This is a genomic window from Ectobacillus antri (assembly GCF_003852715.1).
GTDB classification, from domain to species: Bacteria; Bacillota; Bacilli; order Bacillales; family Bacillaceae_G; genus Ectobacillus; species Ectobacillus antri.
This window is the reverse complement of sequence record NZ_RIAV01000023.1, coordinates 1-48,462: the sequence shown is the minus strand read 5'-3', so window position 1 is coordinate 48,462 and position 48,462 is coordinate 1. Positions and strand designations below refer to the sequence as shown.

Annotated in this window: 46 protein-coding genes, 3 pseudogenes and 1 riboswitch; of the genes and pseudogenes, 33 read left to right on the top strand and 16 right to left on the bottom strand. The window is 39.6% G+C overall.

Annotation, left to right across the window (positions count from 1 at the left end):
- Positions 1–117: 117 nt before the first annotated feature.
- Positions 118–357: pseudogene (locus EEJ45_RS15610) on the top strand (multidrug ABC transporter ATP-binding protein); the annotation flags it as partial.
- A gap of 136 nt (positions 358–493) precedes the next feature.
- The gene (gene truA / locus EEJ45_RS15605) at positions 494–1,231 is read left to right on the top strand and encodes a tRNA pseudouridine(38-40) synthase TruA (protein WP_124565731.1); all 738 of its coding nucleotides are present in this window, start codon (positions 494–496) and stop codon (positions 1,229–1,231) included.
- 38 nt (positions 1,232–1,269) lie between these two features.
- On the opposite strand, the gene EEJ45_RS15600 is transcribed toward truA, so the two are convergent.
- Both EEJ45_RS15600 and EEJ45_RS15595 read right to left on the bottom strand, forming a co-directional pair.
- Entirely contained in the window at positions 1,270–1,845 is a 576-nt protein-coding gene (locus tag EEJ45_RS15600) for a TetR/AcrR family transcriptional regulator (RefSeq protein WP_124565730.1), read from the bottom strand.
- Between the two features lie 90 nt (positions 1,846–1,935).
- Positions 1,936–3,885, bottom strand: coding sequence for an ABC transporter ATP-binding protein/permease (locus EEJ45_RS15595; RefSeq protein ID WP_124565729.1), 1,950 nt, complete (start codon positions 3,883–3,885; stop codon positions 1,936–1,938).
- 392 nt (positions 3,886–4,277) lie between these two features.
- On the opposite strand from EEJ45_RS15595, the gene EEJ45_RS15590 reads away from it, so the two are divergent.
- The 7 genes from EEJ45_RS15590 to EEJ45_RS15560 all read left to right on the top strand — a co-directional run bounded on the left by EEJ45_RS15590 (position 4,278) and on the right by EEJ45_RS15560 (position 11,961).
- Entirely contained in the window at positions 4,278–4,631 is a 354-nt protein-coding gene (locus tag EEJ45_RS15590; protein WP_124565728.1) for a Na-translocating system protein MpsC family protein, read from the top strand.
- 106 nt (positions 4,632–4,737) lie between these two features.
- On the top strand, positions 4,738–5,721 hold the full coding sequence (locus EEJ45_RS15585) for a sodium-dependent bicarbonate transport family permease (protein WP_124565736.1): 984 nt from the start codon (positions 4,738–4,740) through the stop codon (positions 5,719–5,721).
- Between the two features lie 18 nt (positions 5,722–5,739).
- The gene (locus EEJ45_RS15580) at positions 5,740–6,180 is read left to right on the top strand and encodes a carbonic anhydrase (RefSeq protein WP_124565727.1); all 441 of its coding nucleotides are present in this window, start codon (positions 5,740–5,742) and stop codon (positions 6,178–6,180) included.
- Positions 6,181–6,309: 129 nt separating this feature from the next.
- Positions 6,310–6,546: a heterocycloanthracin/sonorensin family bacteriocin gene (locus tag EEJ45_RS15575; RefSeq protein ID WP_124565726.1), complete on the top strand. Its 237-nt coding sequence runs from the start codon at positions 6,310–6,312 to the stop codon at positions 6,544–6,546.
- A 133-nt stretch (positions 6,547–6,679) separates the two neighbouring features.
- The gene (locus EEJ45_RS15570) at positions 6,680–8,509 is read left to right on the top strand and encodes a putative thiazole-containing bacteriocin maturation protein (RefSeq protein ID WP_245999969.1); all 1,830 of its coding nucleotides are present in this window, start codon (positions 6,680–6,682) and stop codon (positions 8,507–8,509) included.
- Positions 8,509–10,431: a TOMM precursor leader peptide-binding protein gene (locus tag EEJ45_RS15565; protein WP_124565724.1), complete on the top strand. Its 1,923-nt coding sequence runs from the start codon at positions 8,509–8,511 to the stop codon at positions 10,429–10,431. Before EEJ45_RS15570 ends, EEJ45_RS15565 begins: the two co-directional genes overlap by 1 nt.
- Positions 10,432–10,443: 12 nt before the next feature.
- Entirely contained in the window at positions 10,444–11,961 is a 1,518-nt protein-coding gene (locus tag EEJ45_RS15560) for a SagB/ThcOx family dehydrogenase (RefSeq protein ID WP_124565723.1), read from the top strand.
- 39 nt (positions 11,962–12,000) lie between these two features.
- On the opposite strand, the gene gntK is transcribed toward EEJ45_RS15560, so the two are convergent.
- Positions 12,001–13,527, bottom strand: a complete 1,527-nt coding sequence (gene gntK, locus EEJ45_RS15555) for a gluconokinase (protein WP_124565735.1) — start codon at positions 13,525–13,527, stop codon at positions 12,001–12,003.
- 178 nt (positions 13,528–13,705) lie between these two features.
- On the opposite strand from gntK, the gene EEJ45_RS15550 reads away from it, so the two are divergent.
- From EEJ45_RS15550 to EEJ45_RS15535, 4 genes are all read left to right on the top strand, one after another.
- The gene (locus tag EEJ45_RS15550; protein ID WP_124565722.1) at positions 13,706–14,314 is read left to right on the top strand and encodes a methyltransferase; all 609 of its coding nucleotides are present in this window, start codon (positions 13,706–13,708) and stop codon (positions 14,312–14,314) included.
- A 223-nt stretch (positions 14,315–14,537) separates the two neighbouring features.
- Positions 14,538–15,554, top strand: coding sequence for a Delta(5) desaturase DesA (gene desA, locus EEJ45_RS15545; protein ID WP_124565721.1), 1,017 nt, complete (start codon positions 14,538–14,540; stop codon positions 15,552–15,554).
- A 210-nt stretch (positions 15,555–15,764) separates the two neighbouring features.
- The gene (locus tag EEJ45_RS15540) at positions 15,765–16,895 is read left to right on the top strand and encodes a sensor histidine kinase (protein WP_124565720.1); all 1,131 of its coding nucleotides are present in this window, start codon (positions 15,765–15,767) and stop codon (positions 16,893–16,895) included.
- Positions 16,892–17,491 (top strand): response regulator transcription factor, encoded by a 600-nt coding sequence (locus EEJ45_RS15535; RefSeq protein WP_124565719.1) that lies wholly within the window; start codon positions 16,892–16,894, stop codon positions 17,489–17,491. Before EEJ45_RS15540 ends, EEJ45_RS15535 begins: the two co-directional genes overlap by 4 nt.
- Positions 17,492–18,000: 509 nt before the next feature.
- On the opposite strand, the gene EEJ45_RS15530 is transcribed toward EEJ45_RS15535, so the two are convergent.
- Positions 18,001–18,486 (bottom strand): QueT transporter family protein, encoded by a 486-nt coding sequence (locus tag EEJ45_RS15530; RefSeq protein WP_124565718.1) that lies wholly within the window; start codon positions 18,484–18,486, stop codon positions 18,001–18,003.
- Between the two features lie 6 nt (positions 18,487–18,492).
- Positions 18,493–18,537: riboswitch (PreQ1 riboswitch) on the bottom strand.
- A 172-nt stretch (positions 18,538–18,709) separates the two neighbouring features.
- On the opposite strand from EEJ45_RS15530, the gene EEJ45_RS15525 reads away from it, so the two are divergent.
- The 6 genes from EEJ45_RS15525 (at position 18,710) to EEJ45_RS18505 (ending at position 24,417) form a co-directional block, all read left to right on the top strand.
- Complete coding sequence (locus EEJ45_RS15525) at positions 18,710–19,492, top strand: Cof-type HAD-IIB family hydrolase (protein WP_124565717.1); 783 nt, start codon at positions 18,710–18,712, stop codon at positions 19,490–19,492.
- Between the two features lie 72 nt (positions 19,493–19,564).
- Positions 19,565–20,281 carry a DsbA family oxidoreductase gene (locus EEJ45_RS15520; RefSeq protein WP_124565716.1) on the top strand — a complete coding sequence of 239 codons (717 nt, stop codon included), beginning with the start codon at positions 19,565–19,567 and terminating at the stop codon, positions 20,279–20,281.
- A gap of 201 nt (positions 20,282–20,482) precedes the next feature.
- Positions 20,483–21,967, top strand: a complete 1,485-nt coding sequence (locus EEJ45_RS15515; RefSeq protein ID WP_124565715.1) for a spore germination protein — start codon at positions 20,483–20,485, stop codon at positions 21,965–21,967.
- A gap of 15 nt (positions 21,968–21,982) precedes the next feature.
- Positions 21,983–23,071: a GerAB/ArcD/ProY family transporter gene (locus tag EEJ45_RS15510; RefSeq protein ID WP_124565714.1), complete on the top strand. Its 1,089-nt coding sequence runs from the start codon at positions 21,983–21,985 to the stop codon at positions 23,069–23,071.
- Positions 23,068–24,126 (top strand): Ger(x)C family spore germination protein, encoded by a 1,059-nt coding sequence (locus EEJ45_RS15505; RefSeq protein WP_124565713.1) that lies wholly within the window; start codon positions 23,068–23,070, stop codon positions 24,124–24,126. Before EEJ45_RS15510 ends, EEJ45_RS15505 begins: the two co-directional genes overlap by 4 nt.
- Before the next feature lie 132 nt (positions 24,127–24,258).
- Entirely contained in the window at positions 24,259–24,417 is a 159-nt protein-coding gene (locus tag EEJ45_RS18505) for a hypothetical protein (RefSeq protein WP_164464309.1), read from the top strand.
- Between the two features lie 152 nt (positions 24,418–24,569).
- Here EEJ45_RS18505 and glsA read toward each other — a convergent pair whose 3' ends face one another.
- Positions 24,570–25,499, bottom strand: a complete 930-nt coding sequence (gene glsA / locus EEJ45_RS15500; RefSeq protein ID WP_124565712.1) for a glutaminase A — start codon at positions 25,497–25,499, stop codon at positions 24,570–24,572.
- A 228-nt stretch (positions 25,500–25,727) separates the two neighbouring features.
- On the opposite strand from glsA, the gene EEJ45_RS15495 reads away from it, so the two are divergent.
- On the top strand, positions 25,728–26,075 hold the full coding sequence (locus tag EEJ45_RS15495) for a DUF2642 domain-containing protein (RefSeq protein ID WP_124565711.1): 348 nt from the start codon (positions 25,728–25,730) through the stop codon (positions 26,073–26,075).
- Positions 26,076–26,718: 643 nt separating this feature from the next.
- Complete coding sequence (locus EEJ45_RS15490) at positions 26,719–27,858, top strand: diglucosyl diacylglycerol synthase (RefSeq protein ID WP_124565710.1); 1,140 nt, start codon at positions 26,719–26,721, stop codon at positions 27,856–27,858.
- A gap of 494 nt (positions 27,859–28,352) precedes the next feature.
- Here EEJ45_RS15490 and EEJ45_RS15485 read toward each other — a convergent pair whose 3' ends face one another.
- From EEJ45_RS15485 to EEJ45_RS15470, 4 genes are all read right to left on the bottom strand, one after another.
- Positions 28,353–28,475, bottom strand: coding sequence for a YfhE family protein (locus EEJ45_RS15485; RefSeq protein ID WP_124565709.1), 123 nt, complete (start codon positions 28,473–28,475; stop codon positions 28,353–28,355).
- 65 nt (positions 28,476–28,540) lie between these two features.
- Complete coding sequence (locus EEJ45_RS15480; protein ID WP_124565708.1) at positions 28,541–29,101, bottom strand: GNAT family N-acetyltransferase; 561 nt, start codon at positions 29,099–29,101, stop codon at positions 28,541–28,543.
- Between the two features lie 244 nt (positions 29,102–29,345).
- Entirely contained in the window at positions 29,346–30,470 is a 1,125-nt protein-coding gene (locus EEJ45_RS15475; protein ID WP_124565734.1) for an amidohydrolase, read from the bottom strand.
- Between the two features lie 9 nt (positions 30,471–30,479).
- The gene (locus EEJ45_RS15470) at positions 30,480–31,367 is read right to left on the bottom strand and encodes a TIGR01777 family oxidoreductase (RefSeq protein ID WP_124565707.1); all 888 of its coding nucleotides are present in this window, start codon (positions 31,365–31,367) and stop codon (positions 30,480–30,482) included.
- Positions 31,368–31,527: 160 nt separating this feature from the next.
- Between EEJ45_RS15470 and recX the strand changes: the two genes are divergently transcribed.
- Positions 31,528–32,331 carry a recombination regulator RecX gene (gene recX, locus EEJ45_RS15465; protein WP_124565706.1) on the top strand — a complete coding sequence of 268 codons (804 nt, stop codon included), beginning with the start codon at positions 31,528–31,530 and terminating at the stop codon, positions 32,329–32,331.
- A gap of 13 nt (positions 32,332–32,344) precedes the next feature.
- Positions 32,345–32,659: a YfhH family protein gene (locus tag EEJ45_RS15460; protein ID WP_124565705.1), complete on the top strand. Its 315-nt coding sequence runs from the start codon at positions 32,345–32,347 to the stop codon at positions 32,657–32,659.
- 44 nt (positions 32,660–32,703) lie between these two features.
- Here EEJ45_RS15460 and EEJ45_RS15455 read toward each other — a convergent pair whose 3' ends face one another.
- Both EEJ45_RS15455 and EEJ45_RS15450 read right to left on the bottom strand, forming a co-directional pair.
- Positions 32,704–32,856 (bottom strand): YpzG family protein, encoded by a 153-nt coding sequence (locus EEJ45_RS15455; protein WP_124565704.1) that lies wholly within the window; start codon positions 32,854–32,856, stop codon positions 32,704–32,706.
- 28 nt (positions 32,857–32,884) lie between these two features.
- A complete protein-coding gene (locus EEJ45_RS15450) occupies positions 32,885–33,043 on the bottom strand; it encodes a small, acid-soluble spore protein K (RefSeq protein WP_124565703.1) in 159 nt (52 codons plus the stop codon).
- Positions 33,044–33,161: 118 nt separating this feature from the next.
- Here EEJ45_RS15450 and EEJ45_RS15445 point away from each other — a divergent pair, with 118 nt between their 5' ends.
- The gene (locus EEJ45_RS15445) at positions 33,162–33,428 is read left to right on the top strand and encodes a YfhJ family protein (protein WP_124565702.1); all 267 of its coding nucleotides are present in this window, start codon (positions 33,162–33,164) and stop codon (positions 33,426–33,428) included.
- A 20-nt stretch (positions 33,429–33,448) separates the two neighbouring features.
- Here EEJ45_RS15445 and EEJ45_RS15440 read toward each other — a convergent pair whose 3' ends face one another.
- Positions 33,449–34,429 carry a metal-dependent hydrolase gene (locus tag EEJ45_RS15440; RefSeq protein WP_124565701.1) on the bottom strand — a complete coding sequence of 327 codons (981 nt, stop codon included), beginning with the start codon at positions 34,427–34,429 and terminating at the stop codon, positions 33,449–33,451.
- A 220-nt stretch (positions 34,430–34,649) separates the two neighbouring features.
- On the opposite strand from EEJ45_RS15440, the gene mutY reads away from it, so the two are divergent.
- Positions 34,650–35,741, top strand: a complete 1,092-nt coding sequence (gene mutY / locus EEJ45_RS15435) for an A/G-specific adenine glycosylase (RefSeq protein ID WP_124565700.1) — start codon at positions 34,650–34,652, stop codon at positions 35,739–35,741.
- A gap of 147 nt (positions 35,742–35,888) precedes the next feature.
- Here mutY and EEJ45_RS15430 read toward each other — a convergent pair whose 3' ends face one another.
- Complete coding sequence (locus tag EEJ45_RS15430; protein WP_124565699.1) at positions 35,889–36,113, bottom strand: hypothetical protein; 225 nt, start codon at positions 36,111–36,113, stop codon at positions 35,889–35,891.
- A gap of 168 nt (positions 36,114–36,281) precedes the next feature.
- Here EEJ45_RS15430 and EEJ45_RS15425 point away from each other — a divergent pair, with 168 nt between their 5' ends.
- The 4 genes from EEJ45_RS15425 to EEJ45_RS15410 all read left to right on the top strand — a co-directional run bounded on the left by EEJ45_RS15425 (position 36,282) and on the right by EEJ45_RS15410 (position 39,354).
- Complete coding sequence (locus EEJ45_RS15425) at positions 36,282–36,476, top strand: gamma-type small acid-soluble spore protein (RefSeq protein WP_245999968.1); 195 nt, start codon at positions 36,282–36,284, stop codon at positions 36,474–36,476.
- A gap of 190 nt (positions 36,477–36,666) precedes the next feature.
- Positions 36,667–36,894, top strand: coding sequence for a YgaB family protein (locus tag EEJ45_RS15420; protein ID WP_164464308.1), 228 nt, complete (start codon positions 36,667–36,669; stop codon positions 36,892–36,894).
- Positions 36,895–37,006: 112 nt separating this feature from the next.
- Complete coding sequence (ntdP, locus tag EEJ45_RS15415; RefSeq protein WP_124565697.1) at positions 37,007–37,537, top strand: nucleoside tri-diphosphate phosphatase; 531 nt, start codon at positions 37,007–37,009, stop codon at positions 37,535–37,537.
- A 71-nt stretch (positions 37,538–37,608) separates the two neighbouring features.
- On the top strand, positions 37,609–39,354 hold the full coding sequence (locus EEJ45_RS15410) for an ABC transporter ATP-binding protein (RefSeq protein ID WP_124565696.1): 1,746 nt from the start codon (positions 37,609–37,611) through the stop codon (positions 39,352–39,354).
- Between the two features lie 88 nt (positions 39,355–39,442).
- On the opposite strand, the gene EEJ45_RS15405 is transcribed toward EEJ45_RS15410, so the two are convergent.
- The 3 genes from EEJ45_RS15405 to EEJ45_RS19100 all read right to left on the bottom strand — a co-directional run bounded on the left by EEJ45_RS15405 (position 39,443) and on the right by EEJ45_RS19100 (position 46,476).
- Entirely contained in the window at positions 39,443–40,531 is a 1,089-nt protein-coding gene (locus tag EEJ45_RS15405; RefSeq protein ID WP_124565695.1) for an FUSC family protein, read from the bottom strand.
- Between the two features lie 767 nt (positions 40,532–41,298).
- Positions 41,299–45,699: a glutamate synthase-related protein gene (locus EEJ45_RS15400; RefSeq protein ID WP_124565694.1), complete on the bottom strand. Its 4,401-nt coding sequence runs from the start codon at positions 45,697–45,699 to the stop codon at positions 41,299–41,301.
- Between the two features lie 459 nt (positions 45,700–46,158).
- Positions 46,159–46,476, bottom strand: coding sequence for a transposase family protein (locus EEJ45_RS19100; protein WP_369128224.1), 318 nt, complete (start codon positions 46,474–46,476; stop codon positions 46,159–46,161).
- A gap of 338 nt (positions 46,477–46,814) precedes the next feature.
- Between EEJ45_RS19100 and EEJ45_RS15390 the strand changes: the two genes are divergently transcribed.
- The 4 genes and pseudogenes from EEJ45_RS15390 to EEJ45_RS15375 form a co-directional block, all read left to right on the top strand.
- Positions 46,815–47,171: a S8 family serine peptidase gene (locus EEJ45_RS15390; protein ID WP_124565693.1), complete on the top strand. Its 357-nt coding sequence runs from the start codon at positions 46,815–46,817 to the stop codon at positions 47,169–47,171.
- Positions 47,152–47,442, top strand: a pseudogene (locus EEJ45_RS15385) (SAR2788 family putative toxin); the annotation flags it as partial. The gene EEJ45_RS15390 and the pseudogene EEJ45_RS15385, both read left to right, overlap by 20 nt.
- Before the next feature lie 17 nt (positions 47,443–47,459).
- Entirely contained in the window at positions 47,460–47,987 is a 528-nt protein-coding gene (locus EEJ45_RS15380) for a hypothetical protein (RefSeq protein ID WP_124565692.1), read from the top strand.
- A gap of 256 nt (positions 47,988–48,243) precedes the next feature.
- A pseudogene (locus EEJ45_RS15375) lies at positions 48,244–48,462 on the top strand (IS4 family transposase); the annotation flags it as partial.

Genomic DNA, 48,462 nt, shown 5'->3' with positions numbered 1-48,462 from the left:
GCATAATCATATATAGAGCATGGAATAGGCTCGATAGCTAAGTCAATTTCGTACCGTGAGGTACGATTACCTTAGAAGCCCCCACCTCTAAGCGAAGCGTAGGTGGCGGGTAGTTCACTTCTAGATGAGGCAACCTCTGCCTTAGATACACAAACAGAAGCAATTATTCAAGAAGCCTTGAATGAGCTTGCAGAAAACCGAACAACCCTCATTATTGCACATCGCTTGGCGACTATCAAAAAAGCAGACCGCGTTCTAGTCATTACAGAAGAGGGAATTGCGGAAGATGGTACACATGCGGAGTTACTAGCTAAGAACAACGGCATCTTTGCACAGCTACATGCTCATCAGCATTAAAACAACTCGTCATTGACGAGTTGTTTTAATACGTGCCCGAAATTGGCGGGAATACGCGCAAGACGTGACAAGGATGCTGTATGCGAACATGCTATTTGTGCTAAGATGATAGATAGCTTTAGATAAGGAGAATGTTATGAACAACTATAAAATGTTAATTCAATATGACGGTAGCCGTTATAAAGGCTGGCAGCGCCTTGGTAATGGTGAAAATACCATTCAAGGAAAAATTGAACATGTATTGTCTGAAATGGTAGGAAGACCGATTGAAATTATTGGATGCAGCCGCACAGATGCCGGCGTACATGCCTTTGCCCAGATTGCTAACTTCAAACTAGAAGAGCAGCTCCCTGTAGAGGAGATACAAGCTTATTTACACAAATATTTACCAAATGATATCAGCGTAGTTCAAGTAGAAGAAACACACGAGCGCTTTCATGCTCGTTATAATGCCAAAGCTAAAACATATGTATATAAAATTTGGAACGAGCAGCATACGAATCCATTTATGCGTAAATACAGTATGCATGTAACAGAAAAGCTAGATATCGCTAAGATGAAGCAGGCCGCGCGGCACTTTGTTGGAAAGCATGATTTCACCGCTTTCTCTAACGCAAAATCTAAGAAAAAATCCATGGTCCGTGAAATCTATGCGATTGAAATTATAAAAGAAGGGAGTTTTATTTATATTCGCGTAAAGGGTGATGGCTTCTTGTATAATATGGTTCGCAAAATTGTGGCGACGTTGATTGAAGTGGGAAATGAGACAAGAAGTGAAGCTACAATTCCTGAGATGATTGCATCTAAGGACCGCAGTGTTGTAACAAGCTTGGCAGATGCGGCGGGATTGCATTTAGAGCATGTAGAATTTTAATCATAACAAAAGCCTCCCTTTACGAAGGGGGGCTTTTGTTATTTCAGTTCTTTAAAAAACATTTCAGCGAAATGCTCGACAATCTCCTCTTCCGAATAACCACGTTCTTGAAAAACTCGTATTAAAATAGGATTTAGGCACCAGGCTGTAATCAAACTTTGGGCGAACGGATCTTGCGTTGTATGTTCTGCAAATATCGGCGCGATCATAGACTGAAGCACGAGAAACGGAGGGGGAACTTGTCCAATATGCTCTGGATGCATTGATTTTAAATCCATTTGAGAGCTCATCACTTCAAACCAACCTTTATGCTTAGCGTTCATAGTGATGAGCTCTCCTATAATGAATTTTCCTTTTACATATCCTGATGCATCCGCATTTTCTTTCATGTAATCCATCACATTGCTGTGCAATTCTTCAAAGTCAGTTCGTAACATGGCGAAGCACAGCTCCGCTTTATTTGCAAATCGGCGATATAAAGTTCCTTGTCCGATCTCCAGTTCCTGTGCAATCATATGCATACTGACCGCTTCAATACCGTGCTCGGCAAATAGCCTTTTAGCAGTGTCAATAATTGCCTCTGTCATTTCTTGCTTTTTACGTTCTCTCGACACATAGATACCTCCTTACATACAGGAATGCTAGGTAGTTATACCTAGCATTCCAATTATAGCAATGATTATCTATGAAAAGCACCTGCTGTTTTATTCGTAGCGCAACGATTCCATTGGGTCCAGCTTAGCAGCTTTTGTAGCCGGAAGCATCGCTGCAAGAATGCTGATGACCACACTAATTAAAATACCGACCAGCATGTAAAATGGACTTATATGAATAAGCTTTGCGTCAAATATTTGGTGCATTACGTTGTTGCCCAGCGCACCGATACCTGCGGCGATAAGAACCCCGATGACGCCGCTTGTAAGTCCCAAAACAGTTGCTTCTGCAAAAAAGATACGTTTGATATCTTTTCGTCTTGCACCGACCGCGCGCAGGATACCGATTTCTTTTGTACGTTCAACCACGCTGATATACAATACAACGATGGTCATGATTGCGGACACTAGAAGAGAAATACCCGCCACGCTAGCTAATACATAGGTGGCAATATTTAAGTAGTTCGTAACCTGACTTAAAATATTTCCTACGCCTGTTCCTGTAAAACCTGCTTTCTCTAGGTCAGCTGTTACGGCATCTACATGCTTTTGATCTTCTACCATGATGTCAAGCTGCGTCGCCTGCAGTGTCATGCTTTTGTCGCTATACATATCTTCAAGCGTTTTATATGTCGTGTAGGCAAGGTCTTGATTCATCGCTCCTTTAATAATTCCGGAAACCTTCATTTCCTTTGACAGGATAATCGGTCGTTTTTTTTCATCCGTTGTGTTCACATAAAATTCGACCGTACTGCCGACTAGTTTGTTAGGAGAATCGGTAATCTTTTTAGCAGCCGTATCCGACAATAGAATTTCATTGTCCTTTGGTAAAGACCCGCTTGTCACATCACTTTTTACAACACTGTCGTTCATCGTTTGAAATTGAACAATGCTCACGGATGTATCTTGATAGTTGACGGAGCTCCCCATCGTTAGTGTAAATACTTTGTCTGCGCTTTTTACGTATTTTAGCTCTTTTACTTCATCAAGGTCAGAATCCGTTAAGGGAACGGTTTGTTGTGCTGGATTCGGTAATGGACTTTGTGCTTTATCGGTTCTTCCTTCAGGTGCTTTTGTCACCTGAATCAAATTGGGATTGAGATTGGCATTTATTTCTTTATTAATATAGTTAGTAACTCCACTTCCGAGACCGAGCATCAAAATGACGCTTAATATGCCAATTGCGCCACCAAATGAAACCAAGGCATTACGCTTCAGATTCAAACTTACATTTTTGGTTGCCATCTTCATGGCGGCACCAAAGCCAAGATTTTTCGGCTTAGCCATCTTTTTGGAGCGACTTCCCGTATAGAACGCCCTTAATTCTTCATCCTTCACAATTTTCCCATCATCCATCGTAATGATACGTGTTCCATAATCCGCAACCTTTTGGGAGTGCGTGACCGTAATGACAAGCTTTCCTTTTGCGGCAATCTGATCAAGCAATTGCATAATCTGTTCGCTGTTCTTTTTATCCAATGCTCCTGTAGGCTCGTCCGCTAAAATGATATCGGGATCATTAGATAAAGCCCTTGCGATTGCAACCCGTTGTTTTTGTCCCCCTGATAGTTGATTCGGCTTTTTGTTTAAATGATTGCCAAGACCCAATTCTGTTAAAATTTCAGTGGCCTTTTTGGTTCTTTCCAATTTATTCATACTCGTAAGCTGCATAGTCATTAAGACATTGTCTAACACAGATAAGTGAGAGATGAGATTGAAACTTTGGAAAATAAATCCAATTTTTAATTTACGATAAGCATCCAGTTCTTTTTCTGTCATATCACGAAGGTCTTTTCCTTCTATAGCAACACTGCCTTCAAAATCGCGATCCATACCGCCGATAATGTTCATTAGCGTAGATTTTCCGCTTCCAGATTCTCCTAAGATTGACACGAACTCTCCTTTTTCAAACGATACATTTATACCGTGCAAAACCTGTACTTTATCTTTATTACCAAGGCGGTATGATTTTGTAATATTGGAGACTTGGATATAGCTCATGACGTGTTCCTCCCTGTTTTTACGTACTTTAAAGATAGGATCCGTATCAATAGAGTACGTATATTTCTAAAAAAAACGGACAACTGTCCGTTTTCTTGATGTTAGCACTCAAATATAGTGGTGTCAATAGATTTTATATGTCCTTTACCATGTATAAATAAATGGTATTGACAAAAAAGGACGCTTTTTCATATAATAACTTCAACATCATAAGACCGAAGGATTTGGGGAAGCAATTGACAAGAAAATCTGCTTTAGCATTTTGCACTGCTTGCAGGGCAAAGTGAAAAAGCAGCTTGTTGCACAATTGAGTCCGCTGTAAATCGGTATGTTCTTTTTGGATATAGTACCAAAGAGAATATACCGATTTTTTATATATTGGAGGTGGATTTATGACTAAGGGTGAGATGGAAAATACGCTGAGTAAAGCACTCACGCAATGGGAGAAAGAATATTTGGGTCGTGGTTCGGTGTTAGTAAAAACTGATATAGTTCGTAATATGGTTGTTGTGTTGTTAAAAGGAATTTTGACGCCTGCAGAGAAAGCACTGACCGAAACACGAGAAGGAATTTTATCGGTGAAAAAAATACGCGCTGACCTCGTAGAAACGGGAGCAGAGCAGCTAAAAGAAATTGTACAAGAAATTACAGGGGTAGCAGCTACTAGTTTTTATACAGACATTAGCACGCGTACAGGAGAACGTATTATGGTTTTTATAATGGAACGTCCATTAGAACAAAAATAAACTGGTCGATGCTCAAAATGCCGCTTTGGCAAGTTGAGGATAAACCGGAAATAAACAAGCAAATTGCTTGTTTATTTCCGGTTTTTTTATTAGAAAAGGAGTGTATATTATGGAGCTTGTGCTACAAAATGTATTAACGCCTGCCGTGTTGTTTTTTATCTTAGGTATCTTCGCGGCAGTAGTAAAATCTGATTTAAAGTTTCCGCAAGGACTCAGTGAGTTTTTAAGTATATACTTGCTTGTTGCAATCGGACTGAAGGGAGGGGTTGAGCTTTCAAAGCATGCCTTATCTGAGGTATCGGGCCCAATGCTAGGTGTGTTGTGTTTAGGGACGTTAATTCCTGTTGTTGTGATGCTGATTTGCGAAAGAATAGGTCTTGATCGAAAGAATGCAGCAGCCCTTGCGGCGTGCTACGGATCTGTCAGCATCGTCACATACGGAGCCGGCGTGACATTCCTTGAACAAACAGGCACTTCTTTTGAAAGCTATATGAGCGCCATGGTTGTTTTGATGGAGAGTCCTGCTATTTTTGTGGCGCTGTATTTTTTAAAACTACGTGAGAATACAGCACCTTCTGTACAGCTCGGGATTGTTGCAAAACCAGGTGATGCTTCGCTACTTCGGGAGAGCTTGTTTGGTAAAAGTATTTTACTTTTAGTAGGAAGCCTCCTCATTGGCTGGATACTTGGCCCCAAAGCAGTACCAGTCATAAAGCCGCTATTTATTGATTTGTATGGCAGTATGTTAGTCTTATTCTTGCTGAATATGGGTGTTGTTGCCGGACAACGTTTACCGACTATATTTTCTTACGGCATAAAATTGATTGGACTTGGGATTTTGTTTCCATTAATATTCGGTACAACTGGGGTGCTTGTTGGTTATATATCTGGTTTGTCCGCAGGTGGAATGATGCTGATGGGTGTGCTGGCTGGAAGTGCTTCCTACATCGCAGCACCAGCAGCATTGCGAGCATCTGTTCCTGAGGCAAATGCTTCTATTTATCTAGGTTTGGCACTTGGCGTTACGTTTCCATTTAATCTTATATTTGGTATTCCATTATACTATCAAATTGCCTTACTACTGGCATAAAGGAAGGAGATCATCTATATGATTTTAGACCAACATACACTTGTCATTGCTGATAGGGAAGGAGAAAAATGGGTGAGAAAGGCCTCCACATCCGCCCAAATTCTTACAATATTTGACGGGTGGATTACTCATCCATTTGGATGCACGATGCGCAATGTTCTTGCGATGGTTTATGGAGAGGAAATTCAACGAATTTACGTATTGGTGCAAGAGAAAGAACCGACATCTGTATTACAACAAATGAAAGAAGCAGGTATATCAGAAGATGTGCTACGTACCGTTTCATACGTACCTCACGTAGAAGGTGATGTTGCACGTTGGTTAGACGGTCTTTCATCGACAAAGGATAACGTCAAGAAAAGTGTAGAGATCATTAACAACCATCCTTTCATGCCGAAACAAATAAGGGCAGAAGGGTGGTTCATAGATTGTAATGGTGAACTATATAAGTACAACTGAACTTGCTTGTCTTACTAAATAGCAATAGCTTCTGCTTTTTACGTTTTTAGCTTTAAATGGGCGAATGAAGCAGGCACAACGTCCCGTCTCAATTCATATTTTGTTGCAGGAGTTAACTTTACACATGATATGGAGGGGACAAAAATGAATCAATTCCAAAACGAATTGCAGTCACTACCAATTTCTGATTTTCAAGTTACACAGCCTATGATGTGGGATGCGCAGCAACAATATCATGCTGACATGCAACGCTTTGCGTGCGGTGGCTGTTTCCGTTGCGGCGGTTGTGGCGGATGCTTCCGCTGTGGTGGTTGCGGTGGCTGTGGCGGTTGTTTCCGTTGCTTCGGATGCTTCTTTATCTTCTAAAAACTATGAAAACGTCGGTGCTCCGGCGTTTTTTTTGATGTAAGAAAGGTTAGTTGTTAAAAGAACTCTTCGCATAACGGACAAAGTGACATACATAAATTGTAAAAGATGACGTATCAATCAGGAGGGCATCATGACACTACATCCTTCGATGCGATTAAAGGTGAATAGAGACACTTGCTTTCTACCGGATCCGGACGGTGGGGTATATTTTCGTAATAATGAAAGCTCGTTTCGGATGCAAGGAAACGGAATGGTACAGTGGATTGAGAAACTATTGCCTATATGGGACGGAAGCTACAGTTTAGCAGACATTACAAACGGCTTACCAGAGCCGTACCAAAACAGAGTCTATGAAATCGCAAAGGTATTGTATGAAAATGGCTATGCCCGGGATGTAAGCGGTGATCGTGAACATGCATTGTCGCCTGCGATTATGGAATTGTATGCGTCGCAGCTTGCTTTTTTAGATGAGCGCGGCGGTTCAGGGGCAGCCCGTTTTGCAGATTACCGTAATGCAAGTGTAATTGTGATAGGAGATCAAGGGTTGTCTTCACTTGTATCTTCTTTGTTAGAATCCGGCTTGCCACGATTTCACGTGTGTGCACTTACAGAATATGAAGAACGGATTCATGAACTAGCAGCTTATAGCCGAAAGCGAGATGAAGAGATTTTAGTGGAGGAAATCGCTGCACCTGAGGACGGAAATTGGCAAGCTATGTTGCAACCATTTGACTTTGTTATGTTTGTTTCTTACAACGGTGACATAGAAAAACTGCTACAACTAGAACAGATTTGCCGAGAGGAAGGCAAAGTATTTCTACCAGCCGGTTGTTTTGCAGGAATCGGGATGGCTGGTCCTATTGTTTCATCGGATGTATGCTGGGAATCAGCATGGCGCGTGATACGCGCAGAACGAGGTAAGGAGTTGTCCTCCGTAGCGGGTGCAATGCTAACAAACATACTTACATTTGAGTTACTCAAGGAAGTTACAGGTGTACGTGATGATAGTGAGAAACACCGCTTTTTTCAACTGAATTTAGAAACACTTGAAGGAGAATGGTGCTCGTTTACACCACATCCGTTAGTGGAAGGATATAAACCAAGATGGATACAGGGGCTAGAAAAGCGAGAAGAGCCCCAAATGAGTGAGTTACTTTTTTATTTTAGTAAGTTAACCTCTACAAAGTCCGGTATTTTACATGTTTGGGAAGAAGGTGACTTAAAGCAATTACCGCTGGCGAAATGTCGGGTGCAGGCGGTGCATCCACTATCTGAGGGACCAGCAAGTTTTTTAGAAGAAGTCATTTGTACAGCTCTGACACACGAAGAAGCGCGTAAGGAAGCTGGTTTGGTCGGCATAGAAATGTACGTAGCAGCTATGATAGAGCATGTTGCAAAAGCTTTACCGCAGTACCAAGAGGATTGGCCGTTCATCGCTGTGGGTGCAGGGGCAACAACAGCGGAAGGCATTTGTCGTGGTCTGCTGCATCGTTTGGAATATGAATTGGCACAACAAAATAAATCTTACGGTGTTGCTCCTATTCAAATAAATAGACTAGAAGATATAGAGTGCAAGTTTTATTTAGAGGTATTGGAGTTAAAGAGAGAACATCCTGTTATTGGTTTAGGAGAAGAAATATGGGGATTTCCAGTTGTGTGGGTAAAAACGGAGAGCGGCTGGTATCACAGTACAGGATTGGATTTTATGCTTGCACTGCGTAATGCGCTTCGTCAAGCGATTGAAGGAAGCTGTGTCAGTCAGGAACAATTTCTACTGCCTCAAGAGCCGCAAACACTCGATTTAGAAGGGTCGTCTCCTTATCCGGAATTATTACAATATGCTTTAACAACTTTACAGAGGCAAGAAAAAGAACTATCTGTATTTGAAGTTGGTATAGAAACGTTCTCGAAAGAACTAGCTGGTGTATTTGGCGTTTTGGTACGAGGGGAGGGAACGTGATGCGTTCTGTTGTTGCTATCGTAGGAGAAGGTGTGCTTGCTGATCTGGTATGTGAACGACTGCAGCACGTATGCGACATTGTTCGTCCATCTGTAAACGACCTAATACCACGGGAGATTTCGTGTGCTTTGGTACTCCAAGATGTATGGGATCCTTCGTTTCAACAGCGAGCTGCCAAAGCCCTGCAAGAAGTAGATGTACCTTGGTTAAGAGCTTTTGCTACTTTTGGCGAAGGCATTGTCGGACCATTTGTATTTCCTGATGTACCGGGCTGCTTTCAATGTGCTGATATGCGTCGTTTAATGGCGGGACGTGATCGGAAAGAAATGTGGGGGATACGAAAGAGCGAGAAGGTATACGACCCGGGAGCATCGCGGACGGCGTTACTGCAGCTTGCTCATCTTGTGGAGGAAGAAGCGCGACGTTTTTTACAGGAGCAGCCACTTCGATGTACGTCGCATATGTATGTGCTGCAACTAAAGTCGATGCAAATATCGCGTCGGTTTATCCTAGCCGATCCGCTCTGCTCATTTTGCGGGGCGCTACCTGAAGATACGGCTGAACATGCAGCTATTACGTTGCGTCCTAGCTTAAAAGTAGAGGGAAGCTATCGTTCTCGTTCTATACATGAGCTAGGACCGATGCTACTCCGAGAATACTTAGATACAAAAACAGGGCTGTTAAATGAAAAAATATATGATTTAGTACCGCCATTTGCCGATGCTAGTGTGAATTTACCACTTATTATGGGAGATGAAGGAACGGCAGGACGTACGCATTCCTATGAAAATAGCGTAGTAACGGCTATTTTAGAAGGGCTAGAGCGCTATTGTGGGCTTGCGCCGCGCGGCAAGCGTACTATGTTGCGAGACTGCTTCGAAAATATAAAAGCAGATGCTTTACATCCACTCGTGGTCGGCGTGCATGCGGAAGAAGATTATGCGAGAGCGAATTTTCCGTTTCAGCCGTTTGACCCCAGTCGGAAAATAAATTGGGTTTGGGGTTATTCTTTGTTAGAAAATCGCCCTATTTTAATTCCCGAACGCTTTGCTTATTATAGCCTCGGCTGCAATAGCGGTCATGTCTATGAAACATCGAACGGCTGTGCAATCGGCGGTAGCCTCGAGGAAGCGATTTTATACGGTATTTTTGAAGTAGTGGAACGAGACGCTTTTTTAATGACATGGTATGCAACGTTAGCATTGCCGCGCTTAGATCCGTATTCAGTAGGAGATGAAGAGCTGCATATGATGCTAGCTCGTATAAAAGCAACTGCTGGGTACGAGATATTTTTATTTGATGCGACAATGGAAAATCGCATCCCAAGTATTATGGCCATCGCCAAAAATCAAAAAGAAACTGGCCTGAACTTAATCTGCGCTGCAGGTGCCCATCTTGACCCTGTTCGTGCTGTAAAAAGTGCGCTGCATGAATTAGCAGGTATGATGCTAACACTTGATGAAAAGTTTGAGGCAGAAAAAGACACATATATGCGAATGTTGGAGGACTCTTCACTTGTGACAAGAATGGATCATCACAGTATGCTATACGGGTTGCCAGAGGCAGAGGGACGTTTGCAATTTTTATTGGAAGAAAAACGAGAAACCCGGACTTTTGCGCAAGCATTTGGGGAACAAACATATCATACAGATTTAACAGAAGATTTGCGCTGTGTTTTAGATACATTTAAGAGGCTACAGTTGGACGTGATTGTTGTCGATCAAACGGCACCTGAACTACAGCGTAACGGTCTATATTGTGTTAAAGTCATTATTCCAGGCATGTTGCCGATGACATTCGGAAACCATCTGAAACGTATAACGGGATTGGAGCGTGTGTTGCGCGTGCCAGTGCAGCTTGGCTATGTGAAAGAACCGTTAACCTTCACGCAGCTGAATCAAGATCCACACCCGTTTCCGTAAGGAGGAAGCTTGATGGATTTAGATGTATTTTTATATCAGTTGCAATTTGAGCCAGATGAAACAAGACCCCCTAACCTAGAAGTAAATTGGAAGGATGCACCCCTACCCTACAAATTGTATCGCGGCTTGCCACACATACCGCTTTGCGCCGAAGTGCCGCTTACGCTTGGTGAACAACAAAATGCTACTGTAAAAAGTATAAGTCATTTTCTATGGTATGTGTTCGGCCTTGCGCGATTTTCCCAAGTGGATGTGCAAGGAAAACCTGTGAATATGGCTCGCCGTTTTGTTCCGTCTGGAGGCGCTTTATATCCGAATGAATTATACATGTATATAAAAACAGATGATTTCTCTGCAGGCATCTATCACTATGATGTCGCACATCACAGATTGGTTTTACTGCGAGAAGGAAATTTTGATGATTATATTACAAAAGCATTGGGCGGAAGCTGTGAGGTGACTGGTTGCTTTGGCGTTGCGTTTGTGTCGACAATGTTTTGGAAAAACTTTTTTAAGTATCATAATTTTTCGTATCGTCTACAGGGCTTAGATACCGGGGTGTTGCTTGGGCATTTGCTTGAAGTAAGCAAGCAATTCGGGTTTAACGGAGCGGTACATTTTCAGTTTCTTGACAGGGCGCTGGGGCACTTGCTTACCTTATCAGAAGAGGAGGAAAGTGTATACGCAGTTGTGCCATTATCCGTTAAGCCGCTAGAACAGGCAGGAAATCGATTCAGGCAGTCGGACGCAGGGTTATGTGAAACTGTACCAAAGCTAAAGCATGAGCACTATGTCCGTTCCAAGAAGCGCATACCATATCCACAGCTGCTGGCGATGAATGAAGCGTCCATGCTTCAGGCAACCGATTCATTTTTGTGTTTGCCAGAACATAAACCTCACTTCAGACAAGGAAACATCATTCGTTTGCCGGAAGTAAAACCAATATCCTATGAATTTGCAGAAGTATGCAGAAAGCGACAGTCACCGGATGGGGATTTCAGCTTGCGCAAGGTTACATCAGAAGAGCTTGCGATCTTACTTTACGAGGCTCATCGCATGTACCTATATAAAAATGATAGTGGTATAACAAATCCGCTTGTGATTTACGGTTGTCTATATCATGTTGAAGGTATACCAAACGGCGCTTACCGCTACAACTATGAGGAGCATGCGTTAGAAGAATTGAACCCTGGTGATCATCGGTTGGCTTTGCAGTACGGTATGACAGCGGATAACGTGAACCTGTTTCAAGTACCGCTTTGTTTACATGTGGTTGGGGAACGTAAGCATTATGGAGAGCTAGGCTATAGAGGTTACCGGATGCAGCAAATGGATGCGGGGATGCTGGTGCAGCGTCTATTATTGGCTGCAACCTCGCTTGGTATGGGAGGCCATCCGTTGCTCGGCTTTGATACAAAAGTATGTGATGCGCTATATGGCTTAGACCAACATGATGAAACCTGTTTGATTCAAGTGCCAATTGGTCCATACCGCGCAAGATCTAAGCTAGAGGGCAGTGTACATGCATAGACTCGAAAAAGCAGATAGATTTCCATCTGCTTTTTGTTATTAGCCTAACATTTTGCGCTGAAACGCCGCGATCGCATTGTACTCTTCGCTCAATTTACGTGAAACACGCAAATAGATAGGAGTTAGTTCGCGATAGATTTCTACGTTTTCTTGAATCGGTTGATGCGTATGAGTAGAGCCAACCATATCAGAAACAACATGTAAGGAGTCAATTTCTTTTAGGGCATATAATCCCAAGATTGCCGCACCAAGGCAGGAGCTTTCAAAGCTTTCCGGAACAGTTACTTCTTGGTCAAAAATATCTGCCATCATTTGGCGCCAAAGCGCTGAACGAGCAAATCCCCCTGTTGCCTGAATCTTTTTCGGAATGCCAATTTGTTCTTCAAGAGCCAATAACACATTATATAAGTTAAAAATCACACCTTCCAAAACGGCGCGAATCATATGTTCTTTTTGGTGATGCAGGCTTAGGCCAAAGAAGGATCCGCGAGCGTTGGCGTTCCATAACGGGGCACGTTCTCCGGCAAGGTACGGGTGGAACAAGAGACCGTCGGCACCTGGCGCTACGCGTTCCGCAATTTTGGTAAGCACTTCGTACGGGTCGATACCAAGGCTTTTCGCTGTTTCTACTTCTGCTGAGGCAATTGTATCTCGTACCCAGCGGAAGGTCATGCCCCCATTGTTAACAGGTCCCCCTACAACCCAATGCTGTTCCGTCAATGCATAACAAAAAATACGCCCCTTTGGATCTGTCACAGGGCGATCTGTCACAGTGCGAATAGCTCCGCTTGTACCAATTGTAACGGCAACAACTCCCGGGTCAATCGCATTTACACCAAGATTGGATAAAACACCGTCATTGGCCCCAACTACAAATGGTGTGGAAGGAAGGATACCCAGCTGCTTCGCCAAATCTGGATTCAAGCCTTTGAAGTAATGAGTAGTTGGTACAATATGAGAAAGCTGCTCTCGTTTCACTCCTGCAACTGCAAGAGCTTCCTCATCCCAATCCAAGTTCTTTAAATTTAATAGTCCTGTTGCTGATGCAATGGAATAGTCGACTGCGAATTGGTTGAACAACTGATAAAATACGTATTCTTTGATAGATATGAACTTATGCGCTTTTGTAAAAATGTCAGATTGCTCTTCCTTTAACCAGCGCAATTTACAAAGCGGCGACATCGGATGAATGGGTGTACCAGTTCGCATGTAAATGTCGTGTCCATTCCACTCCTCTGTAATCTTTTCTGCCCACTTTGTACTCCTATTATCAGCCCAAGTGATGCAATTTGTTAAAGGAGTGCCATATGCATCTACTGCAATCACGCTATGCATTGCAGCGCTGAAGGATACGCAAAGCAAATCCTTTGGGGCAATGGCGCTTTTTCGAATCGTTTCTTGAATAGTTGTCAAAACTGCTTGATAAATCTCGGCAGGATTTTGCTCAGCCGTGGAAGGGGTAGGCGTAAATAAAGGATATTCTACCGTGTGATGCGCAACAACTGTACCATTTTTAGTAAACAGAACAGCCTTTGTGCTGGTTGTACCAAGGTCGACACCGAGCATGTATGTAGTCATGAAAGGTTCCTTTCTTCTATTAAAAGAATAGTATAGATGAATTCATTATGAAATATGATAGCTTCCTCTGTCCCGTATTATATTCATTTTATAAGAAAGCTTTCATGGAAGAAAGAAAAGCTATATCATAAGCATATAACCTTTTAAACGGAATAGGAGCCTTATCATGACAGAATGGTATTATGATGAACTACTAAACATCGAGACAGAAGAAATACAAGAAGGCTTCCATAAGTCCTTTCACTATCATCGCTACGAACCCACGCCTTACAGCGCTTTAGAAACGTTATTCCAATTTTATCGCTTGCAGGCAGAGGATCATGTGGTTGACTTTGGCTGTGGTAAAGGTCGATTGAATTTTTATATTAACTATTGGTTTCACGCAACTGTAACTGGCGTTGAAATGAATGAAGAGTTTTATAATGAAGCGATTGAAAATCGAGAAGGGTATTTAGAAATAAGACCTGAGCGAGAAAATCAAATTCAATTTGAGCACTGTTTGGCACAAGACTATAAGATTCAGCCAAAAGATAATCGATTTTATTTTTTTAACCCGTTCTCTATTCAAATCTTCATGAATGTAATTAATAATATTTTACGTTCTATTGAAGAACATAACAGAGAAGTGGATGTAATTTTATATTATAGCTCGGAAGATTATATGTATTTTTTAGAAAATCAAACGGCATTTGAACTTATACATGAAGTAACGCTGCCTGGAGAATACGAAAGCAATGCATTTGAGAAATTTTTAGTGTATCGACTTTCTTATTAGGATTATATGTTCAAGTTGAAAAACTAATTGTACGTAAAAAAGGGTGCAGACCATTTGGGCTGTACCCTTTTATGTGTGGTCGGCATGCTTCCATCATAATGTGGATCCTATATAGGAGTATGACATTTGTCATGGGTGTCATATGACATGTATGTCTACAAAAAAGAAAGGGTTTTCCTTATACTTTGAGGTAATAACATTCATTAATGAGGGGAAATGAAATATGACAAATAAACAAATGCATTTGCGTAAGCAAGTAGCTCCCTATGAGAAAGCGGATATGTGGCATAGTGTGAGACAGCTGTTGAATACGCTGTTGCCGTTTGTAGTATTATGGTTTTTAGCTTATAAAAGTCTAGCTGTTTCCTATGCATTAACGTTTCCTATTACAGTTTTAGCAGCAGGATTTTTGGTGCGTGTTTTCATCATTTTCCATGATTGCTGTCACTATTCCTTCTTTAAGAGTCGTCGTGCGAATAAAATTTTAGGAACGATTACAGGGGTATTAACGTTATTCCCATACAATCAATGGCAACATAGTCATTCCGTGCACCATGCAACAAGTGGTAACCTGGATAAACGTGGTGTTGGTGATATTTGGATGATGACGGTGGATGAGTATATTGCAGCTTCGTTTTGGACGCGTGTTGCATATCGTTTATACCGTAATCCGCTTGTTATGTTTGGCTTAGGGCCGACTTATATTTTCTTGATTACCAACCGCTTTAATCGAAAAGGCGCGCGTTGGAATGAGCGGCTGAACACATATATAACAAATATTTTAATTGCTGGTATCGTAGCTCTTTTATGCTGGACAATTGGCTGGCAGGCTTTTTTGCTTGTACAAGGGCCAATTTTCTTAATCTCAGGTGCGGCAGGTATCTGGTTATTCTATGTACAACATACGTTTGAAGATTCTTATTTTGAAGAAGATGAGAATTGGGAATATGTAAAGGCAGCGGTAGAAGGAAGCTCCTTCTATAAGCTACCGAAAATCTTACAATGGTTAACAGGTAATATTGGTTACCATCACGTGCATCACTTAAGTCCACGGGTGCCGAATTATAAACTTGAGGCAGCACATAATCATACAGAGCCTCTACAAAACGTACCAACAATTACATTAATGACGAGTCTACAATCTTTAAAGTTTCGTTTGTGGGATGAAAATACGAAACAGTTTATGACTTTTAAAGATATTAAAGCGATGCAGAGTTATAAACGAGCAAGTGTTAAGTAAAAATAAAAACAAAAATATTGGTTTTTAGATGGTAGAGAAGAACGGGCCATGTATAGTTGCGTTTAGGGTCTAAGAAGTACTCGTGCTGGGTAAGACCATAGATACTCAATGAGTGGTCTCCGTGACTGCTTGTCCTTGCTGTCTATATATTCCATACAGTATGTTAGAGAACGTGATACAATAGAGAAAAGAGTACAAGAGGTTACGTTCATGCTAAAAAAATATATGGCCTTTCAAAAAGGCGGGATTTCGCCCTATATATGGACGATTTTATGTATCCTGCCTTTTTATTTTATTTTTCAGCTTTCATCGGTTGTGCAAATTATCATTGGTGTTTTCATTACAATCTTATTTTTTATTTTCTATCGGATTGCCTTAGTTTCAACAGGATGGCCTGTGTATGTTTGGGCATTTATTTTAATCAGTATTTCTATTACCTCTACAAGTTTATTTAGCTACGTGTATTTTGCATTTTTTCTTGCTTATTTTATTGGTAATATTGCAGATCGCACAGCTTTCCTCATCATATATTTTGTGCATCTTATTAGTACGTCTGTGTCTATTAATTTTAGCATTGTCACACATGATGCGTTATTTTTAAAGCAGTTGCCATTTGTTGTTATTGTGTGGATTAGCGTAATCCTAATGCCTTTTAATATTCAAAGCAGAAAGGAAAAGGACGAGCTAGAGGAGCGTCTAGAAGATGCGAACAAACGTATTGCAGAGCTTGTCAAGTTAGAGGAACGACAACGTATTGCCCGTGACTTACATGATACACTCGGACAAAAGCTTTCACTGATTGGTTTGAAAAGTGATTTGGCACGTAAATTAATTGATAAAGATCCAGAACAAGCGCGTAATGAACTAAAGGATGTACAACGTACCGCTCGAACTGCTTTGAGCGAAGTGAGAAAAATGGTATCTTCAATGCGGGGAATTCGTTTTAAAGACGAAGTACAACGTATTAAGCAAGTGCTAGAAGCAGCCGAAATTCGTCTTATCTATGAAGGAACGTCTTTGAAGCAGGCTTCACTGCTAACAGAGAATATTTTAAGTATGTGTTTAAAAGAAGCTGTCACGAATATAGTTAAGCATAGTGGTGCGTCGGTTTGCTATATTACAGTGGAGCAATCTTGGAAGGAAATCACTCTAATCGTGAGGGATAACGGAACCTTCAAGTCACCGACATCGTACGGTGCACCTGGTTACGGACTTTCGGGAATGAGAGAGCGCTTGGAGTTTATCAACGGCGGTATGGAAATAGTAACTTCAGGTGGTACATCGTTAATCATTACAGTTCCAAACGATACGAAACAGGCCGAAAAGGAGAAGTTGAAATGATTTCCATTGTGATTGCAGAAGATCAGCAGATGTTATTAGGGGCATTCGGATCGCTTCTAAGTCTGGAAGATGATATGACAGTTGTTGGGAAAGCATCAAACGGTCAAGAAGCAGTTGAACTGGTACGGAAACATAGACCGGATATTTGTATTATGGATATTGAAATGCCGGGGAAAAGTGGGTTAGATGCAGCTGAGGAGTTAAAAGGATTAGGCTGCAAGGTTATTATTTTAACAACATTCGCACGCTCTGGCTATTTTCAACGAGCTGTACGGGCCGGCGTGAGCGGCTACTTGCTGAAAGATAGTCCAAGTGAAGAGTTGGCAAGCTCTATTCGAAGTGTAATGAATGGAAAGCGCGTATATGCGCCGGAATTGATGGATGATATGTACGGCGAAGAAAACCCATTAACCGACAGAGAAAAAGAAGTGCTAGAGCTAGTAGCGGATGGGAAAAATACAAAAGAAATTGCAGATCAGCTCAGTATTAAAACCGGTACAGTTCGTAATTATATCTCAGCGATTTTAGATAAGCTTGAAGTAAAAAATCGAATTGAAGCAATTACCCAATCAAAGGAAAAAGGGTGGTTTAAGTAAAAACATAAAGCGCTATTATGCGTTTTGTGTTTTTTTATTTAGGTTGTATTAAAGTCTGATGTTGCTAATTAGCACTTGTTGACTGGAGTGAAGGGATGAGACTAAGCGAGTTAACGGGAGGCCGCGCAGGCACATAGCGCTGAGGAGGTTCTCTGACTGCCTGGGAAAGCGAATCTCCGTAACGGAAATCAACAATGAAATTTGACAGGGTCTTTATTTAACATACTGCCGAAAGAATTCCCCTTCTTCAATTCTGTGAAGTGTGAGAAGTGGTGGGTAGTTCACGAATTGAAATCACCTAAAGTGCAAGCATGAAGAATGTAGAAAACATGATTGCGAAAACAATTATTGGTATGACAAAAGGGCTGAAGATGTAGAACAAAAACAACAGCTGGAATTCTTGCAAGAGCTCGGGTTCTATAAAATGCAGGGTAAACCAATTCCTCTAGCTGCCTTTGCACAATTACATGAAAATAGGTGTATATAAAAAACCTCCAGTCGGAGGTTTTTTATATACGTTCTTTAAAATTAACGCGTTTATTGAGCGCATACATAACTGGAATTCCAACCGTCATTACAATCAGTTCACCAGCAGCAGTCGTCAACCAAGTAAATAAAAATGGAAGATCCAGAGCCAAGTTGAGTTCCCAAGCAATAAGAAACATTGTAAAGGTAAACACAATTGTATTAAAAGTCATGCGTGCAAGAATGCTTTTTATATATCGAGCTGAGAAAATAGTAATGGAAAGCGCTAGGATGGATTGACCAACCCCGAATACTAAATCATATGCAACCATTGGTGAAAAGAATAAATTTGTTAAAAATACGCCAAGCACAATACCATAGAAGTATTTTGGGTTAAATACCACCAGATGGTTGAACATTTCTGAAATACGAAATTGGATGTTGGTAAAACCAAATGGCTGAATTAATGCAGAAACAGCAATATACAGTGCGGCTACAATACTATTCACAGCTAGTGTTTTGATACGCATATTAATCTCTCCTTAGTTTTTTATCGTGGGAGGGTTTCGAACCACGTTTTTTGTAATCAGAACATCATCGTATAACGGTATAGGCACAAGCGTCAACAGGAAATTCCATGTAAAGCGGCTACATTTCGTAGAAAGATTCTTTCCATTTTGATACAGTGAATGGTGTGATAAAATTATATTTGTATAAGTAAGACCCCGATGTGTAGAAGGAGGTTGTTTTCATTTGAGTTATAAAGCAGTGTTTTTGGATATTGACGGTACGATTTTGCCGCATGGAAAACAGATTGCTCGTGAAACAAAAGAGGCTATCGCAAGGCTGAAAGAGAAAGGCATGCATGTAGTAATTGCTACGGGGCGTGCGCCGTACTTTGCACAGCCTGTTATCGCAGATTTAGGAATCGATTCTATGATTTTTTTCAACGGTTCTTATGCGTTGCATGAAAAAAAGGTGATTCATGAAACACCTATTGATAAAAAGGTATTGGAAAAATTGCATACAAAAACAAAGGAACATCAACATCCCCTTACGTATCTAGCGGGTACAGAGTTTAGAGCAACTACATTAGAACATCCATATGTAATAGAAGCGTTTTCGCAAGATCCATGGAAGCCAGAGCTTGCTTCTCATACATTTTGGCAAGAACAACATATTTATCAATTATTTTTACATTGTGAAGCCGAAGAAGAACGCTTATATCAAAAGTATATTCCGGAGCTTGATTTCAGACGCTGGAGCCAATCCACGATGCGTACTTGTGATGTAAATTTGTCAACAGGCACAAAGGCAACGGGCATTGAAAAAATTTTAGAACGTATTGGAATTGCGCCTGATGAGGCGGTGGCATTTGGAGATGGTTTAAACGATATTGAGATGTTAACAATGGTTGGAATGGGGGTAGCAATGGGAAATGCAGCACCTGAAGTGCAAGCATATGCAAATATGGTCACTAAAACGGCAGAGGAACACGGCGTAAAGTACGGCTTAGAGAAATTGGGATTGCTGTAAATCGTTATAACAGACACTACAGTGTCAATGTGATACGATGGATGAACAGTAAAATACATATGGAGGGTTTCTATGAAAATTGAAATATGGTCTGACTTTATGTGTCCGTTTTGTTATATTGGCGAACATCGTTTAAAAGCGGCTTTAGAGCAGTTTCCGCATAAAAATAAAGTTGAATTCGTATATCGCAGCTTTGAACTAGATCCGAACGCAAAGCGTGATTATGATACGGATATTTATGGCTTATTAGCAGCAAAGTATGGCACGAGTGTAGCGCAAGCAAAAGCAATGAATGCGAATCTTGCAGAACAAGGAAAACAAGATGGTTTAACATTCAATTTCGATAACTTCGTGCCAACTAACTCGTTTGATGCTCATCGTCTCTCGCATTATGCAGCAACACAGGGTAAGATGGATGAATTTATGGAACGCGGGTTTTATGCAGGATTTACGGAAGGAAAGCATCTTGGCGATCATGAAACATTGCTTTCACTTGCTACTGAGGTAGGCTTGAATACAGAAGAAGCTGCCGCAGTTCTTGCTAGTGATGCTTTTACAAAGGAAGTTCGTGCAGATGAGCAGGAAGGCGCAGCACTTGGAATTACTGGTGTTCCATTCTTTGTCATTAATCGCAAATATGCAATTTCAGGAGCGCAGCCAACAGAACTATTTCTACAAACCCTACAAAAGGTATGGGATGAAGAACAACCCCTTACAATGATTAACGGAGCAGATAGTGCCGTTTGTACGGATGAGGGTTGTGAAGTACCTAAAAATAAAGAGAGTTAAAGAGAGTGTCCAAAGCTTTGGACACTCTCTTCTTTTTGGTAAATTTGTTAAAGTGTAATGTTGATAATGGGCACTTGTTATTGGAGTGGGAAACGAATCTTTGTGAAGTCAACAACAAACTATAATAGAGCCTTTACATGAAGCATAGTTTATGAAGATATTGCCCAATATAAAGAAAAACAAGTGAAGGGAGAGTGTGATATGAGACAAGAAGGCGGATTTGGGACACCAATTGAATCTATTGCTGTTTTGGTTGGAATGTTTCAAAAGTCTAAGGACTTTATTCGATTTTCCTTACCGGGCGCTCCTCAGATTACAATCTCCTTTTTTCGTACCATGATTAATGAGGAAACGTTGCATCGCGATGTGTTGCCACATATTCCTGCGCATGTTTCATCGCTTGTTGATGTACAAATTGCATTACCAATAGAAGCTATGGAGCTTACAACAAATATTGAGCAGATATCAAGCAAAGTATTGAACGGATATGCAATGATGGAAGATGGAAGTGACACTTGTCTTATTATCGCAATATGCAATAAAGAAGGCAGACAAATTGCAACGCCTGAAATTGAGTATAATGTGGTTGGTCCGCAAGAAGCTTTTGTAGAACTGATAGACATCAATTTAAATATGCTACGAAGAAGATTACCTACGCCCTACTTATGTGTTGAAGAATTAGAAATCGGTACACTTTCGCATACAAGAGTGGCAGTTGTTTTTATTGATGGAATTGCGAATGAAGATAATATTACACATGTAACAGATAAGCTGAAAAATATTGAGATTGATCATATTCAAGACAGTTCATATGTAATACGTATGATTGAAGATAATCCAAACTCACTCTTTCCCCAAGCCATCAACACAGAGCGGCCAGATCGAGTGGCAGGTGTCTTAGCAGAAGGGAAAATTGCTTTGTTTGTAAATGGTTCGCCTTTTGCAATTACACTACCGACCACAATAGTTGAATTTTTCTCAACATCCGAAGATTATAACTTACCTTGGATTATGGCTTCTACTTTTCGCCTATTGCGCTTGTTTTCTGTATTGTTTTCAATGTTGGCAACACCCTTGTATGTAGCGATACTTACTTATCATTATGAACTGATTCCAAAGGAATTGTTAAGAACATTAATTGCTTCTAGAAGTACCATTCCATTTCCACCGGTAATTGAAGCACTTTTTCTAGAAGTTGTCATTGAACTGCTTCGTGAGGCTGGTGCTCGCCTACCCTCTAAAGTTGCATTAACAGTTGGTATCGTAGGCGGTATCGTTATTGGACAAGCAGCGGTTGAAGCCAGTTTAACGAGCAACGTATTGATTATTATTGTAGCTTTATCTGCATTATCGTCTTTTACAACACCTATCTATAAAATTGGCAATACAATCCGTTTGATTCGCTTTCCGTTAATTTTATCTGCTCAGTTTTTGGGGATGTTTGGTATTGTATGTTTTAGCTTGTTTATGTTAACGCATTTGGTGCGAGCGCAATCGTTAGGAAGACCCTACTTAGCTCCTTTTTATCCGACAAGAATATCAGATTGGAAGGATAGCTTTGTTAGAATGCCTATTTCTTCCTTTTTTAATCGTCCTATTACAGCACGAGCTCGCTATAATGAACGATTTGATAAACAAGAGGTAGATAAGCATACGTCTAAGCCTAAAAACGATTTTACAGACTAGAAAGCAGGTGCTTCAATGAAGGAAATGCCTGTTCAATATCAAGTTTCCCCTTATTTGGTCTTTTTTTTGATTCACGCTATGCAGGTTGGTGTAGGGATGCTTGGATTTGAGCGAATTGTTGCTAAGTTTGTTGGCAACGATAGCTGGCTTAGTATATTGTTAGCTGGCTTGAGTGTGAATGTTATCATTTGGATAATGTATAAGCTAGTAAGCGGGGAGCAGAAGGATCTTATCGAAATTCATCGGGCGATATGGGGGAAATGGCTGGGAGGATTATTTAGCCTCTTCTTTTTAGGGTATCTATTTATATCAGGAACAGTTGTTTTACGTACTTATATTGAGGTGCTACAGGTTTGGATATTCTCTAACATTTCGACCTGGATCTTTGCTATTGTGTTATTAGCCTTGGCTTATTACATCGTTTCAGGCGGCTTTCGAGTTGTAGGGGGAATGGCCTTTTTTGGAATGGTCATTCCACTGTTTCTTGTTTTTACAGTGTTTTATCCGCTTGGGTATGCTGATTTTCACAATTTATTGCCCCTATTTAATCATTCTCCTATGGAAATCATCAAAGGCATGGAAGGGGCTTTATTCAGTATATTAGGTTTTGAAGTGTTTCTCATCTACTATCCCTTTGTGAAAGACGGGCAAAAGTCGCAAAAGTTTGCGCATGCGGGAGCATTTCTTACTACAGTAGGTTACACATATTTAATGATACTTTCGCTGGCTTTCTTTAGTAAAGATCAGCTTTCACAAAGTATATGGGCATATTTAAGTATGATTAAAATAATTGAATTTTCTTTTATAGAGCGATTTGAATATATCTTAATTTCATTATGGGCTTTTGTAATTCTGCCTAACTTCGTTGTTAACTTTTGGGCTGCAAGCCGAGGGTTAAAGGTACTGTTTAAAGCCAAACAAAAATACTTTCTTTGCATTCTTTTAATAGCTGCTTTACTGTTGGTGAATTGGATGGATGACCGGGAGAAAGTGAATATGATGAATACAATGGTTGGGAAGATAGGAGCAGCATTTATATATGGATATCTTCCATTGCTTCTTTTGCTTCAAACTATTAAACAAAAAATGAGGAAACAAGCATGAAACGTGGATTCATATGTTTACTTTGTGTCTTGTTAGTAGCATGTAGTCAAGCCAAAATTTTAGATGATTTATACCTAGTGCAGATTATGGGATTTGACTATCTTGGTAATCGTACATTAAAGGGAATGTTTGTGGTGTCCTTATATCGAAAAGAAAATCGTGTTCAAACGAAAGTGTTTTCTGCTACGGGTAAAACAGGAAAAGAAGCTAAGGAAAAAGCAGATTTAAAATCCGCTTTGCCTCTGGAAACGGGGCAGGTACGTGTTATTTTATTCAGCGAGGCGTTTGCTCGTCATGGCATTCAAGAAATTGTAAACACACTGGATCGAATTCCTAAAGTAGGAAACTTAGCTTATCCTGCTGTTACTGGTGGAGATTTACAAAAAATTTTGAGCAAAGAATATGACGAAGAAGAAGGAGTGGTTGAGGGGCTCTCTTCTTTATTTGAACAAGAGATTAAAACAGGAACAGTACCAAGATCTAACTTATACTTACTATCCAATAGCTTATATGATGATGCCAGAGATGCCTTCTTGCCGTACATCATGCAAGGTAAGGATAGTATTCGAATAGCTGGAATTGCTCTTTTTTATAAAGATCGAATGAGAGACATTTTGCCAGCTAAGAACATGTTTATATTTAAAGCTTTGATTGATGGTTTTAGCAATGGAGCATACAGTTTTCGGTTTAAAAATCAGTTTACAGTCATTGAAAACATTAATGCCAAAACAGATTATAAAGTGCAAAACAGTTCTGTGTTACATATAAACATGAAGGTTAAAGGGAAAATTCAAGAATTTACAGAAGAGAAAAATTTAGAGGTGCCAAAATTGGTTCGACAGATTGAAAAAGAAATGGAACAGTCGGCAAAGAAAGAAGTAGAACAGCTCATTCTTCGTTTTCAGGAAAAAGGCGTGGATCCTTTGGGACTAGGAAGAGTGTACCGAGCAAAAGATCGCAATTGGAATGAAAAGAAATGGCGCTCAGATTATGCAAACTTAAAAGTGAAGGTTCATGTACAGGTGAAGGTTGTACAATCAGGTGTTGTCGAATAACTTTGACAGGAAGCTGCATATTTCCGCGGAAATAAACAAAAACCTCAATATGCAACATATTCCACTAAGATTATTGCACAGTTTGTCGGTTCATACTAAGAATGCTTGATTCTTGATAAGGAGTGAGTGAAAATGGGCAGAGGTAAAGCATTTCACAGTAAGAAAAAAGGCCATGAACCACAGCCACCCAAGCATGCGCAAAACAATAAGGTAGCCGATGAGCATCACCTCGAAGATCTACCCGAATTGGTAACGCTCGAAGCGTATAAAAATAGCTTGAAAAAAGGATAAAAGGAGCTGCATACGCAGCTCCTTTTATCCCTATGGCAGCTCCAGCGACTACCGCCTCCGGTCTGAGAATCCTGTCCCATCAAAGGCAAAAAACGCCTTTTTGTGCCGGGAACCTCATCCCTATGTAGGTGAACAAGCAGCTTTCGCTTTTCTTAGAATACACTCCAGTTTTCTTGTGCTGCTAGCAATTCCAGGAGCTTTAGTCCGGCTACACTGTTTCCTTTGTCATCAAGTGCTGGTCCGTAAATGCCAATTCCTGCATGATCTTTTACGCAAGCAAGAATTCCTCCGGCTACACCACTTTTTGCAGGAATACCAACGCGAATTGCAAACTCTCCTGATGCATTATACATACCGCATGTAACCATAAATGTTTTGCAGATTTTTGCAATGTTAGGCGGCATAATTTGCTCCTTTGTGTAAGGATCAAATCCGTCCATCGAAAAAATAAGCCCAATGCGCGCTAAATCAATACAATGTACTTGAATGGCGCACTGCTTTGTATACAAATCCATCAACTCTTCCACATCACTATCAATGATGCCATTTTGTTTCATGTAGTAACACAGAGCACGATTAAGATGTGCTGTTTCTAATTCAGAGATAGCAACCTCTGTAGAATAGTGAATCGATGGATTGGCGCACATTGTACGAACAAAGCGCAGAATGCGGGCGATTTTCTCTTCATTAGACTCGCCGATAATCATACTAGTTACCGCAAGAGCACCTGCATTAATCATTGGATTTAAAGGCTTAGAGGGATTGGATGTCTCAAGTTTGATAATAGAGTTGAACGGATCACCCGTTGGCTCCATACCGACTTTGGAAAATACATAATCTTGTCCACGATCCATCAATGCAAGAGCTAATGTGATGACCTTGGAGATACTTTGCAGTGTAAAGCTTACCTCAGCATTGCCAGCGGAGATACAATGATGCTCCTTATCATAGATAGCAATCCCAATATCATTTGGATTGGCAGTTGCAAGGGCAGGTATGTATGTCGCTACCTTACCGCTACTTGTATATGCTTGTACTTGCTCTAACAGGGTAGGTAGGTTATTCATTTGTAAGTTAATCATGTGTATCACCTCAAATTTCTCATCGTATCAGATGGAGTGTATGGTCTATTTTATACGAACAGCTATATTACGTGTTCTTGCGTTTTATTATACGATAATAAATTATGCAAAGACAGATAACTATTTTTGGTAAAACGCTTTCATTCGTAAACCAAATGAAGCTTGTCTGTATACATTGTTAAAGTGGATATCAGGTTGTCCATACAACATGAGTATAGGAAGAAGGATATGTGCTTTATTCATGCATATTGGTGCAAGCTTGCAAAAGTATTTAAGCAACAATTAAAGCAATTTTTTCAAGAGGTTTTACATGGAGCGGAGATTGCTGCCTTGATTCGTAATAATACGAAAATTGTAGTAGAAGAGGTTATTGCATCAATTCTTTTTAAAAAGACGATTTGTACGGTCTTACAAGAATGTCAAGTCCCGGCATTTCAGGAAGTAGCAGAACGGTTGCTGAATCAGAAAGTAGAAATTACTACAGCAGCAGGTGTTTTAACAGGAGTAATTGTATTGGCTGCATCCGACTATTTGGAGCTTGCGGAATTCACAGGTACAACCATACTTCTTTCTTAATAACAGTATTATATCTATTCGTGAGTAATAAGAAAGTAGAGAGCATATCTTTTGCGCAAGCGCTTGGAAATGATGTAGGACGAGCTCTTGGAGCGAGAGAAGCAACTTTTATTATTTCTTGGTTGAATATTTTATTGCATACGTAAGTGCTACCCACCTTGAGGAGGATGACTTTACTAGGACTGCATACACAGAGATCTTGAGAAAAAACAAAGGTAGAGTCAAATGCAAGAAGCGTGTATACTAAATATAACGACATTTTTTGTAAATAAATGTTTAATGAAATACAAGAAAACCGAGAGGGAAACGCATTGTTATAGAAGAAGTATAATCATATGAGCCATACAGAAGGGTATTTTTCAAAATATCCATATTCAATAGAGATAGTTATACCAAAAGAGAAATAACAACGTGTTATTGCACAAGATTTCTGGGAAAAGTATAATGATAAAATATGAGGATACAGTAAAGCTTCTAATGATAAACGTATTTCTCTACAGTTATTTGATAAAATTTAACAGGGCAATGAAAGGAATTTTCAACGGTATAAATGGTAGCTCGTTCATGCGAACACAGGTATATCCACGATAGATACATAACCGCTACAGAGCGGGATAGAAGAACAAAACGGGAGTGGATTTGTTTGGGTAAAAATCTGAAAGTGTTGATTCTAACAGCACATTACGGAAATGGTCATGTGCAGGTTGCTAAAACACTTGAACAGACATTCCGTCAAAAAGGTATTGAAGATGTTATTGTATGCGATTTATTTGCTGAATCACATCCAGTTTTGACGGATATTACAAAATACCTATATTTAAAAAGCTATACTATTGGTAAAGAATTATATCGCCTTTTTTACTATGGTGTAGAAAAGATTTATGATAAAAAAATTGCTTCCTGGTATGCCAATTTTGGTAGGAAGCGTTTGAAGAATATATTACAGGCAGAAAAACCTCATGTTGTTATCAATACGTTTCCTATTATTGCCGTTCCCGAATTGAAACGACAAACAGGGTTCTCTATTCCGGTTTATAATGTGCTAACGGATTTCTGTTTGCATAAAATATGGGTACACCGAGGTGTAGATCGCTATTTTGTAGCGACAGATTATATAAAAAAAAGGATCGAGAATATTGGAATTTCTCGTAATTGTGTCACAGTGACAGGTATTCCTATTAGACAGGCTTTTGAAGCGGATACAATCGTACAATGCACCCATGAAAAATATGGCTTAGACCCGAATAAAAAAACATTGTTAATTGTTGCGGGTGCTCATGGTGTTCTTGGAGATGTGAAAGAGTTATGTACCTTATTTACGACAATTTCCAATCTGCAGGTTGCAGTTGTGTGTGGTAAAAATGCCCTATTATTTGAGGATCTTACTAAACTGAGTGAAGAAGTACCATCGCTAAAAGTATTCGGCTATGTCGAAGATATTCATGAATTGTTTCGCATTACAACATGCATGATCACAAAGCCTGGTGGCATTACATTAAGTGAAGCAGCGGCGTCTCAATTGCCATTGGTATTGTACAAGCCAGTCCCAGGCCAAGAGAGTGAGAATGCACGTTATTTTGAAGAAAAAGGTGCCGCAATTGTGGTGAGAGAAGAAGAAGATATTTATGTAAAAACAAAAGCATTGCTACAAAATGATCAGGCACTGAAGCAAATGAGAGAATCTCTGAAGCAAATTCACCAACCACATGCAGCCATGAGTATTGTGGATATGATTTTGGCTGAAAATGCAATTCCTCAGAGAGTGTTATTGCCTGTAACATAAACCAAAGCACAAAATCTTTTTTTGCAGTTAGAAGAGCAGATGGTATCTTATGTTTGATTAACCACGAAAAGCATATGGTTCGGTGCTAAGAAGTCATACATCATGTATTATATGAGTTGAGCAGCAATCTATGCTGCTCTTTTCAATGCTTTTCGCTAGAGGTTTGCATGGTCATTCATCAAAGTCGAGCACATACAGCTTTCACAACGCCAAAATGATAAACAGGGTGCTCCATGAGAATACGGACACCCTGTTTATTAACGATATGAAATAGGCTCTTTTATTCACAAGTAGAGCGGTTTCAATTAGCTGTATAGTCGAAATATTAACAATAAAGTCCACATCATCCACAATGCTAGGCATTATATCCACAATTTTTTTATAACATACTACAAATCACCTGTTGATATGATTGAATTCCCTAAAAGTTATGCACAATTTTAAAAAATGTGGAAAAAGTTATGCACAAAAACCCCGAGAGCGGGGTTTTTGTGTTAATAAATACCACCGGGCTTGAATCCTGCTGCCCGATCTGCTTTTTTAAACTCTTTTTGATAGAGAACTTCTTGTGCTGCAGATAGTTTTCCTCTGGATTTCTCACGTTTTTTCTTATCCATTTTGTTTCACCTCTGGCATCAGAATTATTACATAGTTTTTCCAATGAAAGAGGGAACTATACGTTTTATGCTTCTTTTAATTGGTGAATTGTTTCGTGAATACCACCTTCACGCAATGTGTGAAGCGTATATAAATCTTTAGAGATTTCGTATAAATTATAGACATCGCCTTGCGCATTAATCTGATTATAAACAGATGGTCTCGTTTCATTAGCTAATGTAACATATGGCAATTTTTCGGCAGCCTTAATAGACCTTACATTGTGTTTACGAATGCGCATAAAAATAGTATCAATGCCAAGCTCGTAAAAAACCTCATGGAAAAAAGCGTCTTTAGCGGGCTTGTTATACCCCTGGCCGTGATAAGGCTTGCCTAGCCATGTACCAAGAAAACCAGCATTATCTTCCACGTCAAATAAAGTGATGGTACCTATGGCATTACCCCATTCGTCCAAAATTGTACGGGAAATCAGTTCTCCTCGCTCTTCGGCTTCAATTGTTTGCTTTGTTAAAAATAGGAATTCCTCATAAGAATATGCTTTTTGACGCACAAAGGGGAAGACATCCGGATGCGCCATCAATTCATATAGAACATGACATTCTTGTAGGTCGCGTTTTTTTAACATTCTACATCCTCCTCGCATGAGGGCAGAATGCTAGCAAAGCAAACCCACCCTCGAAATTTTTTAATAGAGCTCACAAAAAATTTCGGGGTGGGAATCGAACCCACTAGAACCAGTCTTGCTGGTGGCGCACCATTTGCCTTCCCCATCGGTCAATTTGAAATATTAGAACACGATACAAATTGATCATGGTTTCATTCATTTATATTCGTATGATACTTCATCTGATTAAAAAAAGAAACTAGTTTTATTTATTTTTTTTGTAAATAATTTTTCCATCTATCATTGTCAAAACTGGTTTTGCCAAGTAGTGGAAAGGATGGTGTGTCCACAGTACCAAATCAGCATCTTTTCCTATTTCTATACTACCAATCCGGTGGGACAGCTTTAAGTTTCTAGCAGGATTAATAGTAATCCCTTCTAGTGCAGTTTGTTCATCCAAACCTTCTCGGACAGCCAAAGCTGCGCAAACATTTAAATATTGAATAGGTGTATATGGATGATCGGTTGTAATGGATACTTCTATACCGTGATTCACAAGTGTTTCATATGTTTTCCAGGTTTTATTTTTTAATTCTATTTTTGATTTTCTTGTTAAAGTAGGACCAACACATACTTGTAGATTGCGTCCCTCTAGTTCATCCGCTATTAAATGTCCTTCTGTACAGTGCTCAATGCGTAAATCCAAATCAAATTCATCCGCAAGGCGTACAGCAGATAAGATATCATCGGCTCTATGCGCATGAATACGCACTGGAATCTCTCTATTTAAAGCCTGGATAAGCGGTCTCATTCTAAAGTCGGCGGCACTGCCGTATTGCTGTGCAGTATATAATGCCTCTCGAAGCATACCCATAATTCCCATTCTTGTAATGGATTCTTTGTTTCCATGACTGTGGATACGTTTTGGATTTTCGCCAAGCGCCATTTTTAACCCAGCAGGTTCTTGAATAATCATGGCATCTACACTTTTTCCTGCTGTTTTTAAAACACATGTTGTACCGCCAATCACATTTTGACTACCAGGCATGACGTGTGCTGTTGTAATGCCGCTTTGAATAGCATCTTGAAAAGCAATGTCTAGCGCATGAATACCATCCATTGAACGAATATGAGGCGTGAGGACCTCGGCTGTTTCATTGGCATCATTTCCTGCCCAGCCGGTTCCTTCGTCATATAGACCAAGATGTGTATGAACATCGATAAAGCCGGGAAACAAATATAAACCTCTTGCATCAATAAGCTGCATATGTTCCGAGGCAACGATAGAAGGAGCTATTTCTACTATTTTTCCTTGATGCACCAATACATCTCCCTGAAATTTAGGTGATGTAATCGGATAAATTGTCGCGTACTTGAATAAAATCTTCATCATAAACCCCTAACTCAAAATTGTTGATAGTGCAATCTCTAAATCCTTGTATGTGTGCGTATAGCCGTGCTCTATAGCTTTTTGTGGAAGGGCTTTTTGCCCTTCTAGCACAAGTATACTCATTTCACCAAGGGCCAGTTTTAGAGCCAATGCGGGAGCTGGTAGCCAATGCGGCCTATGAATGATTTTTGCAATAGTTTTACCGAACTCTTTCATTGTTACCGGATGGGGGGCGGTTATGTTAACAGGACCTGATATATCCTGATGATTTAAACAAAAGGAAATCATATTTGTAACATCATCTATATGCACCCAAGATAGCCATTGCTTACCAGACCCTACTGTACCGCCTGCAAATAGACGATAAGGGAGGATTATTTTAGACAAAGCACCTCCTGCACCAAGCACGATACCAAAGCGAGCTAGCACAGTGCGCATTCCTAATTCTTCTGCCTTTCGCGCTTCTTTCTCCCATAATTCTACAGTTGTTGCTAAGAAATCCTGACCAGGTTTATCAAGTTCGGTAAATGTTTGAGTCAAAGAAGTTCCATAATATCCAATGGCACTGGCATTTATGAAAATTTTGGGACGTTCCGAAAGAGAAGCAAGCTGCCGAAGTATACCTTGCGTAGTAGAGAGACGGCTGTTGAGAATTTGCTGTTTTTTTGTTTCAGTCCAGCGTCCGCTATTTAGGGATTCGCCTGCTAGATTAATGACTGCATCAACGGCGGGGAGTGGAAATAAATTATCTGCTGCATTCCACTTAACATAAGTAATTCCATCATGTGCTGTTCTATCAGATCTGGTAAGTACAAATACAGCATGATCCCTACTGATAAGATGAGTGGCAAGGGCCTTACCAATAAAACCAGTACCCCCTGAGATAGCAATCTTCATCAAACATTCCTCCTTATTATGTATATGAAATGAAAAGAATTTTGAGATGCGTTACAATGGGTTTATAAATAAAAAACTTTCCTTCTTTATGGCTCATGTAACAGAATGAAAAGCAGCTTTTATTGTTGTGATTGTAAACTTTTATACAGCGGGGTGAAGCATGGGTATTATTACGAAAATTCAAGCGCAAAAGCAAATGAAGGAGCGTTATAACATTTATTTAGATGACGGTACTGGTGAGCGATATGCTTTTAGTGTGGATGAGCATACTCTCGTTAAACATGGGCTCCGCAAGGATATGGAAATTGATGAGCTTGCACTCAGTGAGATTATATATGATGAAGAAATTCGTAAGGCTTACTTACATGCTGTTTCGTATTTATCTTATCAAATGCGCACGGCGTACGAAGTAACCGAGCAACTTCGTAAAAAAGAATTTGGTGAAGTTGCCATTCGTGAAGTGATCTCGAAGCTCAAAAAAGACGGTTATATTAATGACCGTGAGTATGCGATGGCATACGTTCGGACGCAAAGCAATGTATCTAAAAAAGGACCTGAATTAATTTCACGCGAGCTAGAGGCAAAAGGTGTTTCTAAAGATATCATTACAATCAGTTTACATGAATATCCTGTGCACAGGCAAATTGAAAACGCTATAGAGTGGTGCGAAAAAAAGGGAAAAACCTATCGTAATTTATCTCAGCTGCAAATAAAGAAAAAGCTAGACGAGCTGCTTATCCGAAAAGGATACGCGCCATCTATTATTGCAGAAGCAACTGCAGCGATTACGTTAGATGATTCAGATGATGAGATTGTTTTATATCAAGCGCGTAAATATCATGAAAAGTATAAGAAGCATGATAAATATACGTACGTAATGAAAATGAAGCAAAGCTTGTATCGTAAAGGATTCAGTATGGATATAATCGAACAGGCAATTAGTCAATTAGCTGAGGAAGAGTGAAGGAGGAGTATATATGCAAAAAAGATATAGTGAAATGACACCAATGGAATTGCAACGTGAAATTGGGATATTGAAAGAGAAAGCTATCAAAGCGGAGCAAATGGGTATGTCCAATGAATATGAAGTATTGGTACGAAAAATGGCGATGGCTAAAGCATATATGATAGATATTAATCAGTTCGCAGTTGGAAAAACCTATGAATTGACAGAAGAGCCAGGAGTTTTTTTTACCATTACTTATTTTAACGGTGTATTTGCATGGGGACATAAGGGAAATGATACAGAAGAGATTGGAATTCCTATTTCACTCTTGCGCTTGCCTGAATGATAGCAAAGAATACCGAAGAAGGAATACTTCTCCGGTATGATGAATTAAAAGCGGTGGGCTTTTGCGTTACTTTTTAAAATAATGGTGTTTTGTGTTTCTTGTGTTTGCCCATTTACTTGTGATTTCTGACGCTTAGGGCGGGTCCATGTATGGTTGAACTTTGCAGAACGGGAATCCAAATGATTACGGTAGCTCATCTTTGTCACCTCACGCGTAGTCGTAAATTTATACTTCTTTTTGATTCGCAGCGCGCATGCGCTCTTGCGGATGAGTATTAATTGTACCGTTTGGTCGCTTAGATGCAAAGCGAGCCTTTGCTTTTGGTTGACCGTCGATTTTACTATTGTTCCGTTTTTCTGAATACGCTTCTGTTCCTTTGCCCAAGAGGAAAACCCCTTCCACACGAATTTGATACTACTCGAGTATCACCTATAGAATGTGTTAGTATTGGTTTTGTTATGTAAGAAGAAAGGCTTTAAAAATTACCAAGGAAGTGAATCACATGAATGATATATATGAGAAGCTGACACATGTACTGCTGGAGAAAAATGCAAATCTTTCATATGCGCAGGCACGTGCATGGGTTGAGTTATTGTGGGAAGATACTGAGGCAACATATGCTAAAAGCGGCCGTTATAACGGGCCAGAAATGACAGAAAGGCTGGTAAATACATGGATTCATAATCATGGTGCACAACTTCATCTTGTCCAGTCGAAAAACCCACGCTTTCAGGAACTACTCAATAGAGACGATTATCTTAAACATTAAACCCTTGCTTAGCAAGGGTTTTAATTTGGAACAAGCTGTAATTTTTTACGAAGCTTTTCTTCGCTAAAAATCCATCCGGTGTAAGAGCTCACAACTTGTAAGTGTTTATCCAGCTGTACAATGGCCACAAATGGATAATAATCTTTACTTCGATAACGTAAATCAATAAAGCGTACTTCGTAATGGTCATCAAATTCAAATAAATCCCAACGATACACAGGTGAAAAAGATAAAAATGCTGAGATATTTTGATCTTTTAAAGCAGCATGCATCACTGGGTTATCAGGTAATGGTATTCGTTCAAACTTGTCATGGGTAAGAATGTTGCCACGATGAAAACGTGCTACGTAAAAGAATTTATCTGTAACAATAGCTAAGTGATAATGATAAAAGCGATATGTTGGAGAAATAATTACTTGCTCTACATTTGCAAATTTTTTCTTTACTACACTGTGTACATTTTGTCTCATTACAATGCGACCAATATAATACAAGATGGTCACTGCATAAGCAAACAGCGCTGTATATCCTTTATTTGCCCCTATAGCGATAAGTACTACTCCTAAAGCGTGAATAGAAAAAATAACAGCATCAAATGTATTAATTACACCTAAAGCGACCCATTTTTTCGTAAATGGACGTAATGCTTGTGTGCCGTAAGCATTAAAGATATCAACAAATACGTGTAGAAACACGGCAATAAATGACCAAAGTAACAAATGCCCATAGGGGGAAGATGGAAATATAAGATGAGAAAACCAGCTTACAAGCAAGGTCCATAATAATACGGCTGGAATGGAATGGGTAATTCCTCTATGGTTGCGGATATATTTAGCGTTGTTCCGCAGTTTTAATACGGTGTCAACATCGGGAATATTAGAGCCGACAATGGTGGCAAGCATGACAGCTTGCGTACCCATATTACTTTGCGCAATGGCAGGATCAAGCGTAGCCAAACCGCCCAATGTAATCCCCATGACCAAGTGAGTGGCTGTATCCATAACAAAACCTCCTTGTTGCGCTTTTTTCTACTGTATCGTGTTATAGGCAGGCGAGCAAGTCATTTGCCTATAATTTCCGCATGAGAAACAGTTCGCGCTTTAATAAGTTTTCTTTATAATAATAATTATGCACATAATAGCTAAGATTCATTTTTATTGCCGATAAAATTGTACATCGAGCTAAAGAGATATATTCGGTTATTTTATTAGGAGGTTCAGTTTGAAAGTATATCTGGATATTTTACAGGGATTTAACGCACAAGAATTTCAACAAGATTTAATTAGTTGGTTTGAACAGGAACAACGGGATTTACCTTGGCGTGTCAACAAAGACCCATATCGTGTTTGGGTTTCTGAAATTATGCTGCAACAGACACGTGTGGAGGCAGTTAAGCCTTACTATAAAAATTTTATGGAAAAATTCCCTACATTAACTGATCTAGCTGATGCAGCTGAAGATGAAGTATTGAAGGCCTGGGAAGGACTTGGATATTATTCTCGTGCTCGTAATTTACAGGCTGCAGTGCGCGAGGTAAGGGATACGTACGGTGGGATCGTGCCGAATACACCGGAAGAAATAGGGAAATTAAAAGGTGTTGGCCCGTATACGAAAGGTGCGATTTTAAGCATTGCTTACGATATACCAGAGCCGGCCGTAGATGGAAATGTAATGCGTGTTATGTCACGAATCTTATCCATATGGGAAGATATTGCGAAACCTAAAACAAGACAACTGTTTGAAGATGTCATAAGGCAGGTAATTTCTCATGATAATCCTTCCTACTTTAATCAGGGATTAATGGAATTGGGCGCTTTAATCTGTATTCCTAAAAACCCGTCTTGTTTATTGTGTCCTGTTCGTCAGCACTGCCGCGCTTTTCATGAGGGAGTACAAAAAGAGCTACCTGTAAAAAGCAAGGCGAAGGAGCCAAAGCTAGTTCCAATCGTGGCTGGTGTGTTTCGTACACCAAATGGTAAATATGTAGTAAATAAGCGACCAAGTACAGGCTTGCTAGCAAATATGTGGGAATTTCCTAATGTGGAAGTAAAGGAAGGTATTACAAATCATAAGCAACAATTAATGTATCATATGAAGGAGCAATTTGATTTGCATGTTGAAGTGGGAGAGTATACATTAAACATTCAACATGGATTTACACATCGTACTTGGGATATTTTTGTATTTGAAGGTATGGTACAACAAGAAGTGATAGAAACAGAAACACTAAAAGTCATGTCGCGCGAAGAGATGGAGGAGCGAACGTTTTCAAGGTCACATCAAAAAATATATGAAGCATGTACAAAAAAGTGAGGCGGAGACCTCACTTTTTATTTTGGCTGTGTTAAAGTCTGATATTGGTAATGAACACTTGTTGATTGTAGTAAAGAGATAAGACTTTTGAGGGAAAATCGAACGTTCATAAAGAAAATCAACAACGAGTTTTAATAGAGCGTGTTTTCAGTCATAGATAACATGCGTTCCGTGTGTCCAATCGGCCTCTGCACGTTGCATGCCACCTCTCTGTTCAATTTCCTTTACAATTTCTTTGTAGATTGTTTGTCCTTCTGCGTTTAAATAAGGCATCATTTGCTGAAGAGAGTGATGAAAATACGCAAGTTCTTCTTTTTTCCACTCTGATTTGGATATCATGGACAGCTCTGTCATGTCACGACCAACATACATATAAATCCCCCTTGCTTTAATAATAGTTGTACATATTTTTTACCAACTTGCATTTTTATAGTCTCAATCAAGATTTATTTTATATGCGATTTTAAAGGTGTTTTTTTTTATCTTTTTTACGGATATTTAAAAAAGTGATTGGTTACATTATCTTTTGTGGAGGTGATAATGATGAACAATAAACAACAAGCCAACAAAACAACAACTGGCACAAGCATTCAAAAGGTGAAACAACAAAACGCTAACTACGGCGCTGAGTTCTCTACAGAAACAAGTGTTCAGCACGTAAAAGAGGCTAACAAAAAAGCAGAAGCTAAAAAATCTCAAGCGTCTGGCAAATACGGCCAAAACGCGCAACAGTAAGAACAATGACACTCCCTTAATCAGGGAGTGTTTTTGTGTGCTAATGGACAAGAAAGCATCCATATATATAAAGTATTATGACCAGACACAGAAATAGACAAAACTTCTAACGAGTCTACAAATGTTGTCAAAGGGGAATAATAGAGAAGTACGAATTACTTTATACAACAGGAGAGAAGGAGCGATTGTCATGAATGAATTTGATCGTTTAGTCGAAGCACAACTGAAAACAATGGATCAATTACTCGATCTGCAAACAACACTTGAGCGCTATCAAATCGCGTTTCGTACGGGAGAAGATGTAGCAGAAAAAATTTTAGATACAAAACAACAGCTTCAAGGAATACAAGAACTGTTTGAGATACAAACGAAGCAAATTATTGAATCGTTTGAACGAGATCAAGCCGTACATACTTAAGAGCCGCTCTTACGGAGTTGGCTCTTTTGTTTTAAAATTTTGAAATAACCGTTATAATAGAAAATAAAAACAAAATGACGGATTAGCTTCCAAAATGAAAGAAGGGAGAAATATGGACTTCCCCAAAGAAGGCGAAAAGATACAAATACATAGCTATAAGCACAATGGGCTCATTCATAGGATTTGGGAAGAGACCACGGTTTTAAAAGGAACACAAAGTATCGTCATCGGTGCAAACGATAGGACACTTGTGACAGAATCAGATGGTCGTACATGGATTACAAGAGAACCGGCTATTTGTTATTTTCACGGAAGCCAATGGTTTAATATTATTGGGATGCTGCGCCATGATGGTATCTATTACTACTGTAATGTAAGCTCACCGTTTGCATACGATGAAGAAGCACTTAAGTATATTGATTATGACTTAGACATAAAGGTATATCCTGATATGACGTATACGCTTCTTGATGAAGACGAATATGAGAAGCACCGGGTATTAATGAATTATCCCGATGTAATAGACAGCATTCTAAAGCGAAATGTGGAATCTTTAAAAGAATGGATTCATCAAAGAAAAGGACCGTTTGCGCCGGATTTTGTAGATTTATGGTACGAGCGTTACTTGATGTATAAGGAGTAATTCATTCTAAAGTCTGCTGATGCATATTCGGCAGACTTTTTTCGTACCATCTAAGGTGAGGGGGGAATAAAGTGAATACAATGAAACGCTATTTGCGCTTTGTTTTACCATATAGAGGGCAAATCATCATTACACTCATTATTGGAATTGTTAAATTTGGAATACCGCTTTTGTTGCCACTATTGCTAAAGTACATAATTGATAACATTATCCAAGGGACAGGCTCGTTTTCGGAAAAAATAACTGAACTTTGGATAGCAATGGGAGGAGCTGTATTCGTGTTTGCTGTGTTGCGCCCGCCTATCGAATATTATCGGCAATATTATGCACAAAGAATTGCTAGTAAGGTATTGTATGATTTGCGCAAGAATATTTTTGCCCACTTACAAAAACTAAGCCTACGTTATTATGCTAATAACAAAACAGGTGAGGTCATTTCTCGTGTTATTAACGATGTAGAGCAAACGAAGGACTTTGTTATTACTGGCATGATGAATGTTTGGTTAGATACAGCAACGATTGGAATTGCAATCGCTGTTATGTTTTCTATGAGTCCGAAATTAACGGCGGTTTCCTTGCTTATATTGCCTTTTTATATAATTTCTGTTAAATATTTCTTTGTACAATTGAGACGTCTTACAAAAGAACGTTCGCAGGCATTGGCGAGTCTACAAGGGTATTTACATGAGCGCATTCAAGGGGTAGCAGTAACAAAAAGCTTTGCACTTGAGTCGTACGAAGAAAAACAATTTGCCAAGAAAAATGGTGCGTTTCTTGATAAAGCGTTGGAGCACACGCGCTGGACAGCTAAAACCTTTTCCACCGTTAATACATTGACCGATCTTGGACCACTGCTTGTTATTGGTTTTACCGCATATCTTGTTATTCAAGGTGATATTACGCTTGGAACAATGGTAGCTTTTATTGGCTATATGGATCGCTTATACAATCCATTACGCCGGTTGGTAAACTCTTCTACGACGTTAACGCAGGCATTTGCATCCATGGACCGTGTATTTGAGCTGATGGATGAACCGTACGATATTACAAATCAAGCTAATGCCATTACAGTGAAGAAGGTAGACGGAAAAATTCAATTTAAGGATGTTTCTTTCCGTTATGAAGAGGGAGAAGAATATGTATTAAAACATGTATCTCTACTCATTGAACCGGGAGAAAATGTCGCTTTAGTTGGTATGAGCGGAGGCGGAAAGTCATCGCTTGTTGGTTTAATTCCTCGTTTTTATGATGTAACAGAAGGTGCTATTTTTATTGATGAAGTCAATGTACAAAGTTATGATGTGAAAAACTTACGAGAACATATTGGTGTTGTGCTCCAAGATAATATTTTATTTAGCGATACGATTATAGCCAACATCTTATATGGTAAACCTGATGCGACAGAAGAAGAGGCAATCGCAGCTGCTAAAGCAGCAAATGCACATGAATTTATTATGGCGTTTCCAAAAGGATATCACACTGTGGTAGGGGAACGTGGCGTCAAACTGTCAGGAGGACAAAGACAGCGCATTGCAATCGCGCGCGTATTTTTAAAGCAGCCGTCCGTGCTTATTTTTGATGAAGCAACATCGGCGCTTGATCTTGAGAGTGAACAATATATCCAGGCTGCATTACAAACCTTGGCTAAAAATCGAACAACTTTAATCATCGCACACCGTCTTGCAACGATTACGCACGTTGATAAGATTGTATATATCGAAAATGGCGAAATTAAAGAGGTTGGTACGCATCAAGAGCTACTGGATAAACAAGGGCGTTATTATGAGTTATACAATATACAAGACCTGGGAACATAAAAAACCTATGCATCTGCATAGGTTTTTTAACATCATGAAAAGACGAACATTCTGTTTTGTAAGAGAAGAACGGTTAGAATCGCTTTTCTTATTCATCTTCACGTTGTTCCTCTATATTTAATTCACTTTCAGGATTATGGTAGGTGTAAAAGCTACCAATCAATCGGTCAAGATGCTCGACTTGTTCACCATATTCGATAATGGAAGAGATGAGTGGGAACAAATGGAGCCACGTTTTATATTCATCCTCATTTTCAGGATGTTGACATGCCATAAAAGAATGAAGAAGTTCGTTTCTTCTTGTGCAAACTGCTTCTAGCATATCAAGGGGTTGGTGCGTTTTTGTTTTGCCTATAAATTTTAACATAACCTGCTCATGGTAATTTACAAGACAATCAAGTTCGGTTTGAATAAGATTTCGTACTTGAGAGGGCATGTGAAGTACTTCATTCTCTAAACGATGCAAATGTTTTAATGTATCTAAGGCGCGCGTCGTTGTAGTAAGCATTTGACGGAATAGAACAAGTTTGCGTGATTGCGCATAGCGAGCTTTCTTTGTATAACGTCTCTCTTCCTTATATAGAAGATAAAAATGGTTCATTTTTATCATTTTTTCTTTCATCCGATCAATATCGGTTTTTAAAGTAACGAAATCTGAAGCTTGTCGGATATTCATACGAATCCACTTTAAAATTTCTTCAGTATTGTTTGTGATTTTGTAATACAGCTTTGTTTCATATTTAGGTGGCATGAAAACCAAGTTGACAACAAAAGCGGCTAAAACGCCGACCATTATTGTTACAAAGCGAAGTAAAGAAAAGTTCAAAAAGTTTGGTCCATGATACTCCATAATGGCAATAACAGTAACGAGGGCAACGGCAATGGTATTTTCCATGCGAAGCTGCTTTGCCAACATAATGACTAACACAGCGGTCAAACCGATGATAAATGGATTATTTCCAAACAATAATACAAAAGCGATAGAAAATACAGCTCCAATCACATTCGCTTGTAATTGCTCAAGTACTGTTAAGTAGGAGCGATATAAAGAGGGCTGAATAGCAAATACAGCCGAAATACCGGCGAATACTGGTGAAGGAAGCTCCAAAAGCATAGCCGCATATAAAGCTAGAGTAATAGCAATACCCGTTTTTAAAATCCGAGCACCAAGTTTCATAACAAAATATAAGTCCTTTCTTAATCACATAGTGGATTCACAGTATGATACTATACATGGATTATATATAGTTAGCAAGAGGTTTTTTATGACGAAATGTGGAATGAAAAGTGAAAATTAAAAACCATATATTTTGATATGGTAGAGAAGAATAGACAGAGTATGAGTGCGTAAGAAGAGCAAATACTTGGCAAGATCATGAGCATGTAGTAAGTATGTCTTTGGCTTGCATTCTCCTGTTATGTTAGAAAAGTAACTTGTATATAGGTGTAAGGATTGGCAACACCAAACTAGACAGTTTTATTAAGGTGCGTCCTTTGGTGCACCTGCGCTCTAAATGATGATTTCTAGGTTAAAGATGGCATAAACGCAAAGAAATTCAGCCGGAATGTCTTAGATAGGATGCTGACTTTGCAACCTTTGAGCAAATATGCGTTTTATTCTTACGGGTATAACGTTAGGGTTGCGGAGCACGAGAGAGTGTAGAAGTAAGTGTAGGTGTCCCACAAGTAAGTATGTAGCTTAGATAATATGATTGAGAAAAAGACTTTGCGGAAATCGCAAAGTCTTTTTGATATGTTGTATTATATTTGTCAGGAGAACCTCAGCCTTATGGAGCTGAACGAGCCGCTTTCGCTTTTTTTGTGTCCAGCTACAGCGGCTAGCTCCTCCGGTCTGAGAACCTCGCCCCATAAAGGCAAAAAGCGCCTTTTTGTGCCGAGAACCTCAGCCTTATGGAGCTGAACGAGCCGCTTTCGCTTTTCTTCTTACTCCGTAGAGACTGCTGGGTCTGCTTGTTCTTTTGTTGGGATGACTTCTAGAAAATTTCCGCTAATATCTAATAGTAAATCAGTGACGTACTGAGCCTCGTCTTCTTGGTTGCTGAGGCGAAGCACGTGTGCGTAATGCAGGAGAAGCTCTGTAATATCGGCGACACCTGTGCTGCTGACAGCTTGTAAGGTTACGTTAGCACCTTTGGCGATGCGACGAGTGAGGGCTTCTTTAGTGAGTCCCATTTCCGGCTGATGTCTTACGTAGATCACTCCACCTGTCATACCTGCACACATCCATGGACCGGGATCGCCAAGCACAAGACCGCGTCCATTTGTCATATACTCAAATGCGAAGCCTTTAATGTTAGCGCGTCCTCCGATGTTGCCATATTCTTGTTTTGGAATGGGACGTGTAATGCGTCCGCCAATAATCATATCAGCACCAGATAAACGAATGCCGGCACGCGCATCTGCGTTACCTTGGACGTATAAAGCGCCTTTTTGTGCTCCATAGCCGAAACCTTTACCAACAGAACCGTTATAGAAGCGACCATCTTTTCCTTTTCCTTTTAAGACGTAAATGTCACCACCAAGAGATGTTTTACCAACACCGTCTTGTGCCCCGCCATTCACATGGATGGCAATATTATGACTGTTATAAGCACCAAGGCCGTTCCCTGGAATACCGTCAATTTTCAGTGAAATCGGTTCGAGCTTTTCGCCTGCCAGCTTAGCACGTACGCGATAGCAAGACTCCAATCCACCTAACACACGCTGTTCTACTCCAACAGCAACAAGCTCTTTTGAGACTGGGACAAAATTGCTTGTGTCACATGCTTTGACAGTTGGTGATTCCCCTGTAGCTTCTTGTACAGCTAGCAGATGACTTAAATCCAGAGCGTTAGCACCTCGTACTTGTTGTAGCAGGTCAGAGCGTCCTACAAGGTCTTGCACATTGCGAAAGCCGAGTTGTCCTGTAAGTCTTTGTAGCTCTATACCAAAGGTTGTGAACAAATGTATTAAACTTTGTACTGCCGCATCAAATTCACGTGGTACGAAGCGACGAAGTCCATGTTCTTTCGCTTGCGCTTCCGATTCAATTTGCGTTGCAATTCCGACATGGCAAGTGTCAAGGTGGCAACCGCGGCATGTAGTACAACCAATCGCCACCATGGACAATGTACCGAAGCCAATGCGATTTGCGCCTAATAGCATAATTTTTAGTGCATCTGCTACACTGCGAACCCCACCATCACCCCAGATTTCCACTTGGTGACGCATACCGGCTTCTAAAAGAGCATTATGAGCAGCTTTTACACCAATTTCAACAGGTAATCCCACGTGCTGCAGGGCATGGATACGAGCTGCCCCAGTACCACCATCAAAGCCGCTGATATTAATGAAATCCGCACCTGCTTTAGCAATTCCAACAGCAATTGTCCCGATATTCGGCACAACTGGTACCTTTACAGCAACTTTTGCAGCGGTGTTAGCTGTTTTGATTTCAGCAATCATCTGTGCCAAATCTTCGATAGAATAAATATCATGATTGTTGGACGGGGAAATCAAGTCCGAACCGATTGTCGCATTTCTCGCTTCGGCAATCTTAGCGGTTACTTTAGAACCTGGTAAATGTCCACCTTCTCCAGGCTTTGCGCCCTGCCCAATCTTAATTTCAATTAAATTTGAAGAGTTTAAGAGTTCCGCTGTCACACCAAAGCGTCCGGAGGCAACTTGCTGGCCGCGTGTGTTCGGATACTTACCAATCATATCTTTAATTTCGCCGCCTTCTCCGTTCAAACTAATCATGTTGAGACGATTTGCTGCTTCTGCATAAGCACGGAAAGCTATTTCATTTTGGGAACCAAACGACATAGAACTGATAATAAACGGAAGAGCGTGCCTGCCGGTCTGTGTACTGACCAGTTCTGTGGGTACGGGTGTATCCGCGGTTATAAAATCAGTTAAATGTCGAATCGCTACCGGCGTTTTCTTTTCAAGTTCTTCTAATTTTTCACGATAATCATCGTAGGCATTTCCTTTTGCAATATCTCCAATAGCTTTCCATACACGAGGAAAAATGTGAAATGTTTTGCGCGTCTTCACGTTAGGCGTATGAAAGTCTTCGGCACGCTTTATGGCGTCTTCCTTCATTGCGGCGAAACCGTATAAACTGTCAGAACCAAGGAAGTTTACAATATTGAGTGCCTGTGCAACTTCTTCATGCAAGCCGATGGCGGAGAACAGTCTGCCATAGCCGCGCAGTTCATGAATACCAATAGTAGAAATAACTTTCTCCAATCCTTTATTGAGCGCATTGTATAGGTTGATGAACGGTTTTGTGTCCTCATCTCCGACAGTGGCAAATGCGAGATATGGGCTAATTGCATCTGCACCCAATCCATACACTGTCACAAGATCATGAAGAGAGCGAATAGCACCAGAGCGTAGGACAATAGAGCAATCACGGCGTAATTGGGCAGAAACAAGTACCTGCTGCAGACGACCTACAATGACGTGCGGATCAATCCATAAGTTGTCGTGTTGATGAGCAAGTGCATCATCTACAACAAGAAGAGAAGAACCTTGACGTACGGCACGAATTGCTTCATCGCATAAACGTTCCAAAGCTTCAGCTAATGTTTCACTATTTTTATATACAGCTTGTAACGTATAGGTGCTACCTGCAAATATATTGTGAAGTTGTTCTAGTGTGAGTGAGCCGACAGCTTTTGCAGCCTGTAACCCTACTGTTCCTTCTAATAAAAGTGGGGAAGGCAGCTCGAGAACTTTTGCTTTCTCCTGTAATCCAAACAAAGCGGGGCGTTTTCCCAATACTGTTCGAGTCGAGAAATGCTCGATTTCACGGTCGCGGTCAATGGCTGGATTTGTCACAACAGCCACACTTTCTTTTAGAAAGTCCGCTACATTGCGTCGTCCTTCATCCAAAGCTGCTAAAGGTGCATCATGACCAAGCGAGCGAATTGGCTCCGCGCCTTTTTCCGCCATTTGCTCTAGAAGTTGAATATGCTCTCTGTCCCAACCAAACGCTGCATATTGTCTCTCTTCTATTTGTACAGTAGACTTCATTTCGGATATGATTTCAATTTGAGGTACGTTAAGATGAGAGCGGAAATTTTCCACAGTTTGCTTTTTACTGAATCGCTTGTAAACCTCTTCTTGAAATTCTTCATACTCATAAACAACCATGATATCTTCGTGCCATTTCAATCCTAGCTTTTCACCAGGCGCAAGGGCTTTTGGCTCTGCTACATAATCACTTGGTGCTACAACACCAGGCTCTGAAGCAAATACGTAAGATGTGCTTGTTTCTACCTTCCAAAGCGGGCGCAGACCAAGAGCGTCAACACTAAATACAGCTTCATCTTTATATCTCGAGATAATCCCAGCCGGACCTTGGGCGAAATGTCCCCAAGCTTCGCGAATATACGTATATAAATCCTGCAGGTGTGGTTTATATAAACGAATTTCATTTATAATTGGCGGAAATAAAATATCCATTGCTTCAAATAAGCTATACTTATGACGAGATAAAAGTGTATCAATTGTACGATTCAAGTCTTGAGAATCACTTCCCCCAAATGTGAGGGGAACACCTGCCATTTCCGCTTGGTCGCGTAGTTTAGCGATTGTATTAATTTCTCCATTATGACCAATTACACTAAATGGTTGTACACGAAAAAAATTTGATAATGTATTAGTAGAATAGCGATTATGTCCTAAAGTCATAGTGGATGCGATGAGTGGGTTCGTTAAGTCCTTATAATAATTGACAAGTGTATCTCCTGCTCCCATGACTTTATATACAACATGATCCACGCTTAACGAAGCAACATGAACAGCTGGGTTTTGTTCTAGTGCGATGGTAAGATCAAAGAGTTGTCTATCTATATCTTGTAAAGAAGTGCTTGTAAAAGCTGTTTGCCAAAATATAGGTTCCCCAGCTTTGCCGAGGGGACCAAGGGCTTCAGAGTGCACCACGTCTTGTGCTTCAAATACCAATGCTAACCCGAACTTAGAGAACGTTTCTCGCATTTTTTCTTGTATAGCAACAGGATTGCTGGTCCGCTCTAAAAAAAAGTGTCCTACAACAAAATCAGGACGGTCTGTTAGAGATGGATCAATGCCGCTATGACTCAACTTTTCTTTCCACAGTGCAACAGGGAGATCAATATGGATACCAATCCCATCTCCTTCACCGTTAATAAAACCGGCTCGATGATTCATCTTCACTAATGATTCAATACAAAGATCGATATTTTGTTTTGTAGGTTGTTTCTTTTTCTCCATAACGGAAACGATACCACAGGCATCGTGTTCTGCATGTTTGAAGTCGCGAAACAGAGCGGGTGTCCATTTGTTCATTGTAGCCATAAGGCTGTCCACCTCCAGAATTAATATTTTCAAAATTAAATTTTTCATAATTATAAAAAAATTAAAGGCGTTTGTATACCTTTAGAATTAACAATTTAGAAAAGGGAGTCATCGTTTAATTAAAAATAGTCTTTAAAGCTACTTGTTTGCGCTTTAATAAGCAAAATGGGGAGGATATAAAATTTATAGCATCAGATTTTATCTGATACATGCCAAAAGTTTTGGTGTAACAGATAATAAATGAAACAATATTTTGAATAATTATACCATTTATGATGGTTTTATGAAATAGTAAAAAAGAAAAAGAGGGGGTCCCCCATAACCATCAACTTTAGCGAGGTTGCTTTTTAGTATGATTTGAATAAAAGTTTATAATTTGGGCATACTCAAATCCAGCTCCATCCTGTTTTTTGCAAGCGAAAAATGGTTCTTTTCAACTAACTTTGGAAAGAACCACTTTTATTTTGCATTAAACACCTTCTCTGCGATCGAGTAAAAAATTCGTTTCAAGGTCGTGTAAGGAATGTTCATTTTGGAACTAACGCATTCAATCGTTGTGCCAAGGCACAATTGATAAAGATACTCTCTCAAACGATTCGTCTGATGCTTTCGAGGAAGAACAGACTCATATCTTTCAGAGAATACATCTAAACAATTTGGGCATTTATACCGTTTGACATGGATAAGGAGATAAACATCTTTGTTCAGTATGGGAAGATCTCTTACCTTTCTTGTCCTTCTATCGTGAACAATGGAAGAAAGGAAGCCACAATGAATACAACGTTCTTCCCATGAATTTTTTTCGACGGATATGAGGTGATAATCTGCAAATTGATCGTGTTTAATAACCTTAAATTCTGGTAATCCTAGTGATAAAGAAAGTATTTATGGTTCCTCCTAATGTTTGGTTTAGTCGCTAACATTATTGCCAGGATTTCATAAATGCTTTCTTCTTTTGTTTAAATCACAAAATATGGTGATGAACCGTAAAATTTATGCTTAAATAGATTTACATTTCTATTTGAAATAATTTACAATTAAGTCTTGTTCGTATTTGTTGTAATTTCACAAAAAAGGGGGAGATTTTATAAAAAATAAGTATTTTGGCATTTTGATTGTCCTTGCAGTTATCGCTATTCCTGTTTTTTTTTCTTTTATATAGTAGCACTCTAGAAACCTATGAAGAGCATAGAGAGTCTGACATTAGATGGTTAACTAAGAAGGAAGGACAATTAACTTCGTGGGGAAGAGAAAGTTTAAATTTAGAAAGGGAAAATTCAGAAGAAAAACCGAAGGTTAGAGTAGCAATACTGGATAGTGGTATCGATAAGCAACATGAAGATCTAGTTGGTAGAGTTGTTAAGGAGTATAATGCAATAAATCCAAAAGAAGAAGTAAAAGACATATATGGTCATGGTACTGCTGTTGCTGGAATTATAGCTGCAAATAATAATACACAAGGAAAAACATGATCACTATATGGCCATTTTGACAAAAGGGGATTTATATATCGGAAACTCTTTAACCAAAGCACAAGCAGTAGCTCGGTTAAAATCATCAGACAGCAAAAATAACAATGTTTGGTCTAAATCGTATTCCCTTGCTGCTGCAATAGCACGGGAGGCTGGCGGAAACAGGACACCGATAGGACCTGAAAGAGATAAAGGTAAATCTTCTGCTGAAGGTTATTATTTCCACTTCCATTTGTATAATCGCACTGGTGGTCATTCATTCTATTACTAAGGGGGATGATAGAAAATATGGATTTAAAAATTGAAGAACTATACAAAAAGTATCTTAAACTTTCAATACCAAATAAATACTTATTATCAGATGTCGAAGATATTCTAATTAATGAATATTTGGCTAAATCACTAGATAAAAAAGAAATGGATTTTTTAGTTGATTTACAAGAAATTAATAAGTATGATAAGTGTTTTATCATTGATAAAGACGAAATACTGAACAATTTATTTACAGAGCAAGAAAAAAGGGAATTTGTAAGTTTAAAGGAATTAAATAAACAATTTCCCTTAGATCCCGATAAATCTACAAAAAGTGAAGTCGAATATACCCGCATTCAAGAGGGGGAATATTTGGTGATTTTTTTAGGAGTTGATAGTGAGGATTACCTTAAAGATATCAAACTTATTGGAAATAGTGAAAAATTGTTTGATAGATTAATTGTATTAATGGGAATAGATAAAGAAGATTGTAACCTAGAAAATAGAGAATTCCATGATTATTTGAGATCTCTTTCAAATTTAGGTTACTTAAAATCCGACTAAATATTTATGCAATGCTAAGAGGTATTAAAAACATGAAATTTAATAAAATTCACCCAATGAAAAAAGCTTAAATACCTCAAAAAGTCGATTCTTTCAGTAAGAATCGACTTTTTTAAATCCTAAATTTGCTTAACGTACAAAATTTCCGAAATGTTGGCTGTACCCCATGCCCATCAAGCTAACGAAACAAGTTTCCCCCAAAATGAAAAAAACGTTATTCTTTCAGGAAAATACTCAAAAAGGATGACGTTTTTTTATGGACCTCTCGCTTTCTGAAGAATTACATCTATTCTCACAAGAATTACAACGCTTTCTATCTCCAGTAGCCCTACAAGACATCGCCAAACAAGTTGGCTAGCGATCTAGTAAGTATCAAGCAAACGAACTCATGGCCCTTTGTGTATGGCTCAGTCAGGAAATCGCTAGTACATCGCTTACACAATTGTGCAGTCGGTTAGAAGCTTCCACTGGGGTA

What these genes read in the sequence shown, in the direction of transcription:
- EEJ45_RS15505 (WP_124565713.1), top strand. Translation starts at nt 23,068, where the DNA reads ATGAAACGTGGATTCATATGTTTACTTTGTGTCTTGTTAGTAGCATGT.
- ntdP (WP_124565697.1), top strand. Translation starts at nt 37,007, where the DNA reads ATGGACTTCCCCAAAGAAGGCGAAAAGATACAAATACATAGCTATAAG.
- EEJ45_RS15580 (WP_124565727.1), top strand. Translation starts at nt 5,740, where the DNA reads ATGATTTTAGACCAACATACACTTGTCATTGCTGATAGGGAAGGAGAA.
- EEJ45_RS15590 (WP_124565728.1), top strand. Translation starts at nt 4,278, where the DNA reads ATGACTAAGGGTGAGATGGAAAATACGCTGAGTAAAGCACTCACGCAA.
- glsA (WP_124565712.1), bottom strand. Translation starts at nt 25,499, where the DNA reads ATGATTAACTTACAAATGAATAACCTACCTACCCTGTTAGAGCAAGTA.
- EEJ45_RS15495 (WP_124565711.1), top strand. Translation starts at nt 25,728, where the DNA reads ATGTGCTTTATTCATGCATATTGGTGCAAGCTTGCAAAAGTATTTAAG.
- EEJ45_RS15480 (WP_124565708.1), bottom strand. Translation starts at nt 29,101, where the DNA reads ATGTTAAAAAAACGCGACCTACAAGAATGTCATGTTCTATATGAATTG.
- recX (WP_124565706.1), top strand. Translation starts at nt 31,528, where the DNA reads ATGGGTATTATTACGAAAATTCAAGCGCAAAAGCAAATGAAGGAGCGT.
- EEJ45_RS15550 (WP_124565722.1), top strand. Translation starts at nt 13,706, where the DNA reads ATGACAGAATGGTATTATGATGAACTACTAAACATCGAGACAGAAGAA.
- gntK (WP_124565735.1), bottom strand. Translation starts at nt 13,527, where the DNA reads ATGCTCGGTGTCGACCTTGGTACAACCAGCACAAAGGCTGTTCTGTTT.
- EEJ45_RS15440 (WP_124565701.1), bottom strand. Translation starts at nt 34,429, where the DNA reads ATGGATACAGCCACTCACTTGGTCATGGGGATTACATTGGGCGGTTTG.
- EEJ45_RS15560 (WP_124565723.1), top strand. Translation starts at nt 10,444, where the DNA reads ATGGATTTAGATGTATTTTTATATCAGTTGCAATTTGAGCCAGATGAA.
- EEJ45_RS15445 (WP_124565702.1), top strand. Translation starts at nt 33,162, where the DNA reads ATGAATGATATATATGAGAAGCTGACACATGTACTGCTGGAGAAAAAT.
- EEJ45_RS15485 (WP_124565709.1), bottom strand. Translation starts at nt 28,475, where the DNA reads ATGGATAAGAAAAAACGTGAGAAATCCAGAGGAAAACTATCTGCAGCA.
- EEJ45_RS15595 (WP_124565729.1), bottom strand. Translation starts at nt 3,885, where the DNA reads ATGAGCTATATCCAAGTCTCCAATATTACAAAATCATACCGCCTTGGT.
- EEJ45_RS15570 (WP_245999969.1), top strand. Translation starts at nt 6,680, where the DNA reads ATGACACTACATCCTTCGATGCGATTAAAGGTGAATAGAGACACTTGC.
- EEJ45_RS18505 (WP_164464309.1), top strand. Translation starts at nt 24,259, where the DNA reads ATGGGCAGAGGTAAAGCATTTCACAGTAAGAAAAAAGGCCATGAACCA.
- EEJ45_RS15380 (WP_124565692.1), top strand. Translation starts at nt 47,460, where the DNA reads ATGGATTTAAAAATTGAAGAACTATACAAAAAGTATCTTAAACTTTCA.
- EEJ45_RS15455 (WP_124565704.1), bottom strand. Translation starts at nt 32,856, where the DNA reads ATGAGCTACCGTAATCATTTGGATTCCCGTTCTGCAAAGTTCAACCAT.
- EEJ45_RS15400 (WP_124565694.1), bottom strand. Translation starts at nt 45,699, where the DNA reads ATGGCTACAATGAACAAATGGACACCCGCTCTGTTTCGCGACTTCAAA.
- EEJ45_RS15510 (WP_124565714.1), top strand. Translation starts at nt 21,983, where the DNA reads ATGAAGGAAATGCCTGTTCAATATCAAGTTTCCCCTTATTTGGTCTTT.
- EEJ45_RS15520 (WP_124565716.1), top strand. Translation starts at nt 19,565, where the DNA reads ATGAAAATTGAAATATGGTCTGACTTTATGTGTCCGTTTTGTTATATT.
- EEJ45_RS15470 (WP_124565707.1), bottom strand. Translation starts at nt 31,367, where the DNA reads ATGAAGATTGCTATCTCAGGGGGTACTGGTTTTATTGGTAAGGCCCTT.
- EEJ45_RS15475 (WP_124565734.1), bottom strand. Translation starts at nt 30,470, where the DNA reads ATGAAGATTTTATTCAAGTACGCGACAATTTATCCGATTACATCACCT.
- EEJ45_RS15535 (WP_124565719.1), top strand. Translation starts at nt 16,892, where the DNA reads ATGATTTCCATTGTGATTGCAGAAGATCAGCAGATGTTATTAGGGGCA.
- truA (WP_124565731.1), top strand. Translation starts at nt 494, where the DNA reads ATGAACAACTATAAAATGTTAATTCAATATGACGGTAGCCGTTATAAA.
- EEJ45_RS15540 (WP_124565720.1), top strand. Translation starts at nt 15,765, where the DNA reads ATGCTAAAAAAATATATGGCCTTTCAAAAAGGCGGGATTTCGCCCTAT.
- EEJ45_RS15530 (WP_124565718.1), bottom strand. Translation starts at nt 18,486, where the DNA reads ATGCGTATCAAAACACTAGCTGTGAATAGTATTGTAGCCGCACTGTAT.
- EEJ45_RS15420 (WP_164464308.1), top strand. Translation starts at nt 36,667, where the DNA reads ATGAATGAATTTGATCGTTTAGTCGAAGCACAACTGAAAACAATGGAT.
- EEJ45_RS15515 (WP_124565715.1), top strand. Translation starts at nt 20,483, where the DNA reads ATGAGACAAGAAGGCGGATTTGGGACACCAATTGAATCTATTGCTGTT.
- EEJ45_RS15565 (WP_124565724.1), top strand. Translation starts at nt 8,509, where the DNA reads ATGCGTTCTGTTGTTGCTATCGTAGGAGAAGGTGTGCTTGCTGATCTG.
- EEJ45_RS15460 (WP_124565705.1), top strand. Translation starts at nt 32,345, where the DNA reads ATGCAAAAAAGATATAGTGAAATGACACCAATGGAATTGCAACGTGAA.
- EEJ45_RS15425 (WP_245999968.1), top strand. Translation starts at nt 36,282, where the DNA reads ATGATGAACAATAAACAACAAGCCAACAAAACAACAACTGGCACAAGC.
- EEJ45_RS15405 (WP_124565695.1), bottom strand. Translation starts at nt 40,531, where the DNA reads ATGAAACTTGGTGCTCGGATTTTAAAAACGGGTATTGCTATTACTCTA.
- desA (WP_124565721.1), top strand. Translation starts at nt 14,538, where the DNA reads ATGACAAATAAACAAATGCATTTGCGTAAGCAAGTAGCTCCCTATGAG.
- EEJ45_RS15575 (WP_124565726.1), top strand. Translation starts at nt 6,310, where the DNA reads ATGGAGGGGACAAAAATGAATCAATTCCAAAACGAATTGCAGTCACTA.
- EEJ45_RS15430 (WP_124565699.1), bottom strand. Translation starts at nt 36,113, where the DNA reads ATGTATGTTGGTCGTGACATGACAGAGCTGTCCATGATATCCAAATCA.